The sequence below is a fragment of the Nonomuraea sp. NPDC049129 genome (assembly GCF_040648495.1).
In the GTDB taxonomy this organism is placed as follows: Bacteria; Actinomycetota; Actinomycetes; order Streptosporangiales; family Streptosporangiaceae; genus Nonomuraea.
In genome coordinates, this window is record NZ_JBEZDU010000023.1 from 115,344 (window position 1) to 172,081 (window position 56,738).

General features: G+C 69.6%; 53 protein-coding genes (2 of these 53 cut by a window edge). 16 read left to right on the plus strand and 37 right to left on the minus strand.

Features of this window, described 5'->3' with window-relative positions; translation table 11 throughout:
• Positions 1 to 2,508, minus strand: the 5' portion of a protein-coding gene (locus AB0B64_RS46770; RefSeq protein ID WP_358189965.1) for a LuxR C-terminal-related transcriptional regulator. It extends 171 nt beyond the left edge of the window; the window shows 2,508 of its 2,679 coding nt (coding positions 1–2,508); the start codon lies at positions 2,506 to 2,508; its stop codon lies beyond the left edge, outside the window.
• 224 nt (positions 2,509 to 2,732) lie between these two features.
• Between AB0B64_RS46770 and AB0B64_RS46775 the strand changes: the two genes are divergently transcribed.
• The 3 genes from AB0B64_RS46775 to AB0B64_RS46785 all read left to right on the plus strand — a co-directional run bounded on the left by AB0B64_RS46775 (position 2,733) and on the right by AB0B64_RS46785 (position 5,392).
• Positions 2,733 to 4,199 (plus strand): hypothetical protein, encoded by a 1,467-nt coding sequence (locus AB0B64_RS46775; RefSeq protein WP_358189979.1) that lies wholly within the window; start codon positions 2,733 to 2,735, stop codon positions 4,197 to 4,199.
• A 5-nt stretch (positions 4,200 to 4,204) separates the two neighbouring features.
• On the plus strand, positions 4,205 to 4,690 hold the full coding sequence (locus AB0B64_RS46780) for a pyridoxamine 5'-phosphate oxidase family protein (protein ID WP_358190503.1): 486 nt from the start codon (positions 4,205 to 4,207) through the stop codon (positions 4,688 to 4,690).
• 87 nt (positions 4,691 to 4,777) lie between these two features.
• On the plus strand, positions 4,778 to 5,392 hold the full coding sequence (locus AB0B64_RS46785; protein WP_358189988.1) for a dihydrofolate reductase family protein: 615 nt from the start codon (positions 4,778 to 4,780) through the stop codon (positions 5,390 to 5,392).
• Between the two features lie 31 nt (positions 5,393 to 5,423).
• Here the strand turns inward: AB0B64_RS46785 and AB0B64_RS46790 are convergent, their stop codons facing one another.
• The 9 genes from AB0B64_RS46790 to AB0B64_RS46830 all read right to left on the minus strand — a co-directional run bounded on the left by AB0B64_RS46790 (position 5,424) and on the right by AB0B64_RS46830 (position 15,332).
• Entirely contained in the window at positions 5,424 to 6,554 is a 1,131-nt protein-coding gene (locus AB0B64_RS46790; RefSeq protein WP_357960799.1) for a hypothetical protein, read from the minus strand.
• The gene (locus AB0B64_RS46795; RefSeq protein WP_357960796.1) at positions 6,551 to 7,396 is read right to left on the minus strand and encodes an acetylxylan esterase; all 846 of its coding nucleotides are present in this window, start codon (positions 7,394 to 7,396) and stop codon (positions 6,551 to 6,553) included. Before AB0B64_RS46795 ends, AB0B64_RS46790 begins: the two co-directional genes overlap by 4 nt.
• 4 nt (positions 7,397 to 7,400) lie before the next feature.
• A complete protein-coding gene (locus tag AB0B64_RS46800; protein ID WP_358190009.1) occupies positions 7,401 to 8,327 on the minus strand; it encodes an acetylxylan esterase in 927 nt (308 codons plus the stop codon).
• Positions 8,324 to 9,424, minus strand: a complete 1,101-nt coding sequence (locus AB0B64_RS46805) for an ABC transporter ATP-binding protein (RefSeq protein ID WP_357960790.1) — start codon at positions 9,422 to 9,424, stop codon at positions 8,324 to 8,326. Before AB0B64_RS46805 ends, AB0B64_RS46800 begins: the two co-directional genes overlap by 4 nt.
• A 3-nt stretch (positions 9,425 to 9,427) precedes the next feature.
• On the minus strand, positions 9,428 to 10,321 hold the full coding sequence (locus AB0B64_RS46810) for a carbohydrate ABC transporter permease (protein WP_358190028.1): 894 nt from the start codon (positions 10,319 to 10,321) through the stop codon (positions 9,428 to 9,430).
• Positions 10,322 to 10,332: 11 nt separating this feature from the next.
• Positions 10,333 to 11,238 carry a sugar ABC transporter permease gene (locus AB0B64_RS46815; RefSeq protein ID WP_357960784.1) on the minus strand — a complete coding sequence of 302 codons (906 nt, stop codon included), beginning with the start codon at positions 11,236 to 11,238 and terminating at the stop codon, positions 10,333 to 10,335.
• Positions 11,239 to 11,240: 2 nt separating this feature from the next.
• Positions 11,241 to 12,569, minus strand: a complete 1,329-nt coding sequence (locus AB0B64_RS46820; RefSeq protein ID WP_357960781.1) for an extracellular solute-binding protein — start codon at positions 12,567 to 12,569, stop codon at positions 11,241 to 11,243.
• 10 nt (positions 12,570 to 12,579) lie between these two features.
• Positions 12,580 to 13,884: a hypothetical protein gene (locus AB0B64_RS46825; RefSeq protein ID WP_358190055.1), complete on the minus strand. Its 1,305-nt coding sequence runs from the start codon at positions 13,882 to 13,884 to the stop codon at positions 12,580 to 12,582.
• 224 nt (positions 13,885 to 14,108) lie between these two features.
• Positions 14,109 to 15,332, minus strand: a complete 1,224-nt coding sequence (locus AB0B64_RS46830) for an oxygenase MpaB family protein (RefSeq protein WP_357960775.1) — start codon at positions 15,330 to 15,332, stop codon at positions 14,109 to 14,111.
• A 179-nt stretch (positions 15,333 to 15,511) separates the two neighbouring features.
• Here AB0B64_RS46830 and AB0B64_RS46835 point away from each other — a divergent pair, with 179 nt between their 5' ends.
• On the plus strand, positions 15,512 to 16,183 hold the full coding sequence (locus tag AB0B64_RS46835) for a helix-turn-helix domain-containing protein (RefSeq protein WP_357960835.1): 672 nt from the start codon (positions 15,512 to 15,514) through the stop codon (positions 16,181 to 16,183).
• A 291-nt stretch (positions 16,184 to 16,474) separates the two neighbouring features.
• Here AB0B64_RS46835 and AB0B64_RS46840 read toward each other — a convergent pair whose 3' ends face one another.
• Positions 16,475 to 17,509, minus strand: coding sequence for a phosphotransferase family protein (locus AB0B64_RS46840; RefSeq protein ID WP_357960772.1), 1,035 nt, complete (start codon positions 17,507 to 17,509; stop codon positions 16,475 to 16,477).
• Between the two features lie 76 nt (positions 17,510 to 17,585).
• On the minus strand, positions 17,586 to 18,779 hold the full coding sequence (locus tag AB0B64_RS46845; RefSeq protein ID WP_357960770.1) for an acyl-CoA dehydrogenase family protein: 1,194 nt from the start codon (positions 18,777 to 18,779) through the stop codon (positions 17,586 to 17,588).
• A 99-nt stretch (positions 18,780 to 18,878) separates the two neighbouring features.
• Here AB0B64_RS46845 and AB0B64_RS46850 point away from each other — a divergent pair, with 99 nt between their 5' ends.
• From AB0B64_RS46850 to AB0B64_RS46870, 5 genes are all read left to right on the plus strand, one after another.
• The gene (locus AB0B64_RS46850) at positions 18,879 to 19,466 is read left to right on the plus strand and encodes a TetR/AcrR family transcriptional regulator (RefSeq protein WP_357960766.1); all 588 of its coding nucleotides are present in this window, start codon (positions 18,879 to 18,881) and stop codon (positions 19,464 to 19,466) included.
• A 71-nt stretch (positions 19,467 to 19,537) separates the two neighbouring features.
• Positions 19,538 to 20,920: an FAD-binding protein gene (locus AB0B64_RS46855; protein WP_358190087.1), complete on the plus strand. Its 1,383-nt coding sequence runs from the start codon at positions 19,538 to 19,540 to the stop codon at positions 20,918 to 20,920.
• 32 nt (positions 20,921 to 20,952) lie between these two features.
• Positions 20,953 to 21,336 (plus strand): hypothetical protein, encoded by a 384-nt coding sequence (locus AB0B64_RS46860; protein WP_357960761.1) that lies wholly within the window; start codon positions 20,953 to 20,955, stop codon positions 21,334 to 21,336.
• Positions 21,333 to 22,124 carry an SDR family NAD(P)-dependent oxidoreductase gene (locus tag AB0B64_RS46865; RefSeq protein ID WP_358190100.1) on the plus strand — a complete coding sequence of 264 codons (792 nt, stop codon included), beginning with the start codon at positions 21,333 to 21,335 and terminating at the stop codon, positions 22,122 to 22,124. The genes AB0B64_RS46860 and AB0B64_RS46865 overlap by 4 nt, the downstream gene beginning before the upstream one ends.
• A 57-nt stretch (positions 22,125 to 22,181) precedes the next feature.
• Positions 22,182 to 22,940, plus strand: coding sequence for an SDR family NAD(P)-dependent oxidoreductase (locus AB0B64_RS46870; protein ID WP_358190115.1), 759 nt, complete (start codon positions 22,182 to 22,184; stop codon positions 22,938 to 22,940).
• 101 nt (positions 22,941 to 23,041) lie between these two features.
• On the opposite strand, the gene AB0B64_RS46875 is transcribed toward AB0B64_RS46870, so the two are convergent.
• From AB0B64_RS46875 to AB0B64_RS46905, 7 genes are all read right to left on the minus strand, one after another.
• A complete protein-coding gene (locus AB0B64_RS46875; protein ID WP_358190130.1) occupies positions 23,042 to 24,082 on the minus strand; it encodes an MBL fold metallo-hydrolase in 1,041 nt (346 codons plus the stop codon).
• Positions 24,079 to 25,572, minus strand: a complete 1,494-nt coding sequence (locus AB0B64_RS46880; RefSeq protein WP_358190140.1) for a class I adenylate-forming enzyme family protein — start codon at positions 25,570 to 25,572, stop codon at positions 24,079 to 24,081. Before AB0B64_RS46880 ends, AB0B64_RS46875 begins: the two co-directional genes overlap by 4 nt.
• Positions 25,573 to 25,587: 15 nt before the next feature.
• Positions 25,588 to 25,908: an EthD family reductase gene (locus tag AB0B64_RS46885; RefSeq protein ID WP_357960744.1), complete on the minus strand. Its 321-nt coding sequence runs from the start codon at positions 25,906 to 25,908 to the stop codon at positions 25,588 to 25,590.
• 4 nt (positions 25,909 to 25,912) lie between these two features.
• Entirely contained in the window at positions 25,913 to 26,281 is a 369-nt protein-coding gene (locus AB0B64_RS46890; protein ID WP_357960742.1) for a hypothetical protein, read from the minus strand.
• A 19-nt stretch (positions 26,282 to 26,300) separates the two neighbouring features.
• Complete coding sequence (locus tag AB0B64_RS46895; RefSeq protein WP_357960739.1) at positions 26,301 to 27,485, minus strand: ABC transporter substrate-binding protein; 1,185 nt, start codon at positions 27,483 to 27,485, stop codon at positions 26,301 to 26,303.
• 177 nt (positions 27,486 to 27,662) lie between these two features.
• Complete coding sequence (locus AB0B64_RS46900) at positions 27,663 to 28,289, minus strand: TetR/AcrR family transcriptional regulator (protein WP_357960736.1); 627 nt, start codon at positions 28,287 to 28,289, stop codon at positions 27,663 to 27,665.
• Positions 28,290 to 28,426: 137 nt separating this feature from the next.
• Positions 28,427 to 28,708 carry a hypothetical protein gene (locus AB0B64_RS46905; protein WP_358190172.1) on the minus strand — a complete coding sequence of 94 codons (282 nt, stop codon included), beginning with the start codon at positions 28,706 to 28,708 and terminating at the stop codon, positions 28,427 to 28,429.
• A 132-nt stretch (positions 28,709 to 28,840) separates the two neighbouring features.
• Between AB0B64_RS46905 and AB0B64_RS46910 the strand changes: the two genes are divergently transcribed.
• A complete protein-coding gene (locus AB0B64_RS46910; RefSeq protein WP_358190182.1) occupies positions 28,841 to 29,536 on the plus strand; it encodes an alpha/beta fold hydrolase in 696 nt (231 codons plus the stop codon).
• On the opposite strand, the gene AB0B64_RS46915 is transcribed toward AB0B64_RS46910, so the two are convergent.
• From AB0B64_RS46915 to AB0B64_RS46975, 13 genes are all read right to left on the minus strand, one after another.
• Positions 29,537 to 30,685 carry an acetyl-CoA C-acetyltransferase gene (locus tag AB0B64_RS46915; protein ID WP_357960727.1) on the minus strand — a complete coding sequence of 383 codons (1,149 nt, stop codon included), beginning with the start codon at positions 30,683 to 30,685 and terminating at the stop codon, positions 29,537 to 29,539. It lies immediately after the preceding gene.
• A gap of 53 nt (positions 30,686 to 30,738) precedes the next feature.
• Complete coding sequence (locus AB0B64_RS46920) at positions 30,739 to 31,581, minus strand: enoyl-CoA hydratase/isomerase family protein (RefSeq protein WP_358190199.1); 843 nt, start codon at positions 31,579 to 31,581, stop codon at positions 30,739 to 30,741.
• Positions 31,578 to 32,330, minus strand: a complete 753-nt coding sequence (locus AB0B64_RS46925; RefSeq protein WP_357960721.1) for an SDR family oxidoreductase — start codon at positions 32,328 to 32,330, stop codon at positions 31,578 to 31,580. The genes AB0B64_RS46920 and AB0B64_RS46925 overlap by 4 nt, the downstream gene beginning before the upstream one ends.
• Positions 32,327 to 33,097, minus strand: a complete 771-nt coding sequence (locus tag AB0B64_RS46930) for an SDR family oxidoreductase (RefSeq protein WP_357960719.1) — start codon at positions 33,095 to 33,097, stop codon at positions 32,327 to 32,329. Before AB0B64_RS46930 ends, AB0B64_RS46925 begins: the two co-directional genes overlap by 4 nt.
• Entirely contained in the window at positions 33,094 to 34,311 is a 1,218-nt protein-coding gene (locus AB0B64_RS46935) for an acyl-CoA dehydrogenase family protein (RefSeq protein WP_357960716.1), read from the minus strand. The genes AB0B64_RS46930 and AB0B64_RS46935 overlap by 4 nt, the downstream gene beginning before the upstream one ends.
• The gene (locus AB0B64_RS46940; protein WP_358190221.1) at positions 34,312 to 35,277 is read right to left on the minus strand and encodes a phosphotransferase family protein; all 966 of its coding nucleotides are present in this window, start codon (positions 35,275 to 35,277) and stop codon (positions 34,312 to 34,314) included. It lies immediately after the preceding gene.
• Positions 35,274 to 36,476 (minus strand): acyl-CoA dehydrogenase family protein, encoded by a 1,203-nt coding sequence (locus AB0B64_RS46945; protein WP_358190230.1) that lies wholly within the window; start codon positions 36,474 to 36,476, stop codon positions 35,274 to 35,276. Before AB0B64_RS46945 ends, AB0B64_RS46940 begins: the two co-directional genes overlap by 4 nt.
• A 22-nt stretch (positions 36,477 to 36,498) precedes the next feature.
• Positions 36,499 to 37,644: a thiolase family protein gene (locus tag AB0B64_RS46950; RefSeq protein WP_358190235.1), complete on the minus strand. Its 1,146-nt coding sequence runs from the start codon at positions 37,642 to 37,644 to the stop codon at positions 36,499 to 36,501.
• Positions 37,641 to 37,994 (minus strand): OB-fold domain-containing protein, encoded by a 354-nt coding sequence (locus tag AB0B64_RS46955; RefSeq protein ID WP_358190532.1) that lies wholly within the window; start codon positions 37,992 to 37,994, stop codon positions 37,641 to 37,643. The genes AB0B64_RS46950 and AB0B64_RS46955 overlap by 4 nt, the downstream gene beginning before the upstream one ends.
• A gap of 12 nt (positions 37,995 to 38,006) precedes the next feature.
• Positions 38,007 to 38,795: an enoyl-CoA hydratase/isomerase family protein gene (locus AB0B64_RS46960; RefSeq protein WP_357960703.1), complete on the minus strand. Its 789-nt coding sequence runs from the start codon at positions 38,793 to 38,795 to the stop codon at positions 38,007 to 38,009.
• 85 nt (positions 38,796 to 38,880) lie between these two features.
• Positions 38,881 to 40,005: an acyl-CoA dehydrogenase family protein gene (locus tag AB0B64_RS46965; RefSeq protein WP_358190248.1), complete on the minus strand. Its 1,125-nt coding sequence runs from the start codon at positions 40,003 to 40,005 to the stop codon at positions 38,881 to 38,883.
• Complete coding sequence (locus AB0B64_RS46970; protein ID WP_358190261.1) at positions 40,005 to 42,554, minus strand: ATP-binding cassette domain-containing protein; 2,550 nt, start codon at positions 42,552 to 42,554, stop codon at positions 40,005 to 40,007. Before AB0B64_RS46970 ends, AB0B64_RS46965 begins: the two co-directional genes overlap by 1 nt.
• 10 nt (positions 42,555 to 42,564) lie before the next feature.
• Positions 42,565 to 43,434, minus strand: coding sequence for a branched-chain amino acid ABC transporter permease (locus AB0B64_RS46975; RefSeq protein ID WP_358190271.1), 870 nt, complete (start codon positions 43,432 to 43,434; stop codon positions 42,565 to 42,567).
• A gap of 210 nt (positions 43,435 to 43,644) precedes the next feature.
• Here AB0B64_RS46975 and AB0B64_RS46980 point away from each other — a divergent pair, with 210 nt between their 5' ends.
• Positions 43,645 to 44,685, plus strand: coding sequence for an NAD(P)-dependent alcohol dehydrogenase (locus tag AB0B64_RS46980; RefSeq protein ID WP_357960691.1), 1,041 nt, complete (start codon positions 43,645 to 43,647; stop codon positions 44,683 to 44,685).
• Positions 44,686 to 44,689: 4 nt separating this feature from the next.
• Here AB0B64_RS46980 and AB0B64_RS46985 read toward each other — a convergent pair whose 3' ends face one another.
• The 5 genes from AB0B64_RS46985 to AB0B64_RS47005 form a co-directional block, all read right to left on the minus strand.
• Positions 44,690 to 45,502, minus strand: a complete 813-nt coding sequence (locus AB0B64_RS46985) for an LLM class flavin-dependent oxidoreductase (protein WP_357960688.1) — start codon at positions 45,500 to 45,502, stop codon at positions 44,690 to 44,692.
• A complete protein-coding gene (locus tag AB0B64_RS46990) occupies positions 45,499 to 46,374 on the minus strand; it encodes an alpha/beta fold hydrolase (protein ID WP_358190297.1) in 876 nt (291 codons plus the stop codon). Before AB0B64_RS46990 ends, AB0B64_RS46985 begins: the two co-directional genes overlap by 4 nt.
• 76 nt (positions 46,375 to 46,450) lie before the next feature.
• The gene (locus AB0B64_RS46995) at positions 46,451 to 47,347 is read right to left on the minus strand and encodes a LysR family transcriptional regulator (protein WP_358190306.1); all 897 of its coding nucleotides are present in this window, start codon (positions 47,345 to 47,347) and stop codon (positions 46,451 to 46,453) included.
• A gap of 80 nt (positions 47,348 to 47,427) precedes the next feature.
• Complete coding sequence (locus AB0B64_RS47000) at positions 47,428 to 48,714, minus strand: S1 family peptidase (protein WP_357960679.1); 1,287 nt, start codon at positions 48,712 to 48,714, stop codon at positions 47,428 to 47,430.
• A gap of 333 nt (positions 48,715 to 49,047) precedes the next feature.
• Complete coding sequence (locus AB0B64_RS47005; RefSeq protein WP_357960676.1) at positions 49,048 to 50,067, minus strand: LacI family DNA-binding transcriptional regulator; 1,020 nt, start codon at positions 50,065 to 50,067, stop codon at positions 49,048 to 49,050.
• Between the two features lie 133 nt (positions 50,068 to 50,200).
• Here AB0B64_RS47005 and AB0B64_RS47010 point away from each other — a divergent pair, with 133 nt between their 5' ends.
• The 5 genes in view from AB0B64_RS47010 to AB0B64_RS47030 are tightly spaced (at most 3 nt apart) and all read left to right on the plus strand, a layout consistent with a single transcriptional unit that may run on beyond the window.
• Positions 50,201 to 51,529, plus strand: coding sequence for an ABC transporter substrate-binding protein (locus AB0B64_RS47010; RefSeq protein ID WP_357960674.1), 1,329 nt, complete (start codon positions 50,201 to 50,203; stop codon positions 51,527 to 51,529).
• Positions 51,529 to 52,452 carry a sugar ABC transporter permease gene (locus AB0B64_RS47015; protein WP_357960671.1) on the plus strand — a complete coding sequence of 308 codons (924 nt, stop codon included), beginning with the start codon at positions 51,529 to 51,531 and terminating at the stop codon, positions 52,450 to 52,452. Before AB0B64_RS47010 ends, AB0B64_RS47015 begins: the two co-directional genes overlap by 1 nt.
• Entirely contained in the window at positions 52,449 to 53,258 is an 810-nt protein-coding gene (locus tag AB0B64_RS47020; RefSeq protein WP_357960668.1) for a carbohydrate ABC transporter permease, read from the plus strand. Before AB0B64_RS47015 ends, AB0B64_RS47020 begins: the two co-directional genes overlap by 4 nt.
• A 3-nt stretch (positions 53,259 to 53,261) precedes the next feature.
• The gene (locus AB0B64_RS47025) at positions 53,262 to 55,388 is read left to right on the plus strand and encodes a family 43 glycosylhydrolase (protein WP_358190361.1); all 2,127 of its coding nucleotides are present in this window, start codon (positions 53,262 to 53,264) and stop codon (positions 55,386 to 55,388) included.
• A 3-nt stretch (positions 55,389 to 55,391) separates the two neighbouring features.
• A protein-coding gene (locus AB0B64_RS47030; RefSeq protein WP_358190370.1) for an alpha-N-arabinofuranosidase crosses the window boundary here: on the plus strand, positions 55,392 to 56,738 show its 5' portion. The gene runs 135 nt beyond the window's last position; the window shows 1,347 of its 1,482 coding nt (coding positions 1–1,347); the start codon lies at positions 55,392 to 55,394; its stop codon lies beyond the right edge, outside the window.

The following is a 56,738-nucleotide window of genomic DNA, read 5'->3' on the forward strand; positions in this document are numbered from 1 at the left end:
GGTGAGGCTGTCCCAACCGGCGGCCGGCCGGTCGCGGGTACCCCGGCTACGGCGGACGTAAGCGACCGCGTCGTCGAGGGACAGCTCGGCGCCCGCCGCCCATGCCGTCGCGAACTGTTCACCGAGCGTCTGCCTGAGCCGGGCGAGCAGTTCGTCGTACTCATGTCGTTCGGCCACGTGCCGTGGATATCCCAGGGCCGCGCGTGCCGTGGTGCTCGCGGCCAGCGTCCGCACCGCGTTCGGCGGGGCCAGCCAGGCGGCGATCGCGTCCAGGCTGTCCACCCAGAACGTGCGCAGTCCGTGGGCGACGCGAATGGTCAGCGCCTCGTGATGCAGGTCGGGGTCACCGGTGAGAAGGGCCTGTTGCTGCAGCACGTCCGCGAGAACGCGTGGCATGCCGAGTTCGCCGGCGATGGCCGCCGCTCGGTCGAGCTCGCCGCGGGCGTCTTCGTACCGGCCGGCGCGCCGTAGGGCCTCTGCGTAGCCGGCGTGCACCTGCGCCGCGAGGTAGGTCGGCGCGACGTGCTCGGCCTGGCGCACATCGTGCTCGAACCAGCGCAGCGCCCCATCGAGATCGCCGCCGGCCATCAGCACTTGTGCGAGTGCCGCCCCCATGCCGGGCACGAAGACGGCTGCTTCGGCGTTCTCCATGAGCAGGAGCAGGGGCCGCATCGCCTCCAGCGCCGCGCTCACGTCTCCGGACGCGGTGTGCGCCGCGGCCAGGGCACCGCGTGCCATACCGACGCGCAGGTAGTCGCCGAGCGGCTCGGCGAGTTCGAGCGACTGCTCGGCCAGGCGGCGGGCCTCGGCCGGCCGGCCGCTCGCGAGCGCTCCGCTCGACAGGTACGCCAGCGTGGTCGACGCTATCCCGCGGTGACGGTGGCGCAGGCCGTCGAGTGCCGCCTCCAGCAGCGGGCGGGCCTCGTCGTGCCGGTCCTGCAGCTGTCTGATCATGCCCTGCAGCGCCAGCTGAGAATGCTTGAACAACTGGTCGCCCGCGAGGTCGGCGGAGCGGATCGCCTCGACGGTCAGGTCCCAGGCGGCGGTGAAGTCGGTGTAGAACCGGCCGACCGCCGCCAGGGAAAGGCACTGGCCGCGCAGGCTCTCGTCACCGTGGGCGGTGGCCAGTTCGAGCGCCTGCCGTGCCACGTCGTATTCCATGTCCAGCGGGCTCGTGGTGTCCGCGACCAGCGCTAACCCGGTGAGCAGCCGCGCCTGCAGCAGCGATCGGTCCGTCGGCACGCGGTCGATGGCGCGGCGCAGGAACGCGATGCCCTCGTGCCCGTGCCGATGCAAATGCCACAACCACGACAGCTCGGCGGCGAGGCGGCGTCCCCTGTCGGGATCGGTGGCGGCCAGCCCCCATTCCAGGGCGGCGCGCAGGTTGTCGTACTCACCCTCGAGCCGGGCGCGCCAGGCGTCGAGATTGGCGGCCCGCTCGGGCCCGCCGGCACTGAAGGCCAGGAAGTGGCCGAGATGGCGGTCGCGGACGAGGTGGATCTCCCCGGCCTCACGCAGCCGATCGGCGGCGTAGTCGCGGATGGTCTCCAGCAGCAGGAAGCGGGACACGCCGCCGCGGGTCTCCGCGACCACCAGCGACTTGTCCACCAGCCGGCCGATGCCGGCGAGGACGTCGTCGCGAGCGACCACCCCGCCCGCGCAAACCGTCCGTACGGCGTCCAGGTCGAACCCGGAAGGAAACACCGCGAGGCGGCGGAACACCGCACGGTCCGGCTCGTCGAGCAGGTCGTGGCTCCAGGCGATGGACGCCGCCAAGGTCTGCTGGCGCGCGGCGACGCCACGCGGGCCGCGGACGAGCAGGCCGAACCGGTCGTCCAGGCCGCGCTCGATCTGTTGCGGGGTGAGTGAGCCCAACCATGCTGCCGCGAGCTCGATGGCGAGCGGGATGCCGTCGAGCCGGGAGCACAGCACCCGTGCGGCGGCCTCACCCTCCTGGTCCAGGCCGAACAGCTGCCGCACCTGACGGCCCCGCTCGACGAACAGCCGCAACGCCTCGTCCGGGGCCAGCGGTGGCACCCGCCAGACCACCTCGCCCGGCACGGCCAGCGGCTCGCGGCTGGTGATCAGCACCGACAGCTCCGGGCACGACGACAGCAGCGCGCCGGTCAGCTCGGCGGCGCCGTCGATGACGTGCTCGCAGTTGTCCAGGCAGAGCAGCGCGCGGCGGCCGCGCAACTGCGCCGTCATCGACCGTACGGGGCCTTGGAGGGGTTCGACGAGCACGCCGAGCCTCGTCGCGACCAGCTCGGCGAGCCGAGCCTGGTCGCTGACGGCCGCCAGCTCGACCCACCAGACACCGTCCGGCCGGCGCGCGACCTCGGCGGCGGCGACCTGCGCGGCGAGCCGGGTCTTGCCGACGCCGCCGGTGCCGGTCAGCGTCACCAGCCGCCCGGTGTCCAGCAGCGCGCGCACCGCGGCCAGCTCGGACTGCCTGCCTACGAAGGTGGCGAGCTGGACGGGCAGGTCAGGGGGCGTTGCGGACGTCATGGCAGCGCTCAGTCTGCCATCGAAGCATGGCAATCGGCCACCGGAGAGTTCTAGGCTCGGCCACCTGGCCGATGTTCTGCTCAGCCGCCGAAGGCAGGCTTGCCGCGAACAGCCGAACTCGACGACCAGGGAGCGACGTGACACACCTGCGCTACCCGGTCCACCACTGATACAGCCACTCGAAAAGAGACATCATGTCGGATATATCGACACATCGGAATCGGATGCCCGGTCCGCTGGAAGTATCCGCGGACAACCCGCGCTACTTCACCGTACGTTCGGACAACCGGGCGGTGTATCTCACCGGCTCGCACATCTGGAACAACTTCCACGACGGCATGGGGCCCGGCGCGACCGCGCCGGCCGAGCCCGAGAAGATGGACTACCGCGCCTACCTGGACTTCCTCGCCGCTCGCGGGCACAACTTCATCCGGCTGTGGCGCTGGGAACAGTTCCAGTCGCAGGCCGCCGGCGGCGCGTACCACCTGAACATGAGCCCGCAGCCATGGCCGCGCACGGGACAGGGTACGGCCAAGGACGGCGATGCGAAGTTCGACCTGTCCCAGTTCGACCCGGCCTATTTCCAGCGGCTGCGCGAGCGGGTCACCGCCGCCGGCCAGCGCGGCATGTACGTGGCGGTGATGCTGTTCGACGGATGGGCGCTGCACCTCAGCCCGGTGCCGGACAACGTCGAGGGCCATCCCTTCCACGCCGGCAACAACGTCAACGGTATCGCGATCACCTCGATCCTCGACCACCAGGTCCTGCCGCTCGACCCCGCCGTACAAGCGTTGCAGGAGGCCTACATCCAGCAGGTCGTCGACACCGTGCACGACCTGCCTAACGTCCTGTACGAGGTCTCCAACGAATCATCCGGAGGTGGCGCGGTCAGCCCGGAGATGGCCGACGCGCTCGGTGTACCGCTGGAGACCGAGTGGGGCGACTCGACCGGCTGGCAGTACTGGGTGATCGAGTTCGTTCGGCGGTATCAGCGGCAGCAGGGATATGACCCGCGCCCGATCGGCATGACCATGCAGTTCCCGGTGGCCGACCAGACGCTGGTCAACGCGCCCCTGTTCGACGGGCCCGCCGACTGGATCTCGCCTGGCTACGACGACGAGATCTACCGCGAGGGCGGTCACCCGTCCGCCCCGGGCGGCACACCGTCGCGATGGCTGGACGACCCGCCGCCCGCCGACGGCCGCAAGGTCCTGCTCAGCGACACCGACCACTTCGCCCCTGGCCAGGGCGACGCCCTCTGGGTGTGGAAGGCGTTCCTGCGCGGCCACAACCCGATCTTGATGGACTACGGCCTCATCGACGGTGTCCCGTCGTCACAGGACGCCTTCGAACCGGCCCGCCAGGCGATGGGCGATACCCGGCGCTACGCCGAGCGGATCGACCTCATGGGCATGCCCCCTCGCGGCGACCTCACCTCCACCGGCTACGCGCTCGCACACCCCGGCAAGGAGTACCTCATCCTGCGGCCGGACGGGACCAGCGAGGTGTTCACCGCCGAGTTGTCGGCCGGCGCCTACACAGCCGGCTGGTACGCCATCGACGAACGGACATCCCTGCCCGGCGACGAGATCACGGTGCCGAGCGACGGCCTGGTGAAGTTCACCGTACCGTCCACGATCCACGGCCCGGCCGTGCTGCGTCTGGCGGCCACCACCATCCGAGACCAGTGACCGGCATGTGGGAACTGGTTCCCCGGCTGCTCGCCGACAGCCGCTACCTCGTCCTTGCCACCGCCGATCGCCAAGGGCGGCCGTGGGCCACACCCGTCTTCTTCGCCGCCCGCGATGAGGACCGGCTCTTCTGGGTATCGGCACCAGACAGCAGGCATTCCCGTAACATCGCCGAACGCCCGGCCGTGGCCATCACGGTCTTCGACTCCCACGCGCCCATAGGCGGCGCCGAGGCACTCTACCTCGAGGCGAGCGCCGGCCCCGCCGACGATCCGGCCGCGGCGCTGACCATGCTCAACGCCCGCCTCCCCCCGGGCAAGCAACTCACCGGGGACGACCTCGCGCCGTCCGGCCCCATGTTGGCCTACCGCGCCGACGTACAGCGGCACTTCGTCCTGATCCGTGGAGGAGACGCACGCTTCGACAACGTCACCGACGCACGACTGCGCGTCACACGCCCTCAGGCAGGCACCCATCATGACCATGCATGAGCCCATCCACTCGATCATCACCTCACTCGACGGCCACATCAACGACACGGACGGCGCCTTCGGCTCGACCGGCCCCAAGGAGCAGGCATGACCCGCATCATCGCTGACATCTCGCTCTCCCTCGACGGTTTCGTCACCGGGCCCGACCCCGACCCGGACAACGGCCTGGGCGTCGGCGGCGAGGCCCTGCACACCTGGGCGTTCTCCGACGACCCCGACGACTGCCGGATCCTACGCGAGGCGACCACCCGCTCCGGCGCCGTCATCCTCGGCCGGCGGCTCTTCGACGTGATCGACGGGCCGAAAGGCTGGAACGACGACTCCGGCTACGGCGCTCGCGAAGTCGGCAAGCCCGCGTTCGTCGTCGTGACCGACTCACCACCGCGGTCGGTACGGCTTACCGACCTCGACTGGACCTTCGTCACCACCGGCCTGCCCGACGCCGTCGCCGCCGCCCGCAAGCGCGCCGAAGCGGCATCGGCACAGCGCGGCCAGGACCTCGACGTCGTCCTGATGGGCGGCGGCGCCACCATCGGCTCGGCCATCGACGCCGGGCTGGTCGACGCGCTGACGCTGCACCTCGCGCCCGTCGTCCTGGGCGCCGGGACCCCGCTGTTCACCGGTGCGGCGCCGCGCACGCTGGTGCGGCGGAGCGTGACCCCGACATCGACCGCGACGCACCTGACCTACGACATCCTCTGACGAGATCCTCTGCCGACGTCGTCGCGCGCTGTTACGGTCCGGCTCTTTCGCCATCTCCAGAGCTCAGGTGCCGAACCAGTGCATCGAGAACCACCAGGTCTTCCCCCGGCTCGATCGTCTGCGGGTTCAGCGCGATCGCGTCGTCGGGTACGCCGAACACACCGACCGCGATCCGCGGGTCTCCCTCCCACAAAGCCCGCACCAACCCGTCCCGGGTCCAGCCGCTGGTGGTCAGCAATCGGACGACCGCTCGCCCGTGCGGCTGGCCCGCCTCACTCGGGTAGCCTCGCTCGGCGACGACACCCGGCACTCCGCGCAAGCCGACGATCCACCGGTCGACAATCTGTTCATAGCTCGCGAGCAGTGCCTCCTCGTCCTGCTCCAGCGTCCACTCGACCGCGGCGTACAGCCCGAGCAGCTCTTCCTTCCCGACCTTCATCCCGCGCCCGATCTGCTGATTCGGCGACGCGTGCGCCCGGCACCTGTCGACGATCCACCGCTTCCCCAGCACCAGCCCACTGGACTGCGGTCCGCGCAGCCCTTTCCCACCGCTGAAGATCACGGCATCCGCGCCGAGCTCCCTGGTGAATCTCCACAGCGAGGAGACGGGTGGAATCTGGGCCGCCGCATCCACGATCACCGGCACAGCCGGTGGACCTGTGAGGCCCGGGGTGCAGGCGAGTTCCCGGGCGACTCGGATCACGTCCTCTATCGGCAGAGCATCCGCCGCGTAGTGGGCGCCGGCGAACCACAGGACGCAGGCGGGGCGTCGTACCAGGGCGGCTCGGAGCCCCTCGATCGACGGACCGACTTCTATGATGCGGGCGCCGGTCAGGCGGGCCGCGTAGTCGTAGCCGTTGCGCTGGCCGGTGAACATGACCACCTCGGCCTCGGCCGGGAACGCCTGCGCGGGCTCACCGACACACGACGCGACCGTGAGGGTGATCGCCGCCGCGGCACCGGACGTCACGCAGGCCGCCTCGTTGCGGGTGAGCACGGCCAGGCGCTCACCGACGCGGTCGTGGAGTTCGGGCAGGTCGACGAAGTGGGCCGCCCCCTCCGTCATCGCCTTCAGCGCCGACGGCGGCATCAGCGAGCCGCCCAGTGCGGTGAGTGTCGCGGAGGCGTTGATGACCGGCCGGACCCCGAACGGATTGGTCATACGAGGAATCTCGACATCGGTGGTACGCCGGAGAGTTCGGCCAGCCAGGCATCCAGGAAGTCGTTGTCGGTGCCGTCGAGGTGGGTCAGCTTGTAGACACTCGCGGCAGGCAAGGCCCCGATCAGCGCGGCACACCAGTCAGGATCGTCGACGGCGAGCAACGTCCGAGCGGTCACCGCGGACGCGTGCCGGACCGGGTCGAAGTAGGCAAGAGTTCTGTCAATGATCCGCGCCGACGAGCCGGCACGGAGGTGATCGTTGAGCTCCTCGAGCGGATAGCGGCTCGACTTCAGCCGTGCCTCTGCCGCCCGGTAGAACAGCAACTCCGAGAGCAGGACCGCGCTGAACCCGGGCCGCCGCGCGGCCGTCAGCAGCGCCAGATCGTCCCCGCTCACGGCCACCCGCGCCGGATCGACCTCCGCCAAGCTCATCAGGAACTCCGCGGCCCGCAGGCAGTCCGCCGCGATCCCGCGATAGATGTACGACGCCGGGTCGTCGATGCCCATCGTCAGCAATCCCGGGTACGCCGCCGAGAACCCTTCGTCGGCCAGCCGCTGACCACGGTGCGTCAGGGCGAACACGACGTACCGGCTGCGATCGTTCGGGTGCGGCACGAGGTTGACGCTCCCGTGGCGCGGCGTCCGCAGGAGCGCGGGGAACGGCCCGTCACCGGACGGGATGCTGAGATGACCGAAGACGCGGTACGGGCCGGTGCTGGTGAGCCGCACGGTGTAGCTGGTCGCCTCGTCCGTCGTCCGCGCCGGCACCAGGTCGAGCCCGGGCCGAGCGGAGATCGCGGCCAACTCATCGTCGACGGCGGACCAGTAGCTGTCGAAGTCCATGGGTTCACCGTCCCGGCGTGAGGTGTTCGGCGAGGAAGTCCGCCACGATCCGCAGCACGCCCGGCAGCCCGGCGTGGTGCGCGCAGTGCGGGTAGGCGTGCAGGGTGGTCTCACAGGTCAGCACCCGCCGCAGCGCGAATCCGGTCTCCGGCGGGCACACGTCGTCCTCGAGCCCCAGGTACAGCAGCGTCGGCGCCCGCACCTTCGGCGCGAAGTTGAGCCCGTCGTAGTAGGCGACCGTCTCCCGCACCCGGTCGACGTCCTTCGGGTGCATCCGCAAGTACTCGTTGATCTCCTCGTACGGATACGACCGGGTCAGTGTCGGCGCGGTCATGATCCCGCACAGGTACGGCGCTCCCGCCGCGACGCACCGGATCACGTCCGGCAGGAGCGCGGCCGTCGAGATCCCGAGGCCACCGCCCTGACTCGACCCCTGCAGTCCGATCCGCAGATCATCGACTTCCGGACGATCGAGCAGTACCTCGACCGCCCGCACCACGTCGAGGTAGAACCCGCGATACCCGTAGGTGTTGTGGTCGATGATGTTGTGCGTCAGCAAGCCCGGGTAGCCCGGGTTGAACACGTCGTTCGAGCGCAGCTTTCCGCGCGGCGCGACCGCGAGCGCGGCGTACCCGAGCTCGGACCATTCCTTCGGGATCGTCGGCTCGGAGATGTAGCCGGGGATCGTCACCAACGCCGGGTGCGGGGTCGGCCGATCGCGCGGGACGGTGTACCAGCCCGCGATCCGCAGACCGCCATAGCTGGTGTAGCGCAGATCGTAGACGATCACCTTGTCCGTGGACAGCGAGGGCATTTCGGTGAGGACCGGGTCCAGCGGGTACGACGCGCAGTCCGCCAGGCCGGCCGCCCAGAAGTCGTCGAAGTCGGCCGGCAGCTCGACCTCGACGATCGCGTTCTCGGGGTCTCTCAAGAGTGTTCCTCTCGATGGGGGGCGTGCAGCGCGGTGCCGTCGGAGGCCTTGAACAAATGCAGGCGGTTCTGGTTGAAGCCGACGTACACCGTGCTGTCATGACCCAGCCGGAACGGCACCGGGACGCGGGCCTTCAGCAGCTCGCCGTCGATCCGGACCGTGACGAGCACGTCCGGACCGAGCGGCTCGGACACGAACACCTTCCCGGGCTGATAGCCCGCGATCGGGGTCGGCGACAACGTCACGTCCTCCGGCCGGACGCCCAGGACGACGGCCGGGTCGTCCGGCGAAACGTCGTACCGGCCCAGCTCCTGACTCAACGCGCCGCTGCGGAAGGTGCGGACGCCGTCGACGTCGGCCAGTTCACCGGTGACGAAGTTCATGGGCGGCGAGCCCATGAACGACGCGACGAACCGGTTCGCGGGCCGTTCGTAGATCTCCCCCGGCGTCGCGCACTGCTGGACGACGCCGTCGCGCATCACCGCGATCCGGTCCGACATCGTCATCGCCTCGACCTGGTCGTGGGTGACGTAGATGAACGTCCGGGCGACATCCACGTGCAGCCGCTTGATCTCCGCGCGCATCAGCACCCGGAGCTGCGCGTCCAGGTTGGACAGCGGCTCGTCGAGCAGATACGCGCCGGCGTCCCGTACGATCGCGCGGCCGAGCGCGACCCGTTGCCGTTGACCACCGGACAGCTCGCGCGGCTTGCGATCCAGCAGGTCCTCGATGTCCAGCGTCCGGGCCGCCCGCAGCACCTGCTCGTCGATCGTCGCCTTGGGCACCCGCATCATCTTCAGCGCGAACCCGATGTTCTGCCGGACCGTCTTGTGCGGGTAGAGCGCGTAGCTCTGGAACACCATCGCGACGTCGCGCTTGTTGGCCGGCAGCCAGCTGACCGGCTTGCCGTCGAAGAAGATGTTGCCCTCGGAGGCCCGTTCCAGGCCGCAGATCATGCGCAGGGTCGTCGACTTTCCACAACCGGACGGGCCGACCAGGGTGAGGAACTCCTGATCCTCGATGGTCAGATTCAGGTCCTTCACCACCGTCTTGCCGCCGAACGACTTGCTGACGCCTTCGAGTCGAACCTCTGCCATCTGTCAGCCCTTCACGGATCCGGCGGCCATGCCCTGGACCAGCTTGCGCTGGAAGAGCAGGGCCAGTGCCAGGGGTGGGACGACCGCGAGCACGCCGGCCGCGGCCATCACGGTGAACTGGGTGTTGAAGTCGGTGGCAAAGTTCGCCGCCACCACCGGGATCGTCTTCGCCGCCTTCGTGCTGGTCAGGAACAACGCGAACATGAACTCGTTCCACGCGGTCATGAACGCGAACACCGCGGCCGCGACCAGCCCCGGCGCCGCGACCGGCAGGAACACCGACCACATGGTCCGGAACCAGCCGCACCGATCCACCCGGGCCGCCTCCTCCAGCTCGCGCGGCACCGAGCGGAAGAAGTCCTTCAGGATCCAGATCGTGATCGGCAGCGCGAACGTCGTGTACGAAAGGATCAGCGCCAGGTAGGTGTCCAGCAGTCCGAACGTCCGCATCAGCAGGTAGAACGGGATGATGATCGCGATCCCCGGCACCATCCGGGTGAGCAGGTAGAGCATGAGCAGCACCTGACTGCCACGGAACTTCAGCCGCGAGAACGAGTACGCCGCGAACGTGGCCAGCGCGAGATTAAGGATCGCCGTCGAGGTGGCGACGATCAGGCTGTTGCGCAAGGAGTACGGCGTCTCGTCGATCGCCCGGCCGCCGACGAGTTGCTGGGCCTCACTCGGATGGATGAAACCGAGATAGTTCTCCAACGTCGGGCGGGCCGGAATCCAGTGCGGCGGAACGGAGATCGCATCCACCTCGTGCATGAAGCTCATCGCGACGATCCAGTAGAACGGCAACACCAGATACAGCGCGAACACGACCGCCAGCACGTACAGGACGATCTTCTTCCAGGGGATTCGGTAGCGCAGGGGAACCTTCACCACGGTGCTCATATCTCGAAGGCTCATACCTCGAAGTCCCCCTTCCGGTAGAGCAGGCCGATGTAGCAGACCGAGATCAACAGGGTGATCGCGGTGATCACCCAGGCGTAGGCGCTGCCCAGGCCGAAGTCGGTGAAGGTCAGGACGGTCTGCACGTCGAGCAGGGCGATGGTGGTGGTCGCGTCACCCGGTCCGCCACCGGTCAGTACGTAGATGGTGTCGAAGGCACGGAACGCGTTCATCGTCTCGAGGATCAGCACGATCAGCAGGGGGTGCAGCAACCACGGCAACGTCACCTGGACGAACCGCTGCACCGCACCCGCTCGGTCGACGGTGGCGGCGTCGTACAACTCCGAAGGGATTGTCGACAATCCGGCGAGCAGAATGATGACCGAGAACGGGAGCGTGTTCCACACCTGGGCCAGCGCGGTGAACAGGAACGCGCCGGTCCCGGACGTCAGCCAGGCGTGATAGTCGTCGATCAGCCCGAGCTGCGTCAGCAGACCGTTCAGGGCGCCGGTCTTCGCGTCGAAGATGGTCCGCCACATCAGGCCGTTCACCACCCCCGGCATCGCCCAAGGCAACAAGGCCAGGCTGAGCAACAGACCGCGGCCGCGGAACCGCTCGTTCAGCACCAGCGCCAGGATCAGCGCGAGTACGACGGTCAGCCCGAGCACCACGAGGACGAACAGGGCGGACACCTTCAGCGCGGACAGGAAAGCCTGATCGCTGAGCAGGGCCTGGTAGTTGTCGAAGCCGATGAAGCTCTTCGCGCGCGGGCGCTTCAGGTTGTTGCGTTGCAGGCTGACCCAGAACGAGTACGCGATCGGGTAGGCGACCAGCAGGGCGATCACGATCATGGCCGGCGCGTTCAGCGCCCAGGCCTTGGCGTTGTCGCCCAGCGGCCGGCGTTCGGCTTGGACGGCCATCCTCAGCTGTACTTCTTCTTCAGCGTGGCAGCGGACTGCGCCAAGCTCGCCACCGCCGCGGACGGCTGCGTCTGGTTGCTCAGCACGCCCTGCACGACCTTGTGCATCTCGGTTTCGAACTCGGTGTACCACGGCATGCCGAGCACGTTGCGCGGCTTGGCGATCTCGCCCAGGTGGGCGTAGATCGCCGGGTCGGCGAACTTCTTCAGCGACGCGGTGATCTCCGGGTCGGTCGCCATCGACCGGTAGGCGAATCCGAGACCACGCTGCAGGAACCAGAACTTCGCGGTGTAAGGCTGCTTGTTCGCGTCGAGTCCGCCCAGGTAGGTGAGCAGCTTGAACGCGTTGTCCTTCACCTCGGTGTCCTTGGCCAGCGCATAGAGCCGGGTGTTGCTGACCGTCCCGTGCACCTGACCGTCGAGGCTCGGTATCAGCGCCATCCGGATCTTGCCCGCGGCCTTGGACTTGGTCGCGTCGTTGTAGTCGCGGCTGGCGTACCGCGCGCCGATCGTGTACGCGTACCGGTTCGCCTTCATCGCGTTGTCGATCGGGACCGGCAGCAGTTGCAGGCAGGCCGGGTCGATCACCTTCGACTTGTTCGCCGCCTGCTGCAGCCAGGCGAAGACGTCCTTCACCACGGTGTCGGTGGTGTTCATGATCGGCGCCTGCTGGTCGTCGAACATGTTGCCGCCGCTGCCGAAGACCAGCGCCCACACCCAGGACCACCAGGTGTCGGACAGTTGCGCCGGTACGCCGATCGGGTATTTCAGGAGGCCGGCGTTCTTGATCTTGACCGCCTGCGCCTCCAGCTCCTCCAGGCTGGCAGGGGGTTTCGTGATCCCGGCCTTGGCGAGGATGTCGGCGTTGTAGGTCAGGCAGTTGGAGTCGGTGTAGTACGGCAGGCCGTAGCGCTTGCCCTGGTAGGTCATCGCGGACGCGTTGCCCGGGTAGATCGCGCCGTACACTTCGTCGACGCCGGGCATGCCGTCGAGCGGCTGCAGGTAGTCTCCCTCGACCCAGCCCGCGAGGGAATCGTCGTACACGTAGAGAGCGTCCGGGCCGCCGCCGCCGGTGAACTCGGCGACTACTTTCTGAACGTACTGCGCACTCGTGATCGGGGTGTAGTTGACCTTGATTTTGCTGGTCTTGGTGAAGTTGTCGAGGTTCTGCTGGACGAGTGCGGCCTCGTAGTCCCAGCCCTCGAACTTCACGCTGCCGTCGCCGGAGCCCGCGGACTTGTCGTTGGAGCAGGCGGTCAGCAGGGGCGATGCGGCGGGCAGGGCCAGCCCGAGACCCGCGTACTTCAGGATCTGGCGGCGGTTGAGCTCCATGGTTGTCCCTTCAACGCGGTGAGCGCAGTAACGCTTGGGCGATGCGTAGCCGGTACAGACGCGTCGGGCGTCCTTTCGGATGGCGCTGAGCTGTGCCTTCGGCGCTCACCAGGCCCCCAGCGTCAAGTGTGCGGATCAGCCGGCGGCCGCTCTGATCCGTGATGCCGAGATGGTCGGCGAGCTCACCGGGCGAGATCGCGCGACCTTCCAGTTCGTGCTCCAGTGCCGCCAGGCGGGAGACGGTCGCGGCACTGAGGCCGACGGACTTCGCGAGCTGTTCGACGTCGTCGCCGTGTTCGCGGTAGGAGTAGCTGAGCGCCGCCCGGACCGGACCCATCGGGCCGATGATCAAGCCGCTGTCCTCGATCAGGTAGCCGCATGGCTCGCTCTCCCGCTCGGCCCGGGCGGCCGCTTGTTCGGCCAGGGCCACACAGCCGCGGGCGGACGCGCCGACGCCGAACCCGGCCGAGACCTGCGCACCGAGCGCCGCGGCCGCCTCGGCGAGCGCGGGTACGGCGACCCAGTTGCGGGTGATGCGCTCGAACAGGGCCTTGTGGGCGAAGACGACGACACCGCGCCGCCCACGGTCCTCGATCCACGCGCCGGCGAACTCGGGGGTGTTGAGCAACAGGTTCATCAGGCCGATCCGGGCCCGTTCCTCGTCCTGCGAATGCGAGATCAGGAAGACTCCGGCGGCGAAGCGTTGCGCGCTGGCTCGCTCGGACTCGATCCGGAGCGCGAGCTCGTGCAGCTCGGTCCGGATCGTCGCCGGCACCGGCATCCCGCTCATGATCGGGATCTCGCCGGACAGTCGCTCGCGGACGGCGGCGCGGACGCTGATCACATAGCTGCGCTCGCCGAACCGGTGGTACGCGGAACGGTGGAACTCGACGATGTCCTCCACGGATTGCGTGGGGGCGTACGGCAGGCAGTCGATGGCGTCGGCGTCGAGCTCGAGCGCGAGGGCGACCGCCTCGACCGCCTCGGCGGGAAAGGTGTCGATGCTGACCGGGGTGCGACCCCACCCACGCTCCTGGGCGCGGTAGAGCGCGAGGGTCAGGTCGAGCGCCGACGAGCGGATCACGCCGACCGGCAGGCCGGGTGGGAGGAGTTCGCGGCTGGCCGTGTACGGGACCGGGCCGGCCAGGAAGCCGTCGAGCCGGGTCGTGCTCAGGAACTCGGCGACCTTGGCGCGGATCTCGTCCTCGTGGTCGTAGCTGACCCACTCCAGGTCGACCCCACCGAGCGTGTTCGCGGCTTCCCGGAACAACTCCCCGTGCATCGAGTGGGTCACCACTCCGATCACAATCGCCACGACACCCCTTTACGAACTAGGTTCGTAAATGACTCGTAAATCCGATTCTGACCAAACTCTCCCCTCCCGGGGGTCCAGGTCAAGGGATCAGGCAAAAGAAATTCCCCGGCGACAACCCAGTCGCCGGGGGCCGATGGTGTACCGAAGGTGCGCCTCTCAACGCAACGGGCTATGCCGTCATGCGGGTGTGACCCAGGAGTTGGGATCTCCTTGCCGGACCGTGATCAGCTGGGCCGGTTGCCCGTCGGAATCACGATCTTGGTTTGTGCCCCCTTGGTGAGGTAGTACGTGGTCCACTTCTTGACCATCTCGTCGAGGAGCCAGGCGGCGGCGGGCACCAGCGGCAGCCCGATCAGACCCTCCCGGAACCGCACCAGTAGCGGCCAAGCGGTCTTGACCGCCGGGTCCCACAGCGGCTCGCGCGGGATGCCGTTCCAGTCGGCCACCTGGTCGCCGGTGAGGTACCTGGAGAACGCGTTGACGAGCGGCTTGTCGAGGCCGCCGGGGCTGGTCAGCTCCGCGAGCATGCCCCGCAGGATGGCGTTGAGTTCCACCCCCTCCGAGGTCGGCCCCATGTTCCTGGGCAGGACCAGATCCGACTGGGTGTAGGAGGAGTCCCAGGTGGCGGGGAGGAACTCGTCCCTGATGCCGAGCATGTGCCCCAGCATCTGTACCGAATGCAGGTACGCCGCGGCCTCAGTGGAGGAGATGCGCACCTGCCACTCCCGCATCCCGCGCATGGAGTAGGTCGCCAGGGTGTGCCACGTGACGAGCATGTCCTCCTGGCTGATCGGGATAGGGCCGGACCAGTGGGGAGACGACTTCAGCAGGTGCCGCACCGCCGCGTGCACCAGCCGGGTCTTCACGGCCTCGACCACGGCCGTGCCTCCGGCACTCCAGGCGTTCTGGGGTCTGACCGCGTACGCCAGGATGTTCGTCTTGGCGATCCGGTCTTTCAGATCCGCGCCGCCCGCGGAGTAATAGACAGCGCGTGCCTCCTTGGGGATGGCGGTGGCCAGCATCCCGGCGCCGACAATGGTGAGGACGACGATGTAGTTCCCCTTGAGCGCGTGGAAGCGCCCCGCGGCGTCCAGCTTGGCCGGGTCGGCCCACGATGGCAGCTGACGTGCCTGCTCGATGAAGGCCCGCAGATCCTCCGGCAGCCCCGCGGGCAGGGGCTGGTCGTTGCGGTTCCAGCCGTCCAGCAGCCGGTTGACCTCGGGTATGACACCGCGGTCGAGCAGGGAGGCGAGGAGCGGATCGGCCACGTCGTCCCACACCCATCGGGGGTCGGCGCCGCTGCCGGAACCCGCGATCGAACCACTGGCCGGCCAGCCCCAGTCGCCGGACAGGGAGTCCGCCTGGGCCGGGGAGACCATTCCTAACGCGCCGAGCGCCCCCAACGCGGTGCCCGACATCAGTACCTCGCGCCTGCTCAACTCTGCCATGCTCCGCACTCCTTCGAGGTGGGGGTTCTGCTCAGGGCATGCGAGAAATGGTTGATACGGAGAAACAAGTCATGAGTCTGTGTATCATCATCAGAGCACAGTGTGACGAGCATCACAAGACCACGTTTGAGGCAGAATTCCTCTAGGAGGTGATCGTGGAATCTGTGCTGTCCGGATTCATGGCGCCGTCGGACTCGGATTCGCTGCTGGAGCGCGCCTATGTCGATGCCGTCGAGCGCGTCGACGACAGCGACGAGCTACGGGCGCGCATCCTCGACGCGGCGTACGAGCAGTTCTGCCGGATGGGCATCAGGCGCTCCACCATGGAGGACGTCGCCCGGCTGGCGAAGGTGTCGCGGATCACGGTCTACCGCCGGTTCGACACCAAGGACACGCTGATCGAACACGTGGTGCGCCGGGAGTTCCGCCGCTATTTCGACCAGTTCCTCATCGACATAGAACAGGCCGGCACCGCTGCCGACAGGGTGGTACTGGGCTTCGTAACCTCATTGCGAGCAATTCGCGGCAACCCGCTGATCGGCGGACTCATCGCTACGGAACCGGACCTGCTAGTCCCCTCCATGACGGCCGACGGGGGTCAGACCCTCGCCACCGTACGGCATTTCGTCGCCGGTCAGCTCCGCAGCGAGCAACGCGCGGGCAACGTGTCGAGCAGGCTTGACGTCGATCTTGTGGCCGAGATGATGGTGCGGATCTCCACCTCTTTCCTGACGATCCCCAGTGCCATCATCGACCTGGATGACGACGACGAACTGGCCGCGGTGGCCCGGCGGTTCCTCGTGCCCATGCTCGAGCCACCAGCCGGGACGTCAGCGGCCGGATCCGTCTGAGTAGCGCCTACTCATGCGGCTCACGCGGTGGCCGCTGATAGTGGCCGCATGCAGACCAAGCCAGCAATCCGCTACGCGGTCGCGCTGGTCGTGGCACCAGCCGGGTGTTCGTCCGTACGCCCGCGCTCGCTCGTGCCGGCTCGCGGCTGATCGTCCACGGCGTGGGCGGCAAGTCCGCCAACCAGAGGTCACCGAACCGGCTCCCACCAAGAACCCGCAACTCACCGCGGTCTGGGCGCTGCGCGGCGACCTTCGTACCCCTGAGGTACTGGCCCGGCATTCCTTACTCCTTCAGGCGGGCTTCGCCAGGGCATGCAGACCGGCGGCGGCCAGCGGCGCGACCGCCTGACCGACGGATTCGAACCCCGATCCCCGCGTCATGCCCCGCTGGAAGCGGGCGTGGATCCCTTCCGCGATCACTGCGATCTTGAAGTAGCCGAGACCGAGATAGAAGTCGAGCCGGCCGAGGTCGCGGCCACTGATCGTGGCGTATCGCTGGGCGAGTTCGGCCGGCGGGGGCAAGCGGTCGCTGGTGGACGCCGCTGAGCCGCCGATGACGGGGGCGAACGCCGGATCCGCGTACACAAGGTGCAGTCCCAGGTCGGCCAGCGGGTCGCCGAGCGTGGCCATCTCCCAGTCCACCACCGCCCGTACCTGGGCGGGGTCGTGCCGGTCGAGGATGGCGTTGTCGATGCGATAGTCGCCGTGGACGATCGAGGCGCCGCTCTCCTCGGGGCACGCCTCGGCCAGCCACGCGTGCAGGCGCTCGATGTCGGCCAGGGGGCGGGTCCGGACCCGTTGCCACTGGTCGTGCCAGCGCCGCACCTGCCTGGCGAGGTAACCGTGGGGACGGCCGAACGTCCCCAGCCCGACGGCATCGGCATCGACCGCGTGCAAGCGGGCCAGCACCTCGATCAGGCTGTCCGCGCATCGGGCGATATCGCCCTTGGACAGCGTGAGCAACTGGTCCGTGGTCCGGATCACGGCCCCTTCGATGTGCTCGACCACGGAGAAGGGCACGCCCAGCACCTCGGCGCCGGCCAGGGCGACCGCGCGTGCGACCGGGACCTGGCTGTCGGCAAGGGCCTCGACGACCCGGTACTCGCGGCCCATGTCGTGTGCCGACGGTGTGAGCCCGCCCAGCGGCGGACGGCGCAGCACCCACTTGTGCCGGCCGTCGCCGAGCAGGTACGTCAGGTTCGACCGCCCGCCATGGAGCAACTCGGCGGTGAGGCGACCGGCGAAGCCGGGCACGCGCTCGGCGAAGAACCTTTCGAGCGCGGGAAGATCCAGGCCATCGAGCGCGGACCGGTCAGTGTCCGTCATCGCGCCGCCTCCACGCCACTCCGGTCATCGCACCGCACGTCATGCCGGGCATCGCGCCACTTCCACGTCACGCCGGTCATCGCGCCGCCGCCGCGTCGTGGCGGCGAAGGACGCGCCTGGCGATGGCCCAGCGGTGGGTCTCCGAGGACCCGTCATAGATCCTGAAGGGGCGCACCTCCCGCAGGTAGCGGCTCAGCAGAACGTCGCCGGAAACGCCGAGTGCGCCGCAGATCTGCACGGCACGATCGACGACGCGCCAGATCGCCTCCGCGCAGAAGGTCTTGGCGACAGCGGTGGACTGTGCCGCGCTGTCGCCTTGATCGAGCTCCCAGCACGCCCGCAGGATGAGGCCACGGGACGCGGCGATGTCGATCTCGTTGTCGGCGATCATCTGCTGGACCATGCCGAGCTCGCCCAGCCGCGACCCGAACAGCCGCCGCTCCGCGGCCCGCGCCACCGCGATGTCCTGCGCCCGTCGCGCGATGCCCAGCCAGCGCATGCAGTGCGTCATGCGGGCCGGGCCGAGCCTGACCTGGGCGTAGCGGAAGCCCTCGTCGACCTCGCCGAGTATCGCGTCCTCCCCCACCACGCAGTCGTCGAAGACCAGCTCGACGTGACCTCCGTACAGGCTCTCGTCGAGGGTGTCGATGTGCCGGACCGTCTTCATGCCGGGGTTGTCGCCGTCGACCAGGAACATCGTCGCGCCGCCCGCTTCGCCCGGTTGCCCGGAGGTCCTGGCCATGCAGATCGCGAAGCCCGCCCCGTCAGCGCCGGTGATGAACCACTTGTGGCCGTCGATACGCCATCCGTCAGCCGTACGCGTCGCACGCGTGGTGAGGGCGCTCGGGTCCGAGCCCGCGCCCGGGGCGGGCTCGGTCATCGCGAAGCACGAGCGGACCTCGCCCGCGGCGAGTGGCCGCAGGTAACGTTCCTTCTGCTCGTCAGTGGCGATGGCCTCAAGCATGTGCATGTTTCCCTCGTCGGGCGCCGCGATGTTCAGCGCGAGCGGTCCGAGCAGGGAGTAGCCGGCCTCCTCGAACACGGCGGCCCGGCCGCGCATGTCGAGCCCGAGCCCGCCGTACTCCCGCGCGACGTGCGGGGCGAAGACACCGGCCTCCTTCGCGGCCTGCTGCAGCGTCCTGCGGACGTCCTCCGACCGCGCGACGCCGTGTTGTGCCTCCTCGACAGGAATCACCGCCTCGCGGATGAACGTCGTGGTGCGCCGGGCGACGTCGGCGACAGCTGGATCGGGGGCGAGGTCGACGGCCATGGGTCTCCCATCTGGCTAATGAGCGTTAGCCGAACCGTAGCCCCTGGGGGCAGAAATGCGCCATCATTGCAGCTAATTAACGTTAGCCGAGGAGTCGATGTGGACCGGGTCGAGCACATTCGTTCGGTGGCGCTGGAGTTGTTCGCCGGCAAGGGATACGAGGCCACCACGATGGCCGACATCGGCGAAGCGGTGGGAATGCGCGCGCCCAGCCTGTACAAGCACGTCGCCTCCAAGCAGGAGTTGCTCGCCCAGATCATGAAGGCGACGATGCGCGAACTGCTCGCCGCCAACCGCGCGGCGGTCGCGACCACGACCGACCCCGTCGAGCGCCTGCGGCGGGCGACCGAGGCTCACGTCCGCTATCACGCCCGGCACCGGCTTGAGGCGTTCGTCGGCAACCGGGAGATCCGCAGCCTCACCGAACCGCATCGCGGGCGCGTGCTGGAGCTTCGCGCCGAGTACGAGACCCGGTTTCGTGATCTCGTACAGGCGGGATCGCGACAGGGGGTCTTCGCCGTGGCATCGGCGCGGTTGGCGTCGTACGCGATCCTCGACCTCGGCATGGGCTTGGCGGCCTGGTATCGCGAAGACGGCGAGCACGGCGAGGACGCCGTCGTGTGGCAGTACAGCGAGTTCGCCCTCCGTCTCGTCGGCGCCGGAGGACCTGCTCTTGAATTGAATTGAGTTTGGTCTATTGTGGCACGCGAGACGCCTGGCAGTCCGCTGAGCAGCAGGGACCGATGGAGGAGAGTCGCGTGCGCGCAGAAGCAGAAGCCGTCGATCTGCTGATCATCGGCGCCGGGATGGCTGGGCTGACGGCTGGTGCGCGAGCCGTGCGCGACGGTCTGTCGGTGTTGATCGCCGAGATCGGCGGCGACGTCGGTGGATCGGCGCGCTTCGCCGGGTACGCGTGGACCGCTCCCAGCCACGAGATCATGGATCAGCACAATCCGCGCGGAGAGGCCGCACTGAAACGCGCCTTGGTGGACCGGTTCGCCGACGGCGTCTCATGGATCCGCTCCATCGGCGTCGAGACCGGGGACGAGCAGGCAATTCTCAGTTTCGGCCGCGGGCATCGGTTCGACACCAACCACTACCTCGACACCTGCCGCCGGCTCATCCTCCAAGGCGGCGGCGAACTGCTGCTCGACACCGACACCGAACGTCTGGTGACGGAGAACGGAGTCGTGGCCGGGGCGGAGCTGAGGTCGGCCGACGGCGCGCGCAGAACGGTGCGGGCTCGCTCGACGCTCGTCGCGACCGGCGGGTTCCAGGGTGACCTCGCGCTCCGTACCACCCATGTGCACCCGCGAGCCGACCGTATGGAGCTGCGCTCGAATCCACACAGCCGTGGCGGCGGCTACCGCCTGGCCACGCAGGCCGGCGCGGCCACCGGTCACGAGGACGCCGGCTTCTACGGTCACCTCATCCCCAGCGGCATCTCCTTCGCCGATCCGGCGGACTTCGTCGACCTGTCGCTGTACTACAGCGAGCACGCGCTCCTGTTCAACCTGAACAACGAACGGTTCACGGACGAGACGCTGGGCGATCACCTCACCACCATGGCGTTGCTGGAGCAGCCCGGAAGCCGCGGCCTGCTCGTCGCCGACGCCCGGGTGTTCCGCGACTGGATCGTCGGCTCCTATGTCGAGGGCGCCGTCGCCGTCGACAAGTTCGCCCTGGCGAGCAGGCGAGGCGGTCGCGTCGGACTCGCCCAGGACCTGGACGAACTGGCCTTCCTGCCGGAGGAATGGGGCTACCACGGCAAGGCCGTCCGCGACGGCGTCGAGCTCTTCAACGAGCGCGCCTCGGCGGGGCTCGACCTGCGGCCCGGCCGCGAGCTGGACCGCCTGCCACTCGACGAGCCGCCGTACTACGTCATCGAGGCGGTGCCGGCCATCACGTTCCCGTTCCACGGCGTGCGCGTCGACGACCGCGCCCGCGTCCTGGGCGAGGACGGCGAACCGATCGGCGGGCTCCTCGCGGCGGGGTCGGACGTCGGCGGTTTGTGGAACCGCGCGTACGCGGGCGGCATCGCCGCGGCTCTCGTCTTCGGCCTGACCGCCGCCCACACGGCCACCGAGACAACCGGCAAAACCGCCACCGGCGCAGCCACCAACACCACCGCCGACGCCTAGAAGACGCCAAGCAGACGCCTAGGAGGAGCCCCATGACCACCGACACCCCCCTGCTCGACGCGTGGTTCGCCACGATGGACTCCGACGAGCCCGAACGCGTGCTCACGAAGATCACTGACGACTTCGAGATGTCCGTGGTGTTCTCCAAAGGCGGCGGGCAGACCGCCGAGTTCCGCGGCGACCGTGAGGGTCTGGTCGGCTATCTCGCGCAGCGTGAGAAGAACGCGCTGGTCCATCACCTGGTCCGGGCCACGGCCGTCGGCGACGTCGAGCTGGGGTTGGGGACGGTGACGCGGGACGGACGGTTCGAGGCGTCGTTCAACGTGACCGCGCTCGTGGACCCTGCCTCAGGTAAGTGCCGGCGGCTGCTGATCTGCCGTACGCCCGAAATAGCCTTCCCCATGAGCGACCAGTGAGTGACACGAGCAGGTTCGAGGGGGCGGTCGCGCTGGTCACCGGAGGCGGGTCCGGGATCGGAGCCGCGGTCGTGCGGCAGCTCGATCGCGAGCGGTGCGCCGCGGTCTATGTGGCCGACGTCAACGAGGTCGGAGCGCGTACGGTGGCCGCGACGACCAGGTCCGGCCGCCCGGCCGTCCTGGACGTCACCGTCACCGCCGACGTGGAGGCGCAGGTCGAACGGATCGTCGCGGCACACGGCCGGCTGGACGTCGTCGTGAACACCGCGGGGGTCGACGATCCACGCGCCAAGGAGCGGATCCTGGCCGCCCAGCAGTCGGGCGAGCCCCTTGACGTGTTCCGGCACCTGGAGGACGAACAGTGGCGCCGGGTCATGGCGATCAATCTCGACGGGTCGTTCCATGTCCTGCGAGCGGCGGTGCGCGCGATGATCCCGGCCGGTCGCGGCGCCGTCGTCATGGTGGGGTCGTCGGCGGCCTTCGACACGCTGGCGGGTTACGCCCACTACGCCGCGTCCAAGGCGGGCGTGCACGCGCTCGCGCAGTCGGTGGCCAAGGAGGCGGCGGCGTTCGGTGTACGGGTCAACGTCGTCGCGCCGGGTCCAGTGGACACCCCCATGGCAGCGCGCACCCCGGCGGCCGTCCGGCAGGCGATGGCGGCCTCCGGGCCGATCGGGTACGCCTCCCCCGAGGAGCTGGCGGACAACATCCTGTACCTCGCCTCCTCCGGCGCGTCGAATGTGGTGGGCGCCGTGCTGCTCAGCAACGGCGGCCGGTTCACGGTCTGAGGACCGAGGTTTCGCATTGAGATCGGCATCGAAGTGAGATCGACAGAGGAGATCGCCGTGAGAGCTCGACTGTCCGGCCGCGTGGCACTGGTGACCGGCGCGACCGGCGGGATCGGGGAGGCCGTCGTCCGGCGGTTCGCCGAGGAGGACGCGACGGTCGTGATCACCGACGTGGACGCCGAACGCTGTGAGGAGGCCGCCGAACAGCTCACGAAGGCGGGCGGACGGGCCATCGGCCTCGGCCTCGACGTCACCGACGAGGGTGCCTGGGAAGCGGTCGTGAACGAGGTGGCCGAACGGCTCGGCGGCATCTCCGTGCTGGTCAACAACGCCGGCATCGCCAAGATGACGGACGTGGAGACGGAGACGCTGGAGACGTGGGAAGCCGTCGTCGCGGTCACCCAGCGCGGGGTCTGGCTCGGGATGAAGCACGCCGGCCCGGTGATCGAGCGTTCCGGCGGGGGGTCGATCGTCAACGTCTCGTCGATATTCGGCACGATCGGCGGTTTCGGCGGCCAGTTCTCCTACCACGCCGCCAAGGGCGCGGTCCGGCTGATGACCAAGAACGCGGCGCTGCATTGGGCGAAGCGTGGGGTCAGGGTCAATTCGCTGCATCCGGGATTCATCGAGACCCCGCTGTCACGCAAGCTCTGGCGGGGTACGCCCAGGCTCGACCTGATGCTCGACAACACGCCGATGGGACGGCTGGGCCGCACCGACGAGGTGGCGAACGCCGCGCTCTTCCTGGCCTGCAACGAGTCGAGCTTCGTCACCGGCTCCGAGCTGTACGTCGACGGCGGCTACACCGCCCGCTGAGCCCCGGGACCGCTCAGCGGCCGCACCGCCCGCTGAGCTCCGAGACCGCACAATGGCCGCACCGCCCGCTGTGTCCCGGGACCGCACGGCGGCGCGGTCGATTACTCCGCGCCGCCGTCCACGCGCGTGTACTCGCTCACGCCGCCGTCGACCGTGACGATCACCTGTCCGCGCGCCGCGAGCACGTCGAGGTGCGCGACCGTCTCATTGACCGCGAGCATCTGGTTGAAGTCGTCCAGGCTCGCGAACGACACCTCGCGCCGGGTCCAGGTCAACCGCCGCGCCACCGCGTACGCGTTCAGCGTCTGGTCGCCAAGGACCCGCAGCGCCTGCGCCAGCCGTACATCGTGGTGGGTCAGCAGTTCGGCGACGCGAGCGTGCGCGCTCCCGGTGACCGGGCCATGCGCGGGCAGCAGTCGCGCGTCGGCGAAGCAGGTCATCAGCCGCAGCGAGGCGAGATAGTCCGCCAGCGGAAATCCGGGGTCGCCGAGCTCGAAGCCGATGGACGGCGTGATGTGCGGCAGCACGTGGTCACCGGAGAACAGCAGGCCGGCCGCCTCGTCCAGGTACACCACGTGCCCTCTGGTGTGGCCGGGCGTGGGGATGACGCGCAGGCTCCTGCGGTCGAGGTCGAGGACGCCCGCGCCGATCCAGCTGTCCGGCGCCTCCCAGTCGCTTTCGGTGAAGCGGCCGAAGTCCAGGCGGGAGAGCCGGTCGGCGAGGTCGCCCGCGCCGCCGTGGCGGAGCACTTCCAGGGAGGTGACCGGCACGTTGCTGCGCACCTCGCCCAGCGCGTCCAGGCCGGGTCGCTCGCCGGCGCCGAGATACACCCGCGACCCCAGGAGCCGGCGCAACGCCACCGCCTGCGTGTAGTGGTCGCGATGGATGTGGGTGACGAAGATTTTCGTGATCCGGCCGAGGTCGTGCCCCAGCGACGCCATGGCCTGCTCAAGGACACGACGGGATTCGGGCAGGGCCCAGCCGCCGTCGATCATGACGATGCCGTCGTCCTCTTCGAGCAGGTAGACGTTGACGGCGCGCAGACCGTCTCCGGGAAGCGGCAGCGGGACGCGGTGCACGCCGGGCCGGATCGTCTCCGTTCCGGCCTCGGCCCACTGGCCGCTCCGGGCCGGCGCCGTCACGCCTCCGCCTTGCCCGCCGGGCCGGGCAGGCGGGCGAGCAGGTCACGCGCTAAGTCGCGGGCGCCTGCCCGGGAGATCTTGCCGACCGTGGTCTGCGGCAGCGCGTCGACGGCGAACACCAGCTCGGGCCACTTGGTCTTGGAGAGTCCGACGCTCCGCAGATGCCGGGTGATCTCGTCGAGCCCGATCCCGTCTCCGTCGGTGAGGGTGACCAGCGCGGCCACCCGTTCGCCGAGGATCTCGTCGGGGACCGGCACCACGCAGACCTGCCAGACGCCGGGATGGGTAGCGACGGCGCGCTCCACTTCGGTGACGTCGATGTTGCGGCCGCCACGGATGATCACGTCCTTCTCGCGGCCCATGACGCTGACGGTCCCGTCGTCGTTGACCATCATGAGGTCACCGGTGGGGAAGAACCCGTCCGCGGTGAGCGCCGGCGGCTCCGGCCTGCCCTCGTGCGCGTACCCCAGGAACAGCGACGGCCCGCGCACCTGGGCCCGGCCGACCTCGCCCCGTGGCACCTGGCGGCCGTCCGGGCCGACCATCCGCAGCTCGGTGCCGGGGAACGGGCGCCCGTCACGGCCGAGCCGGATCTCCACCGGCTCCTCCGGCGACGGCGAGGTGTGGCCCAGGCACTCCGACATCCCGAACACCCGCAGGATCCTGGTGCCCAGCGACTCCTCGGCACGGGCGAGAGCCCCGACGTCCATCGGACCGCCGCCGACGGTCATCGAACGCACGCCCTGGAGCGCCCGCGACCCGGCGGCGGTGGCGCCGAGTTGGAGCGCCATGGTCGGCACGCACATGGTCCACCGCACCTGCGTCGCGGCCATCCGGGTCAGCGCCGTGGCGGGGTCCCACCTGCTCCACAACACCAGCGGGCCGGCCAGCGTCAAAGCCATGAAGACGCCGAAGCAGTACGCCGCGGTCGAGGACAGCGGCACGAGCGCCGCGACCGCGTCCCCTTGGCTCAGGCCGTTGACGGCGATGGTGCGCGAGCAGGCGTAGCGCAGGGCGTCCTCGGACTGGACCACTCCCTTGGGCCGCCCCGTCGAGCCGGAGGTCAGCCCGATCAGCGAGCCACCGGACCACCGCGAGACGCCCCGCGGCCCGTCGTCCGACCACACCCCCCAGCCGTCCCAGAAGCCCCCGGCCGCGGGCACGGACCACTCCGCGAGAGCGGACGGTTCGGCCACCACGGCGTCGGGCCGGATGTCCTCGAAGGCCGCGGCGAACTCGGCGGCGGTGGTGTGGCGATTGACCACCGCCAGCACGCCACCGTTCATCCCCACGGCCAGGCTCGCCGCGACGGTCCGCCAGGAGTTGTCGGCCTGCAGGAGGACGGTCCCGGCGCCGCCGCCCAGGGATTCGGCGAGCCGCGTGGCGCGGGCGAGCAGGTCCCGCGCCGTGTGCTCGCCCGAATCGTCGATGACGGCGACGAAGTCCGACTCCTCGGCCCGACGCCGGAACTCACTCACCAGTTGCCGCATTCGGCCCCTCCACCATCAGCTCGTGAACATCTCCAGCTCGGTCCCCATCACTGCGATCCGGCGGCCCCTCATGTCGCCGACCTGGGCGACCGCCGCCGCCCACTCGGGGCTGTCCAGAGCCTTCCGGAGATCTTCCGGGCTGTCGAAGCTCAGCACCGACATCCCGTCCCAGCCTTCGGACCGGCTTTCCAGCGCCGCCTCTATCTCGGTGTGCCGCCATGCCCGCAGACCCGGCAGCCGACGGGTGAGCTCCGCGTGCTCATTCCGCCACCAAGCGATGAACCGATCGTGGGTCCACTCCGGCGGTCGCGCGGCCAGAAGCACGAGGTTGTACATGTCATCACTCCGATCCGGGCGCCGCCGGCCAGTCCAGCAGCTCGAACGAGGTCGTGAAGAACGACTGGTAGCGCAGCATCCGCCCGTTGGCCGACACCACGGCGGCCGAGTGGAATGCTCCGGTGGGCCTGCCCGATTCGGTCACCACCCCGTAGACCATCTCAACGTTGCCGTCGACCGCCGAGCGCAGGACGTTGTGCACCCGTTCGACCGCTTTGCGGCCGGTGATGTAGCGGGCGAAGTCCTCCCTGGACTGCCCGCTCACCTGTCCGCCGGGAAGGGCGAGCAGGAAACGGAAGTCCGGCTCCACGTACTCGAGCGCCTTCTCCGGGTTCTGGCCGTCCATGCGGGCCATGTACTCAAGCAGCACCATGTGTGCATCCTCCCTGGTGTCAGCGGTCCGGCGGGGTGAAGAAGTCGCCCTCAGAGACGAACTGGCCGCCCTTCACGACCACTTTCTGCACCGCGCGGGTGCCCAGGTGGTTGGCCGCGCTGAAGTTCATGACGGGCGCGACGCCGGGGTCGATGTTGCCTGCCTTCTCGTAGGCCGCGATGAGCGACTGCGAGGTGACCGGACCCTGGACGGTCTGCGCGATCTGGACGAACACCTTGGCGGCAGTCCACCCCCACAGGGCGATGAAGTCCGCGGGCTGTTTCGGCTCGTACTTGGCCATCGCGTCGCGGAACTCCTTGACGGCCGGATCCTCGTCGCTGGGCACCTTGACCAGTTGCACCGCCTTGAAGCCCTCGGCGGCATCCCCCGCGAGGGTGAGCGTGGAGGCCGCGGCGGTGGGCGCGTACCCGTACATCGGCACCGACAGGCCCTGCAGCTTGGCCTCCTTGAGGAAGGCCGCGGCCTCCGGCGAGGCGAGGATGACGATCACCGCGTCGGGTTTCTTGGCCTTCACCTGTGTGATCGTCGGGCTCCAGTCGGTGGACTGGAACTTCACCGACAGCAGTTCGGCGGTGCTGCCCGGGCTGACCTTCTGCAGGACGGGCCCCACCTGCTTGGCCACGTTGACGAACGCGGCGGGGTCGCTGTGCACCACCAGCACCTTCTTCGCGCCGTCCTCCCCCGCCCAGGCCGCCAGGGCCGCCGCCTGGTCCTCATAGAGGGTCTGGGTGCCGAACAGGCCGGGACGCGGCGGCGTGTACCAGGTGGCGGCCCCGCCCAGCTCGTTGAGGATCGGCACCTTCGACTGCTGCAGGACGAACGGGAAGCTCGCCTCGCCCTGCGCGGTGCCGTTGGCGGCGACGATGGCCACGACCTTGTCCTGGCCGATCAGCTCCCGGGCGATCTGGACGGTCTGCTGCGGGTCGAAGGCGTTGTCCTTGACGATCCAGTTGATCTTGCGGCCGTTGACGCCGCCCTTGTCGTTGATCATCTTGAAGTACGCGTCGGCGCCCGCGCGCTGCGGGACGCCGGAGGCCGCCACGGCACCCGTGAGGGGATACCAGGCGCCGATCTTGATCTCTTTGTCGCTCGCGGCGCTGGAGCCGCCCCCGCCGCAGGCGCCCACGGCAAGGACGAGGGCCGCGACGCAGGTGGTGAGAAGGTGTGTCGAACGGAGGCGCATGACGTTCTCCCACAACTGAGTTCAGTTCAGTTTACGAGACTGTATCGTCGCGCTCACCATGGGGCAATAGCGGAATGCCCGGAAAAGGAAACATCGGGCGCGCGACTCGCGCCAGGGCCGGAACAGAGCGACCGGCACGACCTTCGGCGCAGGTCGTGCCGGTCATTGTGGCCAGCGCTACGGCGCGACCATCCGCACGCAGCAGTCTTCGGTCAGCTCGCTCACGGAGGACAATGTCACCAGGCCCTTGGGGCGATACCAGCGCCAGACGCTCACGATCATGCCGAGCATGTTCAGGGCCAGCGTGTGCGCGTCACGACGGGCGAAGACTCCCTCGGCCATCCCGCGTTCCAGCAGCTCGGTCCAGGCCTGCTCGATGCCGTGCACGAGTTCGCGGGCCGCGAGCCGCTCGGCCTCCTCCTTCTTGGAGTTGCGGGGCACCGCGAGAATGGCCAGGTTGTTCTGCAGGATCCGCATCTGCAGCACATTCTGCTCGGACACCGCGTACGCCGAACGCACCGCCGCCCGCAATGCCTCCATCGGATCGGGCTGATCGGCGGTCGCCTTCGTGAACATCTCCAGCGAACGCTGGAGCTCAAGCCGCATGATCGTGAGCAGGCAATGCGCCTTCGACTCGAAGTAGTGATAGAGCGCGGTCTGCCCGATCCCCACCTGATCGGCGACCACCGACCACTTGGTGGCCTCATAGCCGTTCTTACCGAAGTTCTTGACCGCGGCCGCCAGGATCGCCCGCCGCTTGGAACGGGGGCTTTCGTCCGGCTCGACGATCTTCGCCGCCTTCATCACCGCACCCCCCATTTGTCCGCCTGGGAAACGTCGCGGCCCGGCCGGCCTCTGCCGCCGACCTGACTTGAACTCGGTTCTAGTCTCATTCCCCGTCATCTTACCCGTCGAAGGTGCTCGCACGTCCCGGTTGTCGGTCAAGCGACCGGGAACCGGCCGGAGGCGCGCCGCCCGGTCGCCGGATCCGTCGGATAGGCGACCGCGGCCGTCAGGGTCACGCCGTCGTCCATCCGGACGGGAACGTCCGAGACGACCGTGGTGCCGCAGCGGGCCGGTCCCGGCTCCCACCGCCCGCCCGGCCATGGAGTGGGCGCCTGCCGGTCGGCCCGCGCGGGGGCCTGGCCCCCGGCGAGCAGGACCGCGGCGAGCACGCCCGCGAGGACGACGGACCAGACCCGCCGATGCCAAGATGTGGCCATCTCGCACCTTCCCGATCGCTTCCTGAACTGAACTCACTTGAGCTCACCAGCAGTGTGCGGCAGGCGCGGCCCTGTACGCCAGAGCTGAATTCAATTAGGGTTCGCTGGTAGTCATCCACGAGGAGGCCTCCCATGCCGTTCGTCCTCATCCATGGCGCCGGCTTCGGCGCGAACTGCTGGGACGAGCTGATCCCCCATCTGAACGCCGAGGCGCTGGCCGTCGACCTTCCCGGCCGTGGCACGCGGGCCGGAGCCGACCTGCGCACGGTCACCCTCGCCGACTGCGCCGAAGCCGTCCGCGAGGACATCGAGGCGAAGGACCTGCGCGACGTCGTGCTGGTCGGTCACTCCTTCGCCGGGGTCACCGTGCCACGCGTGCTGAACCTCGTGCCGGAGCGGATCCGGCACGTCGTTCTCGTGTCGGCCGTGGTGCCTCCCGACGGGTCACGGGTGCTCGACCAGATCGATCCGGGCGTACGGGACCTGGTCGAGGAGTCCATCGCCGGTGGCGTCTACCACCAGACCCGCGAGGGGGCCGCCGCGATCCTGTGCGATGACATGGACGAGGCGACCACCACGGCGACCCTGGACCGGCTGATCGACGACTCGGCCGCGCTGCTGGGCGAGGTCGTGGACCTGAGCGGCTACCAGCGCGCGATCCCGCGCACGTACGTGCACCTCAAGCGGGACCTGTGCTACGTCGAGGAGCTGCAGCAACGGTCCATCGCGCTGCTCCGCCCGGAGGTCGTCGATCTCGACACCGGGCACATGGCGATGATCAGCGCGCCGGAGAGGCTCGCCGCCGTCCTCAACGCCGTCCACGGCTGATCACATCCGTTCGATGATCGTGGCGTTGGCCATGCCGCCGCCCTCGCACATCGTCTGCAGGCCGTACCGTCCCCCGGTGCGCCGCAGCTGGTGCACCAGGGTCGTCATCAGCCGCGCCCCGGTGGCGCCCAGCGGATGGCCGAGCGCGATCGCTCCTCCGAACGCGTTGGTCCGCTCGGGCGCCGCCCCGATCTCCTTACGCCAGGCCAGCACCACCGACGCGAACGCCTCGTTGATCTCGATCAGGTCGATGTCGCCGATGGACAGACCAGAACGATCCAGGATCTTCTCGGTGGCCGGGATGGGCCCGGTGAGCATGTAGATCGGGTCTGAGCCGACGACGGCCATGCTGTGGACCCGCGCCAGCGGCGTGAGCCCGTAGCGGCGCACCGCCTCCTGCGAGGCGACGAGCAACGCGGCGGCGCCGTCCGAGATCTGGCTCGACACCGCGGCGGTCAGCCGGCCGCCCTCGCTGAGGGTCCTGAGCCCCGCCATCTTCGCCAAGCTGGTGTCGGCCCGCGGACCCTCGTCGGCCGCCAGGCCGAACGCGGGCACGACCTCTTCGCCGAAAACCCCGTCCGACCATGCCGCGACCGCGCGCCGATGGCTGTCCAGGGCGAACCGCTCCATGTCCAGCCGCGAGACGTCCCACTTTCGCGCGATCAGCTCGGCGCCGCGGAACTGCGACACCTCCTCCTCGCCGAAGCGAGCCCGCCAGCCCGCCCCGTCGTACGGCGCGCCCATGCCCTCACGCTCCCCCAGGACGGCCGGGCTTGAGATGGGCACCAGACTCATGACCTCGACACCGCCCGCGACGACGAGGTCGGCGGTGCCGGACATGACGGCCTGGGCGGCGAAGTGGACTGCCTGCTGCGACGAGCCGCACTGCCGGTCGATGGTGGTGCCGGGCACGTGCTGGGGCAGCCCGGCGGCCAGCCATGACGTACGGGCGATGTTGCCCGTCTGCGCGCCGATCTGGCCGACGCAGCCGAAGAAGACGTCATCGACGGCCCCGGGGTCGATCCCGGTGCGGGCGATGAGCGAACGCAGCACGTGGGCGCCCAGGTCGGCGGGGTGAACCCCGCTCAGCGCCCCGTTGCGGCGGCCGACAGGGGTACGGACGGCATCGACGATGAAGGCTTCGGCCACGGTGATCCACTCCGGTCAGTCGGTAAGGGAAGGGAAAGGTATGGCGGCCTGGGTCACAAGCCGCGCTGCTCGGTGCCGCCCGAGAAGCGAGCGGGGCGCTTGCCCAGGAAGGCGGCCACGCCCTCCTCCCCTTCGGGGGAGGTCGCCGCCGAGGCGAGAGCGCGGGCCTCACGGTCCAGGTGCGCGTCGAGGTCACTGGACAGCGCGTCGGACACCAGCCGCCGAGTCGCGCCGAAGGCCCCGGTCGCCCCCCGCGCGAGCGTGGCGGCCAACCGCCGAGCTTCTGCCGGCAGCCGCTCGGCGCTCACCACGGTCGTCACGAGCCCCATGCCGGCCGCTTCCCGCGCGGTGATGCGGCGGTTGGTGAGCAGCAGTTCCAGCGCCCGCTTGGGACCGACCAGCCGGGGCAGCGACCAGGTCACCCCGGCGTCGGGCGAGTAGCCGATGCCGGTGTAGGCGAGCGTGAACGTCGCGTCGTCCGCCGCGATGGTGAGGTCCGCGGCGGCGGCCAGTCCGACTCCGGCGCCCGCGACCGCCCCCTGCACCTGCGCGACGAGCGGCGCGTCCATCGTGGCGAAGATCCGCAACGCTCCGTGCAGCGCGTCGGTCACCTCGATCAGGTGCTCCTCCAGCGCTCTCCCCCGCAGACCGGAGAACTCGCGCAGGTCGCCGCCGACACAGAAGGATCGCCCCGCGCCGCGCAGCAGGACCGCCCGGACGTTCTCGCTCAGGCAGACCTGGGCGGCGTCCCGCAGCTCGCGTGCCAGACCCAGAGAGATGGCGTTGCCGCGCTCGCCCCGGCACAGGACGACGTCCGCCACCCCGTCCAGGACCTCCACCGTGACACTCTTCTCCCCGACACTCTTCTCCCCGACACTCTTCTCGCCGACGCTCATCGCGCCGTCCAGCCGCCGTCGACGACCAGAACCTGTCCGGTGCAGTACGACGAGGCGTCCGAGGCGAGGAAGAGCAGAGCGCCGTCGAGCTCGGCGGGGTCCCCGCCACGGCCCAGCATCGTGTTCTTCTCGACCCACCGACTGGACCGGGCGTCGGCGAACAGCTCCTCGGTCATCTCGGATCGGAACCAGCCCGGCGCCAGCGCGTTGACCCGCACGCCCGCCTGACCCCACTGGCCGGCCAGCTCACGGGTCAGTCCCACCAGCCCCGCCTTGGAGGCCGCGTAGCTCGCGCCGCCCATCGGGGCCGCCGACACCAGGCCCAGGATGGAGGCGACGTTCACGATGCTGCGGCCGGTGCCGGACGCCGTGGCCATGAGGCGGGCCAGATGGAACGGGGCGACCAGGTTCACGGCGAGAACGTCAGCGAAGTCCTGCGAACTCTCGTCCTCGGCGCGGGTTCCGCCCGCGACGCCGGCGTTGTTGATCAGGACGTCGAACCGGCCGGTCTCCGCCACGGCGGTCGCGACGAGCCGTTCGCGATCGTCCTCGCGGCTGACGTCACACGCCACCGGGTGGATACGGGGATCACCGGCCGCCAGCTCCGCCAGCCGGTCGGCCCGCCTGGCCGCCGCGAACACGGTCGCCCCGGACGCGGCCAGGACCGCCGCGAAGCGGGCCCCGAGTCCGGAGGAGGCCCCGGTGACCACGGCCGTCCGCCCGCTCAGGGAGAACAGGTGGTCGATCACTCGTCGACCCCGATCGGCAGGGCCAGCGCGCCCCCGTCGATGACGAGGGTCTGGCCGGTGATCCAGGACGAGGCGTCCGAGGCCAGGAAGAGCGCCGCGCTCGCCACGTCCTCGGGCGTGCCCAGCCGCCGCAGCGGCAGCTTCGCGGTGAGAATGGGCTCGCGTGCCTCCCAGACGGCCCGCGCCAGCTCGGTCTTGATCAGTCCCGGTGCGATCGCGTTGACGCGCGCCTTGGGGCCGAGCTCGTAGGCGAGCTGCCTGGTCATATGGATCATGGCGGCCTTGGTGGCGTTGTAGTAGCCGATGTGCGGGTCGACGATCAGCCCGCCCACCGACGCGATGTTGATGACGGCGCCTCCGTGCTCGGCCATCGAGGCGTTCCAGGCGCAGCGGGTCCAGGCGATCATCCCGTACTGGTTGACCCGCACCGTCTTCTCCGCGCGGGGCAGGTCGAGGTCGAGCAGGTCGCCGTGGTACGGGTTGGTGGCGGCGTTGTTGACCAGGACGTCCACCCGGCCGAAGCGCTCCATCGTCTCGTCGATACAGCGCTGTGCCTGCTCCGGCTCGCCGGCGTTGGCCACGACGGTGTGCACACCTCCGCCCGCTTCGGTGCGCAGCAACTCGGCACGTGCGCCGGCCAGCCCCTCCGCCTTGCGCGCGGCGATGACCACGTGCGCTCCCGCGGCCCGGTAGGCGTGCGCGATGGCCAGCCCGATGCCGCGGGACCCACCGGTGATCACCGCTGTCCGGCCGTCGAGCACGTTCATGCCGCCCCCTTCTTTCGGTACTTGGCCAGTTCCTGGCGGGCGACGGTACGCAGGTGGACCTCGTCGGGCCCGTCGGCGATGCGCAGCGCCCTGGTGATCGCGAACAGCCGGGCCAGGACGGTGTCGTCGCTGACCCCGGCGGCGCCGAACGCCTGGACGGCCCGGTCCACCACCCGGTGCGCCGTCTCCAGAGCCGCCACCTTGATGGCCGCGACCTCCATACGGGCCGCGGAGTTGCCGACGGTGTCCATCAGCCACGCGGACTTGAGCACCAGCAGCCGCACCTGTTCGACCTCGATGCGGCTGCGCCCGATCCATTCCCGTACGACGCCCTGGTCGGCCAGCGGGCCGCCGAACGCCTCGCGGTCGAGCACGCGACGGCACATGAGCGCGAGGGCCCGTTCGGCGAACCCGACCGCGCGCATGGCGTAGTGCATCCGGCCTGGTCCGAGCCGTCCCTGAGCGAGCGCGAAGCCGTCGCCCTCGCCGCCGAGCAGGTTGGCGGCGGGTACGCGTACGTCCTCGAAGAGCACGTCACCGTGCCCGAGCCGGTCGGTGTAGCCGAACATGGGCAGGTCCCGCAGCACCGTGATGCCGGGGGTGTCCCGGGGGACGAGCAACATGCTCTGGCGCCGGTACGGGTCGGCGTCCGGGTCGGTCACCCCCATGAGGATGATCAGCTTGCAGTCCGGGTCGAGAATGCCGGAGGTGTACCACTTGTGGCCGTTGACCAGGTAGCTGTCGCCGTCGCGGGTGATCCTGGTACGGAGGTTCCGGGGGTCGGAGCTGGCCACGTCGGGCTCGGTCATGGCGAAGCATGACCGTATCTCGGCCGCCAGCAGCGGGCGCAGCCACCGCTCCTGCTGCTCGGGGGTGCCGAACAGGGCCAGCAGCTCCATGTTCCCGGTGTCCGGGGCGGAGCAGTTGAACACTTCCGGCCCGAAGACGCAGCCGCCGGCCAGTTCGGCGAGTGGCGCGTACTCCAGGTTCGTCAGGTTGGCGCCCCAGTCGCCGTGGGACATGAACAGGTTCCACAGGCCCTCGGCGCGAGCCTTTTCCTTGAGTTCGAGCATCACGGGAGGCAGGGCGTGCGGGTCGCCGGCGGTGGCGAGCTGCCGGTCGTAGACGGGTTCGGCGGGGTAGACGTGCTGCTCCATGAAGGACCGCATCCGGGTCTGGAGCTCGCGTGCGCGGGGCGAGTAGGCGAAATCCACTTATGTCCCTAGAAAGTCGTGCGCTGTGCGGATCATGGCGGCGATGGTCGGCGGCAGGCGTTCCTGGTCGGGGTCGTGGATCCGGCCCTCGCGGTGCCGCCGCAGGTTGTGGCCCATGATCGCGGCCATCTTCATCCGGCCGAGCGCGCGGAACCAGTCGAAGCGGGGCAGCGGCGCGGCGCCCGCGAGGTAGGCCTCCAGCAACTCCGCCTCGGTGGGCAGCCCGGGCACTTCTCTGCCCAGCGCGGGGAAGTTGCGGTGGTCGGCGAACAGCAGGAACCAGGCCAGGTCCGTACGCGGGTCGCCGACGCTCCAGATCTCCCAGTCGACGACGGCCGCCGCCTCCCGCGCCCGGTACAGCACGTTGCCGAGCCGGAAGTCGCCGTGCACCAGGACCGGTGGCAGATCGGCGGGCACATCCCGGGCGAGCCGGTGGAGCAGGCCGTCGGATCCGGGGCGCAGCTCGGCGGGAACGGCGCGCATCGTGCGGCTCCACTGGCCGAGCTCGGCGACCGCGTCGCGAGGCGGTGGCGCGTCCAACGTCAGGGAGGCGACGTCGAGGTCGTGCAGCCGCCGCAGGACACGGGCGGCTTCCAGCATGCGGGCGCGGGCCAGCTCCGGAGTGAGATCGTGCTCGTCGAGCACCGGTTCCGCGGCCTCACCGGGGACGAACTCCATGGCGAACCAGGCCGGTTGCCGCTCGTCGACCGCCACCACCTCCGGGACGGGCACCGCCGTGCCGGCCAGCGCCTGGAGCACCCGGGCCTGGCGGAGCATGTCGTTGCGGCCCACCGGCCGTTCGGCGGGCGGGACCGCCTTGACGACGTGCTTGCGCTCTCCCACCGTGACCACGTACGTGAGTCCGGAGTGGCCGCCGGCGAGCGTCTCCAGCGGGCCCACCCGCTGCCCGGGGAACGCGCCGGCGACCCGGTCGGCCAGGTCTGGCGAAGCGAGCTCGGCGGTCATCGTACGGGCTCCTTGGGCAGGCCGAGCACCCGCTCGGACAGGATGGTGCGCTGGATCTCGTCGGTCCCGCCGGCGATGCTGTAGCCGGGCGCGCCCAGCAGATGCTCGGTCCAGGCGAAGGTGCCCCACTCTCCGGTGTCGGCGACCAGGCGCGGCCCGAGGAGTTGCAGGACCAGGTCGCTGGTGCGGCGCATGGTCTCGGTGGCGTAGAGCTTGCCCACCGACGCCTCGGCGCCCGGTTCGCGGCCGGAGACCAGCGCCGCGGTCACGCGCAGGCCGATGAGGCGCTGGACGAGCGTGCGAACGTACAGGTCGGCCGCGAGGTTCTGCTCGTGGCCGGTGAGTGGCCGCGGCAGGTGCCGGGCCAGCTCGACGGCGCGGTCGGCGTTGTCCAGGCCGAGGGCGCCGGAGTCGAGCCGTTCGGCGGCCAGCACCGTCAGGGTGACCCGCCATCCCTCGCCGACGGGGCCCAGCCGATCGGTGTCGGGTACCACGACACCGTCGAGGTAGACCTCGTTGAAGCTGATCCCGCCGGTCATCTGCCGGATGGGGCGAATGGTGACGCCCGGGGCGTCCATCGGCACCATGAACACGGTGATGCCCGCGTGTTTGCGCACGTCAGGGTCGGTACGGCAGACGGCCACGCCCCAGGACGCGACCGTCGCCCCCGAGGTCCACACCTTGTGCCCGTCGAGCACCCAGGTGTCGCCGTCGCGAACCGCCCGCGTACGGACCGCGGCCAGATCGGACCCGGCCTCGGTCTCGGAGAACAGCTGGCAGGCCAGCTCATCCGCGCGCAGCATCGGCCTGATCCAGCGCTCCCGCTGCTCCGGCGTGCCCCAGATCCGGACGGCCGGGGCCACCAGTTGCTGGGTGACCGGGAAGATCTCGGTGCGGCGCGGGACGTCGAAGGCGGCCTCCTCCTGCCGGTAGAGCTGCTCGTAGAACACGGGCAGGCCGCGTCCGCCGAACTCCGCCGGCCAGCTCAGCGCGCCCCAGCCCGCGTCGAACCGGGTCACCTCCCAGGCCCGGATCCGTTCGGTGTGCTCGCGCTCCTCCTCTTCGGACCAGTTCTCGAAGACCGCGACCGAGTCGTCACCGGTGCCCCAGGCACCGTTGGCCTGCCGCGGCCGGGCGACCGACGCGAGCCAGTCGCGGGCCTCTGCCCTGAACTTCTCAGGTACCGGACTATCGCTCATCAGTTCCTCTATCGGAAGTCCTCTATCGGGACAGCACCGTGCAGGCGCTTACGCCCGGGGCGCCGTACACGTGGGTGAATCCGACTCTCGGCCGGCCGGGCACCTGCCGGTCTCCGGCCTGTCCGCGCAGTTGCCGGACCACCTCGCAGACCTGACGCAGACCCGACGCGCCGATGGGCTCACCGTTGGCGATGCAGCCGCCGTCGGTGTTGACCGGCAACGAGCCGCCGATCTCGGTGGCGCGGGAGGCGATCAGTTTCTCCTGCTCACCGTCCTCGCAGAACCCGCACTCGGCCATGTGCATCACCTCGGCACCGCTCTCGGTGTCCTGCAGCTGACACACATCGACGTCGCCGGGGGCGACGCCGGCCGCTTCGAACGCCGCCGCCGCGGCGTCCCTGGTCACGCTGCTCAGCTCGCCGCCGGCGATCCACGGGCTGAAGACCTCGAACGAGCCGAAGCGGCGAGAGCGCACGACCGCCGATCGCAGGGTCACCGGGACGCTCGCCAGTTCCCCGGCCACCGAGGCGCCGCACAGCACCAGCGCGGCCGCGCCTTCTCCCGGAGAGCAGAACATGTAGCGGGTCAGCGGGTCGCTGACCAGGCCAGAGGCGAGGATCTCGGCGGCGGTCATCGGCGTGCGCCGCCAGGCGTTGGGGTTGCGGGCGCCGTTGCGGTAGGCCTTCTCCGCGACCAGCGCGAGCGTACGGGAGCTGATCCCGTGATCGTGCATGTAGCGGCGGATCTTCATGCCGAAGAACTGGGTGGTGACCATCAGCCCGTCGCGCCCGTATGCCTCGTCCAGGCCCCAGTCGGCCGGCATCGGGTCGAAGGCGCCCCGTGGGTGCTTGTCGAACCCGACGGCCAGCACCACGTCGGCCATGCCGCCGCGGATGGCGTTCACCGCCGACACCAGGGCGCTGCCGCCCGTCGCGCAGCCGTTCTTGACGTTGACGAACGGCAGGCCGGTCAGGCCGAGCTGGGCCACCAGGGTGTCGGCCAGCCCGGCGGCGTCGCTGCCGCCGAACGCCGCTCCCACCCGTGACCACGCGATCCCGGCGTCGGCGAGCGCGGCGTTCACCGCGTGCACGGCATGCTGGCGGCCGGTCGTGTGCTCGGTGCGCCCGAAGGGCGACATGCCGGCACCGGCGATCAGGACGTCCGTCATCGGGCGCCTTCGATCGGGACAGCGCGCGGCACTCCGGTGGCGGGCTCGATCCGCAGCGGCATGCCGATCCGGATCGAGTCGAGGTCGCCGACGTCGAGCACCGCCGCGACGCGGACGCCCTCCGGCAGCTCCACATACCCCACGGCGAAAGGCCGGAAGCCCTCCGGCGGCGGCGCGTACGGGGGTGATTTCGGGGCGAACCGCTGAACCGTCCACGTCCACAGCTCCCCCGCCGAGGACAGCGTCACCTCGGACGTCGCCCGCCCGCATCGCGGACAGGCGTCGTCGGCCGGGTAGACCGTCACCGCGCACTCACCGCACCGCGAGCCCCGCAGACCGGCCTGCGCCATCGTCGACACCGGTCAGCGACCCTTCCACTTCGGCTCGCGCTTCTCCAGGAACGCGGCCACGCCCTCGGCGGCGTCCTGGGAGTTGAGCGTCACGCCGACGGCCAGGTGCTCCATCACCATCAGCGACTGGATGTCGGCCTCCAGGCTGCGGTCGATGGTCATCTTGGTGATCCGCATCTGGAAGGGACTCTTGTCGGTCAGGTGGCTGATGAACTCGTCGACCGTGGCATCGAGTTCCTCTGCGGGTGCCGACTTGTTGATCAGGTCGAAGTCGGCCGCCTCGACGCCGGTCAGCAGCTTGCCGGTGAGCATCAGCTCCTTGGTCTTGCGGATGCCGATCATGCGGGGCACCCGGTAGATCGGCCCCGCGCCGCCGAACAGAGCCCGGCGGATGTGGAAGTCCCCGATCTTGGCGTCGTCCGCGGCGATCGCGAAGTCACAGGAGATCATCAGCTCGAACCCGCCGGCCGTGACATGACCCTCCAGCACCGCCACCGAGGGGGTGCTCATCGAGTACAGCCGGTCGCAGACCTTCGCCGAGATGACCGCCACGTCCATGGCCGTGCTGCTGCCGATGTAGTCGGCCTGCAACTCGTCGAGATCGAAGCCCGAGCAGAACGTGCCGCCCCGGCCGCGCAGCACCAGGACACGCAGTTCGGGGTCGGCGTCGACCTCGGTGATGATCTCGTCGAGCCGCTTGAGTATCGGCAGGGTTACGCAGTTCTTCTTCCACGGGCGGTTGAGCCAGACTCTCGCGACGTTGCCATCGCGCTCGAACTGGATCTCTTCGTCTACCGTCAACGTTCCTCCTTGAACTGAATTCAGTACAGTTCTATGGGCCGCCTGCTGCCCTGTCAATAGCCGGGATTGTGCGAAATATCGCCTGTCAGACCACGTTCAGGCCGAGCAGACCGCCCAGTCGTGCCCGGTGGTCACCGGCCGTGCCGAACAACACTTCCGCCGCTCGGGCGCGGCGTAGATAAAGATGGGCGGGGTGCTCCCAAGTGAACCCGATCCCGCCGTGCAGTTGCACGTATTCGGCCGTCGCCCGGCTGTACACGCCGGAGCAGACCACCTTCGCCGTACTGGCCGCCACCGGCAGATCCGGCGACGAGACGGTGACGCACGCCACCGCGTAGACCGCGGCCGAACGTGCCGCCTCGATCTCGACCAGCAGGTCGGCCAGCCGATGCTTGATCGCCTGGAACGAGCCGATCTGCCGGCCGAACTGACGGCGCTGCAGCACGTACGACACGCTCGCGTCGAGCGCGTGCGCGCTCCCGCCGACCTGCTCGGCGGCCAGCGCGGCCCGCCCGATGTCGAGCACCCGCCCGGTGATCGCGGCGGCGTTCCCCGGCTGCCCGATCGGTACGAAAGGAGTGTCCGCGAAGGTGACCAGGGCCTGGGGCCGGGTACCGTCCAGAACCGTCCGGGCCGTCCGGGTGACGCCTTCCGCGCCACGCTCGCACGCGAAGAGACCGGCTCCATCGGCGGTCCGCGCCGCGACGAGGATCAGGTCGGCCCCGCACCCGTCGAGCACGAAGTCGGCCGCCCCGTTGCCGACCCACCCGCCCTTCCCTGGCGTGGCTCGTAGCCCGCCGCCGTCGTCGCCGAAGCCCGCGACCGTCGCGGTGAGGGTGCCCGCGGCGATGCCGGGAAGGTAGCGGGCGCAGGCTTCGCGATCTCCGCCGAGCAACAGGGCATAGGTCGCGAGCACGGTGGTGGAGAGCAAGGGGGCGCACAGCAACGCCCGCCCCGCCTCCTCGAAGACCACCGCGAGCTCCGCGAACGAGAAGCCCGACCCGCCGTACTCCTCCGGTATCGCCAGGCCCTGGACGCCGAGCTCCGTGGCCATCCGCGCCCACAGCGACGCGTCGTGTCCGCGGCCGGTCGCCAGGTGCTCGCGTACGTCTTCCGACGCGGCGGCCTCGGTGAAGAAGTCGCGCAGAACCTCCCGTAGCTGCTTGCGTTCATCGGTGTCGCCGAGCAGCGCCGGATCGACGTCGAGCATCAGGCCTCCAGTTCGTTCACGTCGCGTAGCTTGAGCAAGGTCGCGGCCTCCCCACCGAAGTAGGCCAGCTCCGCGGTCTCGGCGAACGAGGGGTCCGACGCGTCTCCGCGCGCGGCCACCCGGCCCTCGTGCAGCACCACCACCTCATGGCAGGAGGTGAGCGCCCTGCTCAGCAGTTGCTCCAGGAGCACGATCGTCATCCCCTCGCGGGCGAGCTGTTCGATCCGGGCGTACACCTCGTCGACCAGGGCCGGCGCCAGCCCCAGCGCGGGCTCGTCGAGGATCAGCACGTCCGGCCGGGCCATGAGGGCCCGTGCGATGGCCAGGATCTGCTGCTCTCCTCCGCTCAGCCCCGCCGCGGCCACCGACAGGCGGCCGCGCAGTCGCTCCGGCAGCCACGTGGCGGTCTCGTCGAGGCGGGTACGCAGAGCCGATCCATGGACGCCTGCGGCGTAACCGGCCACTTCGAGGTTCTCCCGCAACGACAAGGTCTTGAAGAGGGCACGACCTTCGGGGACCAGGCTGCCGCGGACCGGAGGGGCACCAGGCTCGCCGATCCGCACCTGCCCCGACGACGGGCGCAGCGAGCCATGAATGATCTTGCCGAGCGTGCTCTTGCCCGCGCCGTTCGCCCCGACGACGCCGATGACCGCGCCCTTGCCGATGTCCAGGTGGACGTCGTGCAGGGCGGCGACACCGCCGTAGTGGTGGCTGACGTCGCGCAGGGCGATGGCGACGGTCTCGTCGGCGCGGGCCGGCAACTCGGCGCGCGTGGCGGTCAGGCCGAGGTACGACGAGCGCACTTTCGGGTCCGCCAGAATGGCGCCCGGCTCGCCGGAACCGATCGGCTTGCCGAAGTCGAAGGCGACCACCCGGTCGGCGACGGCGAAGAGGTCGTCCAGAACGTGATCGATGATCACGACGGCGGCGCCCAGCGCACGCAGGCGGACGATCTGCTGGGCGGCCAGTTGCCGCTCTGTGGCGTCCAGGCCGCCGAACGGTTCGTCCAGGATCAGCAGCTTCGGCTCTTCGGCGATCGCCCGGGCCAGGTCCAGGCGCTTCTGCAGCCCGAACGGCAGTTCGACCGGGTAACGGTCGGCCACGTCGGCCAGTCCGGTGAAGGCGAGCAGTTCATCGGCCCGGGTGCGGTCCGCCGTGCCGACCCAGCGCTTGGTGCACAGCACGTTCTCCGCGACCGTGAGCTCCGAGAAGGTCTCCGCGTGCTGGAAGGTGCGGGCGATTCCCAGCCGGCGCCGTGCGGTGGCCCTCGTCCCCATCAGGTTCACACCCGCGTAGTCGACCGCGCCGCTGATCCGCGCGCCGCCGATGAGCCCTGAGACGGCGTTGAGCAGCGTGGTCTTGCCGGCGCCGTTCGGGCCGATGATGGCGAGCACCTCGCCGGGCCGTACGTCGAGCGAGGCGCTCTCAAGGGCGTTGAGACCGCCGAATCGCACGGACAGGCCATCGACGACCAGCAACGGCGCCACCTCGTCCGCGGCCGGCCGGTCCCTGGCCGGGGTGGCGGGAGCACCGTCCCCGCTGTCGGCGGCCGTCGCGCTGACGTGATGCTCGCCGTCGAGAGGGCCAGGGGCTCGCCTGCCCAGCGCCCTTCGTACCAGCGAGCCCAGGAACGGGACCACTCCACCGGGGAGGAAGATCAGCGCGGCGATCAGCAGAACGCCCTGCACCACTGGCTGCGGCACCGACACGGCGTCGGCCACCGTCGGAACCCACACCAGGTAGACCCCGCCCACCACAGCGCCGAACACCGAGCCGACGCCACCGAGCACGCAGGCCGCGATGATGGTGACACCGAAGTTCAGCGAGAACGTATCAGGGCTGACGAAGCCGGTGATCAGGCCCAGCAGCACGCCGGCCAAGCCGGTGAACGCCGCGCTGACCGCGAACGACAGAGCGGTCTGCGCCTCGGGCACGATGCCCACCGAACGGGCGACCAGCGGGTGTGCCTTCGCGGCGACCAGCCGCATGCGCAGCGCGGTCGACCTGGCGAAGACCGCGACCGCGAACACCGCTCCCGCCACGAGGACGGCGAGATACTGGGCCTCGCTGCCGCCACTCGGGACCGCGCCGAACACACTGTCAAGCGGGGCCACCGCCACGCCCTGGTCGCCGCCGGTCACGCTGGTCCATCGGTTGATCACCTCGAGGGACACCAGGCTGAACGCCAACGTCAGCAGGGCGATGTAGAGCACCGAGAACCTGGCGCCGGCGTACCCGAGGAAGGCGCCCATCAACGCGCACGACCCGATCGCCCCCACGATCACCCACTCCAGCGGCCACTGGTGCGCACCGCCGTACGCCGCGAAGTAGGCGCCCACGGCGACGAACGCGGGATGGCCCACGGACCACACCCCCGACCAGCCGGCCAGCAGGCCGACCGAGAGGACGACGATCGCGTAGACCGCGGCGAGCCCGACCGAATAGGCCTGATAGGCGGGGATCGCCCCGGACTGCATCAGCGCGACGAGGGCCAGCCCGGCGACCGGGCCGAGCGCGGCCCACGCGAGATTCGAGCGGGTGAATACCATGCGCTGCTCCTCAGACCCGCTGGAAGGTGCGTGTGCCGAACAGGCCCTGCGGGCGGATCAGCAACACGAGGACGGTGAAGGAGAACACGAAGGTGTCGCGGAAGCTGGCCGAGACGTAGCTGGCCGCGAGGTTCTCCAGTACCCCGACGGTCAGACCTCCGATGACGGCTCCGTACATGCTCGTGAGCCCGCCGAGGAAGATCCCGGCGAACGCGCGGAACAGCGGCGCGGCCAGGACCGTGGGCACCAGCCCCGACCTGGGCGCGTAGAGGCAGGCGGCGAGGGCGGCCAGAGCGAGGCCGAGTGCCCAGGCGATCCGCGCGACGCGTTGCGCGCTGATGCCGATGAGCTGGGCGGTGTCCGCGGACTCGGCGACGGCCCGCATCGCCGACCCCAGCGTGGTGCGGCCGAACAGGAAGGCGACGGCCGCCATCGCCACCGCCGCGATGCCGATGGTCACCAGGCTCTGCGCCGGCAGCGCCGCGTCACCCCATCGGACGGTGCCGTCCACCAGGCTGGGAAAGGTCTTCGGCTGGGTGCCCCAGATCGAGTCCACCACGCTCTCGACGATGAGCGAGACACCCATCGTCACCACGAGCGCGGAGAACAACTGTCCCTGACCGAGCGGCCGGATCACCACCTCTCGGGCGACCACCCCGGCCAGCGCGGTCACGGCGATCGCGGCGAGCACGCAAAGGATCATCGCGAGGCCGCTGTCACGGAACGTGATCGCGGCGTAGAGTCCCAGCGTGGCCAGGGCGGCGAGGGCGAAGTTCACCACGTCCGTCGCCCGGTAGATGATCACTAGGCCGAGGCCCATCAAACCGTAGATCGCGCCGCTGGCGACGCCGCTTACCAGGACGAGCAGGAATTGATCCATTCCGACCGTCACTCTCTCGCAGGGCGGCTCACGCGCTCCGCGCCCTGTCACCCAAAATGAACTCAGTTCGAGAACCTTAGACGACGAGCCACCCTCGAGCAAGGGGGTCGCCTTCGATACTGAACCAACTTCAGTTTGCTACTGTGTCGCCATGCTGGTGCCGACCATGACAAAAGCCGAGATCCGCCTCCCGGCGCATCGGACGGCGCGGTGAGAGCGCTCCGGCTGCCGGGCTGGGGCCTGCCGCCCGTCCTCACCGACGTCGACCAGCCGGCCCCGCGAGAGCTCGAGGTCCTCCTGCGCGTGGAAGCCGCCGGAATCTGCCACTCCGACCTGCACGTTCTCGACGCGGGTCCGGGTGACATGCCCTTCCCTGCGCCGTTCACCCTCGGCCATGAGGTCGCCGGCCGGGTCGCGGCGGTGGGCTCGGCCGTCACCGGGATCACCGTCGGCGAGCGGTACGTGGTGTACGGCCCCTGGGGCTGCGGCGAATGCCGACGCTGCGTGGCGGGCCGGGAGAACTACTGCGACCGCCGAGCGGACCTGCCGTGGGCCGGGATGGGGCTGGGCCGCGACGGCGGGATGGCCGACTTCGTCCTCGTGCCGGCGGCCCGCCACCTCCAGCCGATCGGCGAATTGGATCCTGTGCAGGCCGCCCCGCTGTCCGATGCCGGCCTGACGCCGTATCACGCCATCCAGCGGTGCCGGGCGTCCTTGGACGACGAATCGACGGTCGCCGTGATCGGTGTCGGCGGCCTCGGGCACCTGGCCATTCAGATCCTGCGCGCGTTGACGCCGAGCCGGGTGTTCGCCGTCGACGTGCGCGAGGAGGCCCTGGCCGTCGCCGACAGGTGCGGCGCCCACCTGAGCACCCGCCTTTCGCCGGACACCGGCCGCGTCCTGCGCGCGGCGAGCGGCGGCAGCGGCGTTGACGTCGTGCTCGACTTCGCGGGCAGCCAATCGACGGTCGATCTGGCCGCCGCCAGCCTGCGCGCCGGCGGTGATCTCGCCATCGTGGGCAACGGCGGCGGGCACCTGACCGTCCGCAAACCGGGCCCGCTGCCCCCGGGCGGCCGGATCTCACTGCCGTTCTGGGGCGCCCTGCCCGAACTCGCGGAGGTGATCGCCCTCGCCCGCTCCGGGGCGTTGCACGTCGAGGTCGAGCGGTTTCCGCTGTCCGCCGCCCATGAGGCGCTGACCCGCCTGCGCGCCGGAGAGCTCAGGGGACGCGCCGTCCTGACGCCCGACTGACGCGTCACCCTGCCGGGCCATCGCGGAGTACGCCACGCACGACGTCGAGCCGTACGCCCGGTTCGAACTCCGGCAGCCACCAGGTCGCACCGGCCTTCGCGTACGGCTCCGGATCGACGCCGTGCGGCAGACCGACGGCGATGTCGTACGAGGCCATCTCACCATGGCGCAGTTCGGTGAGGGCGGCGACGACCTCGGCGAACTGGTCGGGGTGCTCGAGATTGACCGGAAAGAAGCCATCGAGCCGGGCGGCGCGGCGGATCGGCTTGGCGTTGCCCGGGAATCCGGCGGCCCACACCGGCACGCCGGGCCGCTGAACCGGCCGCGGCAGGAACGCGATGTCGTCGACGGTGTAGTGCTCGCCGCGATGGCGCACCGGCTCGCCGGACCAGGCGGCGGCCAGGATGGCCAAGGACTCGTCGAGCATCTGTCCGCGCCGCCGATCGTCGAGTTGCTCGCCGGTCTTGGACAGCTCGCCGGCGAAACGGTCTCCGCCAAGGCCGACGCCGAGGGTCAGGCGGCCGTCGCTGAGCCGATCCAGCGTCGCGGTCTCGCGGGCGACCTTGGCCGGCCGTCGACGGGGAAGCGGCGACACCATCGGGCCGAGCCGCAGCCGCTCGGTCGCCATCGCGATCGCCGCCAGCGCGATCCACGGATCAGCGACCTGCCGGACCGGCGCTCGCCAGCACAGCTGATCCCATACGAAGCAGCCGTCCCAGCCGGCTTCCTCCGCGTCGGCGGCAAGGCGCGCGACCGCTCGCGGGTCGGCGAGGTCGTCGAAGAGCGGCAGCCAGAGCGCCGATCGCAGCCGGTTCATGAGCGGCCTTCTTCCGTGCGCCGTACCGGGGGTTCTGTGTGCCGTACCAGGGCCGACACGAGGTCATCCCATACCGGGCGCGGCAGATCGTGTCCGGCCCCTTCCAGGACCAGCAGCTCGGCGCCGGGGATGGCGTCGCGGAGCGCCTTGCCGTGCGGCAGCGGCAGGAGTGGGTCGTGGTCGCCGTGGGCCACGAGCGTCGGCGCCGCGATGTCGCCGAAGCCGCCTTGGGCCGGCTCGTCGAACTCGATGGCGTAGTGATTGGCCAGCGTCGAGGCGTAGTTCCTGGCACGCGCCACGTCACGTTCGGCCAACGCGCGGATCGCGGCCTCGTCGAAGTACGGCGAGCCACCGGCGCAGGCCCTCGCGCCGGCGACCACGTACTCGACGAGCGCGGCCGCGTCGAAGGAATCCGGCTCGGCCGGCATGGCCAGATCGCTCGAGGGCGGCGGCAGGTCGTCGGCCCCGGTCGAGGTCGAGACGAACGTCAGCGACGCGACCCGATCGGGATGGTCCACACCGAGAATGAGTCCGACCCCGCCGGACATCGACTGACAGACCACGTGGGCGCGTTCGATGCCCAGGGCGTCCTGAATCCCGAGCACATCCAGGGCCAGGTCGGTGAGGGAATAGGTGGGCTGTCCCGGCGGGTGGCAGGTCGACCGGCCGGTGTCTCGATGGTCGTACCGGACCACGAACCGGCCACGGGCGGCGATGCGTTCGCACAGTTCGGCGTCCCACCACAGCATCGAGGCGGCCGCCCCGGCCACCAACATGATCGCCGAGCTCGCGCGGTCTCCGAAGGTCTCCACGCACAGCTCGACGCCGTTGATCGACAGGAGCTGCTCGCCATGGGATTGATGAGCGTTCATGCCTGGAAGGCTAAATACCGCGACTCCATCGTGAAAAGCGATAATTATCGATCAATTTGATCGCCTGTAGCGATGGTCACGCAATCTGGCTGGCCAGCTCTTTTGCGCCTTCGACGGCGATGGCGATGGCTCGGGCTGCGAGCGGCGACTGGGTGCGGCCGGCCGGCCAGTACAGATACCACGTGGTGGCGGGCGATGGTCGCAGTTGGTGGATGCTGAGCCGGTCGTCGGACCAGGCATCGGATCCGTGAAGGGCGAGCCACGGCAGCACCGCCGACCCTATGCCCGCCCGCACCATCGACACGATGGTTTCGTGGCCGGCGGTGCGGAACACGATCCGTGGCCGCGCGCCGGTGCCGGCCAGCTCCCGCTCCAGCCATGTTTGGTGATAGGTGGGAGGCCAGGCGACCATCGGAGCGTCGTCGAGCAGCTCCACCCGCACTGGACCATCGGGGAACGCGCCGGCGCCGGCCACCAGGAGATACGGCTCGTCGAGCAGTTCGACGTGCTCGACGTCGCCTTCGATCCGGCCGTAGTGGAACAACAGGTCAAGATCCCCGATCTGTGGATCCTCCGGTTCCACCTCGGAAAGCCTGATGTCGCAGCCGGGGTGCTCGCTCAGCAGCCGGCGCACGACGGCCGGCAGGATCAGGTTGGTCGCGCCCTGAAAGGTGCCGATGTCGATCCGGCCGCTACCCGCCCTGAAGCGATCGACGGCGTCGGCCAGCGCCTCCGCTTGCGTGAGCAGATCGCGCCCGTGGGCCAGGACCACCTCGCCAAGGCGAGTGATTCGTACCGGCCTGGGACCTCCAGGCCGATCGAAGACGGCGCCACCGACGGCCTTCTCCAGCGCGGCGATCTGCTGGCTCACCGACGATTGGGTGTAGCCAAGCCGGAGCGCTGCCCGCCCGAATGTTCCTTCCTCGGCTATGGCAGCCATGGTCCTCAGGTGGCGTAGCTCGACGTCAGCCATGACGTCGAGCATAGCGAACAGCGATCGACCTGAGAGGAAATAATCGCTCCCCCTAATGTTTCGAGGCGCGCGGCCTGTTGTTACGGGTCGGGGTCGGTGACCAGCTCGAAGGTAAGACCGGATTTCTTCGCCATATTGAAGATGTACGTCAGCGACGACCAGTACGACGTTTTACCGGTCCAACAGCCCAGCCCCGAAGACCCGTGCAGGATCCCGTAGGCCTTGTTGTCGACCTCACTGTAGAGCGGGCTGCCGCTGTCTCCGGACTGGGTGCAGATGTTCGACTGGAAGCCTCCATCCTTTTTCGTGATGTCGCCGCACCTGGTGTTGTTCGACCGCGCGCCGGTCGAACACACCACCCAGCCGACACGGACGTCGTTATACGCCCACATTCCGAATATCGGGAATGCCTTGGTGCTGTAGTGGATCACCGTGTTATACGGCCATTTCGCCCAGGTTTTCACGTATTCCGTGAAGCCCCTGGTGACGAACGGCATGAGCGCTCCATCCGCCGGATATTCCGAGTTGCTGGTCGAGGCTTCGCGGCGGCCGACGAACACGTCCGTGTGCTTCGTGTAATAGCTCTCACCCGTGAGACAATGTCCCGCCGTAAGCGTGTACTTCCACCCGTTCGAGCCCTTCACATTGAAGCCGCTGGTGCAGAAGTCGCCCGCGAGCTTGTAGTAGTTCACGTCGTAGAGGTCCAGCCGCAAGCCGCCGCGCATCGGGGGGAAACACGCCTGGATCTCGCACGGACCCCGCTGGAGTGTGATGGTCGGCGGATCGATCACGGTAACGTCCAGGTCGCCGGCTGTGGCGAGCCGGCTGGCCGAACCGCGTACCGCGGCCGCGGCCTGGTTGTGCAGTTCGACGCGGTTCTTCTCCTCGTTGATCACCGGCGCCTGCTCGGGCGTGAGCCCGAGACGGGCACCGACGTCGGCGGCCTTCGCCTTCAGCTCCTTGAGGGAGTGCCGCACGGCCGCGACGCGGACGTGGCTCCGGTCCGGGATCGCGCTCAGCGCGGGGACCAGCGCCTCGGCGGCGGTACTCGCGATGACCAGCACACCACCGTTCTCCTGGTCGATCCAGGACCCCGCATAGGAGTCGGCGTAGTCGCGGGTGAGCACGGTGTGCAGAGCCCCCGAGGTTCGCTGCAACTCCAGCCGACGCATCGCCTCGTCGACACTGACGCCGTATTTCTTCGTCAGGTAGTCGACGGAACCGGGAACGTCCGCCACCCGTAACTTCGCGGGGGCGGACAGCCGGATGGCGGGAGCCGCCAGCGCCGTATCAGGAACGGCTACCAGGCCGGCGACGACGACCAGGCTGAATGCCGTGGCCAGTCTCCAGCTCGCTCTTCTTCGCACGCGGGTCGTACCTTTCTCTGTCCTGGAAACTCAATTCCTTCGCGTCGACTTTGTCAGGAGGCTGTGGATTCGAAGTGGATGGATACTTCACGGGTGCTGTATCCGTCACCCCGCCCAGCCTCTACTGAGGAAGAGGGCGGTATGGAGCAGCATGAGCGGCCCGAGGAGAAGGCAGCCGCCACGTCGTCGTGGGCCAGGCTCGCCGGCGCTGCGCACGATCGCCCGCAGTCACCGCCTCAGAGCGGCGGGATCGCGAAGATGCGGACGTCGCCGGATTGAGCCTCGTGGACGAGGCCCATGTCGGTTAACGCGGCGTTGTCCATTCCGCTGAGGCTACTTCCCCGACAAATCCGTACTCTCCCGAAATGCCAGTCGATGCGGCACGCACACCTCGTGCGCCTTCTCCGTCCCGCCGCTCAGCCGCTCGGCCAGCAGGTCCACCGCCGCCTGCGCGATCTGCGCCTTGTCGGGCGCCACGGTCGACAGTGTCGGCGTGGCGAACCGGCCGTCCTGGATGTCGTCGAACCCCATCACCATCACCTCGCCCGGCACCTCGTACCCCCGCTTGAGCAGCGTTCGCAGGGCGCCCAGCGCGAGCGTGTCGTTGAAGCAGAAGACCGCGTCCGGCGCGCCGGAGTCGAGCAGGCGGCCCATGGCCTCGGCGCCGTCGGCGCGCCCCCAGCGGGCGACCGGCGCGGCCAGTGACGGGTCGGCGGGGAAGCCGGCCTCGGCGAGCGCCTGCTGGTAGCCCTTCAGCCGCAGGCGGCCCGTCGCGGCGACGGCCGTGCGCTGCACGCCGATGGCGGCGATCCTGCGCGCGCCGCGCTCGGCCAGGTGCAGGGTGGCCGCCCGCGCGGCGGCCACGTTGTCGATGCCGACGTGATCGTACGGCGAGCGGCCCATCCCGATGCGCTCCCCGAGCAGCACCATCGGCGTACGCTCGTCGCGCCCGGCCAGATCCTTGCCCGTGAGCGCGAGCGGGCTGAACAGCAGCCCGTCGATGAGGTGGTCGCGGATCCCGGAGATCACCACGCGTTCCTTGGCCCGGTCGCCCTGGGTCTGGTCGATGAGCACGGTCCAGCCGCGCCGGTCGGCCGCCTCGATGACGTTCGTGGCCAGTTCGGCGAAGTAGGGGTTGTCCAGATCGGGCACCGCCAGCGCTACCACGCCGGAGCGGCCCTGGCGCAGGCTGCGCGCCGACAGGTTCGGCCGGTAGGAGAGCTCGGCTATCGCCGCCTCCACCCGGGCCCGTGTCTCGCCGCTGACATGGGGATAGTCGTTGACCACGTTGGACACGGTCTTGATCGACACCCCGGCCAGTTCGGCGACGTCCTTAAGCCTCGGCCGCACCATGCCCCTTCGCCCCCTTCGCCGTCGCGAACCCTACCTGGTTTACAACGATGTAACGAACTGGCGCCAAGTAATTTACAACGTTGGAACCAACGTTGTAGAACGTCCGTAACCTCACGGGCAGGAGTGATCTGGCATGTCCCTCGACAACCTCTCCAGGCGGCACGCATTGGGACTGGGCCTCGGCGCGCTGGTCATCGGCGCGGCGGGCTGCGGCGGAGGCGGCGGCCCCAAGCAGGCGCAGGCGCCGGCGACCACGGCGGCGCCCACCGAATACACCGGCGCCTCGGTCTCGCTGAAGTTCTGGAACGGCTTCACCGGCGGCGACGGTCCGGTCATGAAGAAGCTGGTGGACCAGTTCAACGCCGAGCACCAGAACATCAAGGTGTCGATGAACGTCTACAAGTGGGAGGACTACTACGCGAAGGTCCCCGCGGCCGTCTCCGCTGGTCAAGGCCCCGACATCGGCATCATGCACGTCGACAGCGTCGCCACCAACGCGGCACGGCAGGTGGTCCTGCCCCTCGACGACGTGGCCAACGCGCTCAACCTCACCGAGGCGGACTTCTCCCCGCCGGTCTGGAAGGCCGGCGTCTACAAGGGCGCGCGCTACTCGATCCCGCTCGACGTGCACCCGCTCGGCTTCTTCTACAACAAGACGGTCATGAAGCAGGCCGGGCTCGACCCGGAGCAGCCGCCCAAGACCGGCGAGGAGTACATGAAGGCGCTGGAGACGCTGAAGAAGGCGGGCATCCAGGGGCACTGGGCCACGCCGTTCCCGTTCACCGGAAGCATGCAGTTCGGGTCGCTGCTCTACCAGAACGGCGGCCGGCACTTCGCCGACGACGCCAGCGTCTCGCGCTTCGCCGAGGACCCCGGCGTGCAGGCCCTGACCTGGCTCGTCGACCTCGTCAACAAGGGCTACAGCCCCAAGAACGTCGGCCAGGACGCCGACTTCATCGCCCTGCAGAACGGCAAGGCCGCCTTCAACTGGAACGGCATCTGGTCCATCAACACGCTCAAGGAGATCAAGAACCTGGAGTGGGGCGTCGCGCCGCTCCCGCAGATCGGGGCGAAGCCGGCGGCGTGGGCGGGCTCGCACCAGTTCGTGGTGTTCAAGCAGCGCACGCCCGACCAGAACAAGCTGACCGCGGCCAAGGTGTTCATCAACTGGATCAGCGGCCACTCGCTGGAATGGGCCAAGGGCGGCCAGGTGCCGGCCCGCAAGTCGATCCGCGAAGGCGCGGAGTTCGCGGCGCTGAAGGAGCAGGCCACGATCGGCACCCAGATCGACTACCTGTACTTCCCGCCGTCGGTGGCCGGCATCGGGGACGCCTCCGCGGTCGTCGACCAGGCGATCAACGCGGCGATCCTGCTCAAGAAGAGCCCCAAGGACGCGCTCACGGAGGCCGCCGCCAAGGCCGACAAGATCCTTGAGGCCAACCGGAAGAAGTACGGCGCCTGATGGTCGCGATCTCGGCAAAAAGCTCGGCGGAAGAGACGCTGGAGCGGGAGACGCGCGTTCCCCGATCGGGCAAGGCGACGCCGTACCTGTTCCTGGCGCCGTACCTGATCCTGTTCTCGGTGTTCGTGCTGGCCCCGGCCCTGTTCGGGATCTGGGTGAGCCTGCACGACTGGGACTACATGCTCGAGGGCAAGCCGTTCGTCGGCCTGGACAATTACACGGCGCTGTTCGACGACCAGTCACCCGTCTACGGCGACTTCTGGATGTCGATGCGGGCGACCGGGATCTTCACCGTGTTCAGCGTGCCGTTCCTGGTCGTGCTGCCGCTCGGGGTGGCGTTGCTGCTCAACCGGCCCTTCCGGGGCCGGACGTTCTTCCGGGGGCTGTTCTTCGCGCCGTTCGTGCTGGGCGTGGCGGTGGTGTGCCTGATGTGGCGGCTGCTGCTCGACCCGAACCTCGGCCTGGTCGCCTGGATACTCGGCACGCCGATCCCCTGGACCACCGCGACGCCGTGGGCCTGGATCGCGCTGGTCGGGGTGACGGTCTGGTGGACGCTCGGGTTCAACGCGGTGATCTACCTGGCCGGGATGCAGGACATCCCGCGCGAGCTGTACGACGCGGCGAAGGTGGACGGCGCGGGGCGGTGGGGCGAGTTCGTCCACGTCACGCTGCCGGGGCTGCGGCCCGTCGCGCTGTTCGTGGTGACGACGACGATCCTGGCCTCGGCGAACATGTTCGGGCAGTCGTACCTGCTGACCCAAGGAGCGCCGGGCGGGGAGACGCGGACCGCGATCATGTACATGCTCCAGCAGGGGCTCAGGGAGTACAAGATGGGCAGCGCCTCGGCCATGAGCTACCTGCTCACGCTGCTGCTGATCTTGATCAGCGTGGTCAACTTCCGGCTGTTCAGGACCCGGTCATGAAGCGCTACACGGGTCTGCTGGCCCTCGCCGTAGTGTTCGTGGGGCCGCTGGTGTGGGCCTTGGGCGTGTCGTTCAAGACGCAGACCGAGGCCACCCGGGTGCCGCCCACGCTGCTACCCACCGAGCCGACGACGTCCGCGTACGGGACGGTCTTCCAGGGCACCACGGACACGCCGGTGCTGCGCTGGTTCGCCAACAGTGTCATCGCCGCCACCGGGCACATGCTGCTGGTGCTCGCGGTGTCGTCGCTGGCCGCGTACGCGCTGGCCAGGCTGGAGTTCCGCGGCAAGAAGCTGATGTTCGGGATGATCGTCGGCACGCTGCTGGTGCCGGGGTTCGTCTTCCTCATCCCGCAGTTCCTGATCGTCGACCAGCTCGGCTGGCTGGACAGCCTGACGGCGCTCGTCGTGCCGGGGGCGGCGGGCGCGTTCGGGGTGTTCTTCCTGCGGCAGTTCTTCGTCGGGCTGCCGCGTGAGCTGGACGAGGCGGCGCTGATGGAGGGCGCCAACCACTGGCACATCTTCTGGCGGATCACGCTGCCGCTGTCGCGGCCCGCGCTGGCCACGCTGGCCGTGCTGAGCTTCCTGTCCAACTGGAACGACTTCATCTGGCCCATCTACGTGATCTTCAGCCCGGAGTACTTCACGCTGCCGCCGGGCCTGTCGATCCTGCAGGGCGCGTACACGATCCACTATCCGGTGATCATGGCGGGCGCGGTGCTGGCCAGTATCCCCGTCCTGATCCTCTTCAGTCTGACCCAGCGGTACGTCATCGAAGGCATCTCTCGTAGTGGCCTGAAGGGCTGACACATGCACCACTTGGCGGTCATCGCCACACTGATCCTGTCCCTCTTCACCAATCCGGTGTCCAACTCCTTCTCCGACACGTTCGCCGACCCGTCGGTGATCCGCGGACAGGACGGCTACTGGTACTCCTACGGCACCTCGGACCCGCTGCGCGAGGGCGAGAAGGTCCTGCACAGGCTGCCGATCTCCCGCTCCAGTGATTTGGTCAGCTGGACCTACGTGGGCGACGCGTTCGGGCCGGACAACCTGCCGTCGTACGCGGCGCCGGGCAGTCTGTTCTGGGCCCCGGACATCCGTTACCTCGACGGCCGGTACGTCATGTACTTCACCGTCACCGACACCGCCACCACGCCCGCCAACTGGGACTACTCGATCGGCGCCGCCACGGCGCCCACGCCGACCGGGCCGTGGACGCACATCGACGCCCCGGTCGTCGCCCCGCGTCCCTCGGGCAACTCGTACTGGAACACGATCGACCCCGCGCAGTTCACCGACGTGGACGGGCGCAAGTACCTGTACTTCGGCGGGTTCTTCGGCGGCCTGTGGGTGACCGAGCTGTCCGCCGACGGGCTGCGCGCCACCGGGCAGCCGCACCAGGTCGCGATCGACAACAAGTTCGAGGGCGCGTACGTGGTGCGCCACGACGGCTACTACTACCTGCTCGGCTCCTCGGCGAACTGCTGCGCCGGGCCGACCACCGGCTACTCGGTGCTGGCCGGGCGCTCGACCAGCCCGCGCGGGCCGTTCGTCGACCGCGAGGGCGTGCCGCTGCTGGCCTCGCGCGCCGGTGGCACCCCCGTCCTGGACCAGAACGGCAACCGCTTCATCGGCACCGGCCACCACGCCCAGCTCACCGACCTTTCCGGTCAGGACTGGATGCTCTACCACGCCATCGATCGAAGCGACCCGTTCCTGGACGAGCCGTACGGGATCAACGAGCGGCCCATGCTGCTGGACCGGCTGGACTGGATCGACGGCTGGCCGGCCGTGCGCGCGGGGGCCGGGCCTTCCGAGCAGTCGCGGGAGACGCCGGTGACCCGCGGGGTCGTGGACGATCGGTTCGCGGGCGATCTGTCGGGCTGTTGGAACACGGCCGGCTGGACCGTACAGGATGGGTATGTCCGTGGCCAGGGCACGCTTATCAGCCGCAGGTCGCTCGGCGGGGACATGCGCGTCGAGACCGACCTCAAGACGGACAAGTCCGCCGGGATTCGCATAGGTGGCACGACCGCGGTCGTTTCGCGCGACGGGTTGACGCTCACCTCGGGCGGCGCGTCGCGTACGGTGGCGCTGCCCGGAGGCGCCGCGACCTGGCACAACCTGGCCGTCACCGTCAAGGGACGGACGATCACCGCCGAGGTGACCGAGGCCCGGCTCCGTGACCCGCGGGCGAGCGTCACCGTCACGGGCCGCGCCAACGGCCCGATCGGGCTGGTCGCCGACGGGAGCGCCGACTTCGACAACGTCTCCGCCGCCCCGCTGTTCAAGGCCGTCACCAAGGCGGCGCCGACGCCGCGTACGGGCAGGCTGCTGGACGCCGACGAGTTCAACGGGCCGCTCGACTCCCGCTGGACCTGGGTGCGGCAGGACGCCGCGGCCAAGACCGAGGAGGGCGTGCTGCGCTGGCCCGTCCAGGGCACCGACCTGGTCGGGGCCGGCAACAAGGCGTCGGCGCTGCTGCGCGAGGCCCCCAAGGGCGACTACGTCGTGGAGACCAAGGTCACGCTCGACCTGGGCGAGGACGCCGTACGCAACTACCAGCAGGCCGGGCTGATCGCCTACGCCTCCGACGACGACTTCGCCCGCCTGTCCCAGGTCGCCATCTGGAACACCCGCCAGGTCGAGTACGGCCGCGAGCTGACCTTCGCCGGCCGCCTGTCCTACGGCGGCAACATCGTCGGCCCGCCCGCCAAGACCACCTGGCTACGGCTGGCGCACCACGTGGACCCGGCCAACGGGGAGCACGAGTTCCGCGCCGGATCCAGCCGCGACGGCAAGACCTGGACCTGGGGCGGCGTGTGGACCTTCCCCAAGGACACGGACGTGCGCGTCGGCCTGGTCGCCCACGGAGGGGCCCAGCCGGCCGTCAACGCCGACTTCGACTACGTACGCGTCTACCGAGGAGCCTGACCTGTGCCGCAAGCACACCTGACCCTTGACCCCTCTTTCCGCATCGCCCCCGTCGACCGGCGCCTGTTCGGCTCGTTCGTCGAGCACATGGGCCGGTGTGTCTACACCGGCATCTACGAACCGGGCCACCCGGCGGCGGACGACAACGGTTTCCGCACCGACGTGCTGGAGCTGACCCGCGAGATGGGCGTGAGCGTGGTCCGCTATCCGGGAGGCAACTTCGTCTCCGGCTACCGCTGGGAGGACGGCGTCGGCCCCGACCGGCCCTCCCGGCTGGACCTGGCCTGGCGGCAGATCGAGACGAACGCGTTCGGGCTCAACGAGTTCATGACCTGGACCCGGGCCGCCGGGGTGGAGCCGATGATGGCCGTCAACCTCGGCACACGGGGCCTCCAGGAGGCCTGTGACCTGCTGGAATACGCCAACCACCCCTCGGGCACGCAGTGGTCGGACCTGCGGGTCAAACACGGAGTGACCGCCCCGTACGGGATCAAGCTCTGGTGTCTCGGCAACGAGATGGACGGACCCTGGCAGATCGGCCACAAGACCGCGCACGAGTACGGACGGCTCGCGAACGAGACCGCCAAGGCCATGCGGCTCGTCGACCCCGGCATCGAGCTGGTCCTGTCCGGCAGCTCCAACAGCGGGATGCCGACGTTCGGCGCGTGGGAGGCCACCGTGCTCGAACACGCCTACGACGCGGTCGACTACCTGTCGCTGCACAACTACTACGAGGAGAACGGCGACCTGCCCGGCTTCCTCTGCAGCGCCGTGGACATGGACCGCTACATCTCGGCCGTCGTGGCCACGGCCGACCACATCGGGGCGAAGCTCCGGCGCAAAAAGAAGATCAACCTGTCCTTCGACGAGTGGAACGTCTGGAACCAGAGCCGGTTCACCGGGCGCGAGCGCTCGCCGTTCCAGGAGGCGCCGGAGCTGATAGAGGACACCTTCACCGCCGCCGACGCCGTGGTGGTGGGGGACTTCCTGATCACGCTGCTGCGGCACGCCGACCGGGTGAGCATCGCCTGCCAGGCGCAGCTCGCCAACATCATCGCGCCGATCAGGACCGAGCCCGGCGGCCCGGCCTGGCGTCAGACGATCTTCCACCCGTTCGCGCTGACGGCCCGGCACGCGCGCGGCACCGTGCTGCGGGTGGAGCCGTCCGGGCCGCTCCTGGAGACCGAGCGGTACGGCGAGGCGCCCGTGCTGTCGGCGGTGGCCACCGTCGAGGGGTCCCAGGTGGCGCTGTTCGCCGTCAACCGGTCGCCCGACCAGGACCTCGACCTCTCCGTCCGGCTCCCGGCGGCGGTCAGGCCGGTGTCGGCCTCGGTGATCGCCGCCGGGGAC

Coding starts and splice junctions, on each gene's coding strand:
- AB0B64_RS46930 (WP_357960719.1), bottom strand. CDS start 33,097: ATGAACGTGCTCGACGGCCGGACAGCGGTGATCACCGGTGGGTCCCGC.
- AB0B64_RS46885 (WP_357960744.1), bottom strand. CDS start 25,908: ATGTACAACCTCGTGCTTCTGGCCGCGCGACCGCCGGAGTGGACCCAC.
- AB0B64_RS46990 (WP_358190297.1), bottom strand. CDS start 46,374: ATGAACGCTCATCAATCCCATGGCGAGCAGCTCCTGTCGATCAACGGC.
- AB0B64_RS47025 (WP_358190361.1), top strand. CDS start 53,262: ATGCACCACTTGGCGGTCATCGCCACACTGATCCTGTCCCTCTTCACC.
- AB0B64_RS46845 (WP_357960770.1), bottom strand. CDS start 18,779: ATGGCCGTCGACCTCGCCCCCGATCCAGCTGTCGCCGACGTCGCCCGG.
- AB0B64_RS46945 (WP_358190230.1), bottom strand. CDS start 36,476: ATGAGCGATAGTCCGGTACCTGAGAAGTTCAGGGCAGAGGCCCGCGAC.
- AB0B64_RS46895 (WP_357960739.1), bottom strand. CDS start 27,485: ATGCGCCTCCGTTCGACACACCTTCTCACCACCTGCGTCGCGGCCCTC.
- AB0B64_RS46905 (WP_358190172.1), bottom strand. CDS start 28,708: ATGGCCACATCTTGGCATCGGCGGGTCTGGTCCGTCGTCCTCGCGGGC.
- AB0B64_RS46790 (WP_357960799.1), bottom strand. CDS start 6,554: ATGACCAATCCGTTCGGGGTCCGGCCGGTCATCAACGCCTCCGCGACA.
- AB0B64_RS46965 (WP_358190248.1), bottom strand. CDS start 40,005: ATGCTCGACGTCGATCCGGCGCTGCTCGGCGACACCGATGAACGCAAG.
- AB0B64_RS46815 (WP_357960784.1), bottom strand. CDS start 11,238: ATGGCCGTCCAAGCCGAACGCCGGCCGCTGGGCGACAACGCCAAGGCC.
- AB0B64_RS46820 (WP_357960781.1), bottom strand. CDS start 12,569: ATGGAGCTCAACCGCCGCCAGATCCTGAAGTACGCGGGTCTCGGGCTG.
- AB0B64_RS47005 (WP_357960676.1), bottom strand. CDS start 50,067: ATGGTGCGGCCGAGGCTTAAGGACGTCGCCGAACTGGCCGGGGTGTCG.
- AB0B64_RS47015 (WP_357960671.1), top strand. CDS start 51,529: ATGGTCGCGATCTCGGCAAAAAGCTCGGCGGAAGAGACGCTGGAGCGG.
- AB0B64_RS46835 (WP_357960835.1), top strand. CDS start 15,512: ATGGCGCCGTCGGACTCGGATTCGCTGCTGGAGCGCGCCTATGTCGAT.
- AB0B64_RS46780 (WP_358190503.1), top strand. CDS start 4,205: ATGTGGGAACTGGTTCCCCGGCTGCTCGCCGACAGCCGCTACCTCGTC.
- AB0B64_RS46830 (WP_357960775.1), bottom strand. CDS start 15,332: ATGGCAGAGTTGAGCAGGCGCGAGGTACTGATGTCGGGCACCGCGTTG.
- AB0B64_RS46880 (WP_358190140.1), bottom strand. CDS start 25,572: ATGCGGCAACTGGTGAGTGAGTTCCGGCGTCGGGCCGAGGAGTCGGAC.
- AB0B64_RS46810 (WP_358190028.1), bottom strand. CDS start 10,321: ATGAGCACCGTGGTGAAGGTTCCCCTGCGCTACCGAATCCCCTGGAAG.
- AB0B64_RS46795 (WP_357960796.1), bottom strand. CDS start 7,396: ATGGACTTCGACAGCTACTGGTCCGCCGTCGACGATGAGTTGGCCGCG.
- AB0B64_RS47010 (WP_357960674.1), top strand. CDS start 50,201: ATGTCCCTCGACAACCTCTCCAGGCGGCACGCATTGGGACTGGGCCTC.
- AB0B64_RS46955 (WP_358190532.1), bottom strand. CDS start 37,994: ATGGCGCAGGCCGGTCTGCGGGGCTCGCGGTGCGGTGAGTGCGCGGTG.
- AB0B64_RS46950 (WP_358190235.1), bottom strand. CDS start 37,644: ATGACGGACGTCCTGATCGCCGGTGCCGGCATGTCGCCCTTCGGGCGC.
- AB0B64_RS46775 (WP_358189979.1), top strand. CDS start 2,733: ATGCCCGGTCCGCTGGAAGTATCCGCGGACAACCCGCGCTACTTCACC.
- AB0B64_RS46900 (WP_357960736.1), bottom strand. CDS start 28,289: ATGAAGGCGGCGAAGATCGTCGAGCCGGACGAAAGCCCCCGTTCCAAG.
- AB0B64_RS46975 (WP_358190271.1), bottom strand. CDS start 43,434: ATGGATCAATTCCTGCTCGTCCTGGTAAGCGGCGTCGCCAGCGGCGCG.
- AB0B64_RS46940 (WP_358190221.1), bottom strand. CDS start 35,277: ATGACCGCCGAGCTCGCTTCGCCAGACCTGGCCGACCGGGTCGCCGGC.
- AB0B64_RS46805 (WP_357960790.1), bottom strand. CDS start 9,424: ATGGCAGAGGTTCGACTCGAAGGCGTCAGCAAGTCGTTCGGCGGCAAG.
- AB0B64_RS46840 (WP_357960772.1), bottom strand. CDS start 17,509: ATGACGGACACTGACCGGTCCGCGCTCGATGGCCTGGATCTTCCCGCG.
- AB0B64_RS46920 (WP_358190199.1), bottom strand. CDS start 31,581: ATGAGCGTCGGCGAGAAGAGTGTCGGGGAGAAGAGTGTCGGGGAGAAG.
- AB0B64_RS46910 (WP_358190182.1), top strand. CDS start 28,841: ATGCCGTTCGTCCTCATCCATGGCGCCGGCTTCGGCGCGAACTGCTGG.
- AB0B64_RS46995 (WP_358190306.1), bottom strand. CDS start 47,347: ATGGCTGACGTCGAGCTACGCCACCTGAGGACCATGGCTGCCATAGCC.
- AB0B64_RS46860 (WP_357960761.1), top strand. CDS start 20,953: ATGACCACCGACACCCCCCTGCTCGACGCGTGGTTCGCCACGATGGAC.
- AB0B64_RS46785 (WP_358189988.1), top strand. CDS start 4,778: ATGACCCGCATCATCGCTGACATCTCGCTCTCCCTCGACGGTTTCGTC.
- AB0B64_RS47020 (WP_357960668.1), top strand. CDS start 52,449: ATGAAGCGCTACACGGGTCTGCTGGCCCTCGCCGTAGTGTTCGTGGGG.
- AB0B64_RS46970 (WP_358190261.1), bottom strand. CDS start 42,554: ATGGTATTCACCCGCTCGAATCTCGCGTGGGCCGCGCTCGGCCCGGTC.
- AB0B64_RS46890 (WP_357960742.1), bottom strand. CDS start 26,281: ATGGTGCTGCTTGAGTACATGGCCCGCATGGACGGCCAGAACCCGGAG.
- AB0B64_RS46985 (WP_357960688.1), bottom strand. CDS start 45,502: ATGAACCGGCTGCGATCGGCGCTCTGGCTGCCGCTCTTCGACGACCTC.